The 45,558-nt window shown below is 71.7% G+C and carries 2 protein-coding genes; both read left to right on the top strand.

The genetic code is table 11. From position 1 onward, the window contains the following. Positions 1–12,453, top strand: a 12,453-nt coding sequence (locus ACIBH4_RS38010; RefSeq protein ID WP_399173780.1) for an SDR family NAD(P)-dependent oxidoreductase, incomplete at its 5' end; no start/stop codon positions are given. Between the two features lie 38 nt (positions 12,454–12,491). Further along, a partial coding sequence (locus ACIBH4_RS38005; RefSeq protein WP_399173778.1) for an SDR family NAD(P)-dependent oxidoreductase occupies positions 12,492–45,558 on the top strand: 33,067 nt, incomplete at its 3' end.

Genomic DNA, 45,558 nt, shown 5'->3' with positions numbered 1-45,558 from the left:
TTCGGGATCTCGCCGCGTGAGGCTCTCGCGATGGATCCGCAGCAGCGACTGCTGCTGGAGACGTCGTGGGAGGCGGTCGAGCGGGCCGGGATCGACCCGCTCTCGCTGCGCGGCAGCCGAACCGGCGTGTTCGCCGGGATCATGTACCACGACTACGCGTCCAGTGTGGAGTTGCCGCCGGAGGCGATGAGTTTCTTCGGCATCGGTAACGCCGGGAGCGTGTTGTCGGGGCGGATCTCGTACACGCTGGGGCTGGAAGGTCCCGCGATGACGGTGGACACGGCGTGTTCATCGTCTCTCGTCACGATTCACCTGGCGGCGCAGGCGCTGCGTTCGGGTGAGTGCTCGCTCGCACTGGCCGGTGGGGTGACGGTGATGGCGTCGCCGGGCGCGTTCATCGACTTCAGCGCGCAGGGCGGGCTGGCCGGCGACGGGCGCTGCAAGTCTTTCTCGGACGCGGCCGACGGGGTGAGCTGGGCCGAGGGCTCGGGCATGGTCGTGCTGGAGCGGCTGTCGGACGCGCGTCGCAACGGCCACGAGGTGCTCGCGGTGGTGCGCGGTTCCGCGGTGAACCAGGACGGCGCCTCCAATGGCCTGACCGCGCCGAACGGTCCTTCGCAGCAGCGGGTGATCCGCCAGGCGCTCGCCGGGGCGGGTTTGAAGCCCTCCGAGGTCGACGTGGTGGAAGGTCACGGTACGGGGACGACGCTGGGTGACCCGATCGAGGCGCAGGCGTTGCTGGCGACCTACGGCCAGGATCGGCCGGAGGATCGGCCGCTGCTGCTGGGGTCGGTGAAGTCGAACATCGGTCACGCCCAGGCGGCTGCGGGTGTCGCGGGTGTGATGAAGATGGTGCTCGCGATGCGGCACGGGGTGCTGCCTCGGACGTTGCACGTGGACGAGCCGTCGTCGCACGTGGACTGGGCCTCGGGCGCGGTGAGGTTGCTGACCGAGCCGACGCAGTGGCCGCAGGTGGAGCGGCCGTGGCGGGCGGGGGTGTCGTCGTTCGGGATCAGTGGCACCAACGCGCACGTGATCATCGAGCAGTTCCCCGAGTCCAAAGCAGAGGAGCCGGAGGCTCCGCGAGGCGAGGTCGAACCGGGCGCGGTGCCGGTGCTGGTGTCGGGTCGTTCTGCGGGGGCGTTGCGGGCGCAGGCCGGGCGGTTGGCGTCGTTCCTGGAGGGTGAGCCTGATCTTGGCCTGGCCGATGTGGCGTTCTCGCTGGCGACGACGCGGTCGGCGTTCGATCATCGGGCGGTGGTGGTCGGTGATCGTGACGGCGTGCTCGCCGGGTTGGGTGCGCTGGCCGAGGATCTGCCGGGTGCGGGTGTGGTGCGCGGCGTGGCCGGAGGCGAGCTGAAGCTGGCGGTGTTGTTCACCGGCCAGGGCAGTCAGCGGGCGGGGATGGGCCGGGAGCTGTATGACCGTTTCCCGGTGTTCGCCGAGGCGTTGGACGAGGTGATCGCGGAGCTGGATCCGCTGCTTGAGGGGTCGCTGCGGGAGGTGCTGTTCGCCGAGCCGGGGTCGGCGGAGGCGGAGGCGGAGGCGCTCGACCAGACCGGGTGGGCTCAGCCGGCGCTGTTCGCGGTGGAGACCGCGTTGTTCCGGCTGGTGTCGTCGTGGGGAGTGCGGCCGGATGTGCTGGCGGGTCATTCGGTTGGGGAGATCGCGGCGGCTCATGTGGCGGGGGTGTTGTCGCTGAAGGACGCGTGTGCGTTGGTGGCGGCGCGGGCGCGGTTGATGCAGGCACTGCCCTTCGGTGGGGCGATGGTGTCGGTGCGGGCCTCCGAGGAGGAGGTCGTCGAGCTGCTGGCCGGGCGGGAGAAGGAGGTGTCGGTCGCGGCGGTGAACGGCCCGTCCTCGGTGGTGGTCTCCGGTGTTGAGCAGGCGGTGCTGGAGGTGGCCGCCGCCCTGGAGGAGCGGGGAGTACGGACGAAGCGGCTGCGGGTGTCGCACGCGTTCCACTCGCCGTTGATGGACCCGATGCTGGAGGACTTCCGCACCCTGGCCCGGACGCTCACCTACGACCCGCCGCGGATCCCGGTGGTCTCGACCCTGACCGGGGAGCAGGCCACGGCCGAGCAGTTGTGCTCGCCGGACTACTGGGTGGAGCAGGTCCGTGGCGCGGTCCGCTTCTCCGACGCCGTCCGTACCCTGCACGACCAGGGGGTACGCGCCTACCTGGAGGTGGGCCCCGACGGGGTGCTCACCGCGATGGCCGACGACACCCTGAGGGTGCTCGCCGATTCGGACGAGGCCGCCCGTTCCCAGGTGGCAGAGGACTCAGGCGCCCACCACCTCGCCACGGGCACGAATGCGGATTCGAATCCTCTGCTCGTATCGGTGCTGCGGAGAAACCGCGATGATCAGTCGGCGATCCTGACGGCGCTGGCCGAGCTGCACGTGCACGGGGTACCGCTCGACTGGCAGGCGGTGCTCGCGGGCGGGCGCCGGGTGGCGCTGCCCACCTATGCCTTCCAACGTCAGCAGTTCTGGCCGACCGGTAAGCGCGTCGGGGATGCTCGTGGCCTGGGTCTGGCCGCGGCCGAGCATCCGCTGCTGGGCGCCGCCGTTCGCCTCGCCGACTCCGACGGCGTACTGCTGACCGGGCGGTTGTCGTCGCAGTCGCACCCGTGGCTGGCCGATCACGTCGTGGCCGGGATGGTGTTCTTCCCCGGTACCGGCTTCCTGGAGCTGGCGGTGCGGGCGGGTGACCAGGTCGGCTGCGACCTGGTCGAGGAGCTGACGCTGGCCGCGCCGCTGGTGCTGGGCGAGGACGACGCGGTCGCGGTGCAGGTGTCGGTGGGTGCCCCGGACGAGTCGGGCAGGCGTGTGCTCGGCATCTATGCCCGCCCGGCCGAGGCCGAGGATCACGTGCCGTGGATGCGGCACGCCACCGGCACGCTGACGACTACGGGCGGGGGCGAAGGCCAGGCTGCCGCGTTCGACGCCACGGTGTGGCCCCCCGATGGGGCGACCGCGATCGGGCTGGACGGGCTGTACGGCCGCCTCGCCGAGGGCGGACTCGCCTACGGGCCGGTGTTCCAAGGACTGAAAGCCGCCTGGCGCGGCCAGGACGGCGAGGTTTTCGCCGAGGTCGCCCTGCCCGAGCAGGAGACGTCGAACGCGGCTTCGTTCGGGTTGCATCCGGCGCTGCTGGACGCCGCGTTGCACACGGTGCCGTTCGCCGGGCTGGAGGCGGTCGAGGGCGGAAGGCTGCCGTTCTCCTGGAGCGACGTGAGCCTTCGAGCCGAAGGCGCGTCGGCGCTGCGCGTGCGGCTGGCCGTGACCGGCGCCGACTCCGTGTCGCTGACGGCGGTGGACGCCGTCGGCGCACCGGTGCTGTCGGCGCGCTCCCTGGTGCTGCGGCAGGTCTCGTCCGACCAGGTCGCTGCGGCCTCCCCCGACCGTGGGGTGGAGCGGGACTCGCTGTTCCGGCTGGACTGGGTCACCGTGCCGATGACGGTCTCCCCGGTGGACGCCGTGATCGGGTTGGAGGTGGCCGAGCTCACCGGCGACCTCGATTCGCTGGAACTGCCGTTCGGCAGGATGCCCGACCTGGTGACCGTCGAGATCGACGCCGCCGACTCCTCGGACGTGGTGGAGGCGGCGCACGCGCTGACCGCACGGGTTCTCGATCTGCTTCAGCAGTGGCTCGCCGATGAGCGGTTCAGTGACTCGCGCCTGGTGTTCGTCACCCGGGGCGCGGTTGCGACCGATGACAGCGAGACCGTGTCGAACCCGGTCGCGGCCACCGTGTGGGGACTGGTCCGCAGTGCCGAGGCGGAAAACCCCGGCCGCTTCCTGCTGGCCGATGTGGAGGAGTACGAGACGGCCCTGTCCGCGCTGCCCGTCGTACTGGCTTCCGGTGAGCAGCAGGTGGCGGTGCGCGACGGTGGGGTGCGGGTGCCGAGGTTGGCGTCGCTGACCTCGGGTGCGGGGTTGCTGCCTCCGGCCGGTGAGAAGGCGTGGCGGCTGGGCAGCCGGGCCAAGGGCAGCCTGGACGCGCTGGAGTTGCTCCCGTTCCCGCAGGCGGCCGAGCCGCTGGAGGCGGGGCGGGTTCGGATGGCGGTGCACGCGGCGGGGGTGAACTTCCGTGACCTGCTGGACGGGCTGAACGCGCTGGGCTGGTTCCAGGACAGGGTCGGCCTGATGGGTGGCGAGGCCGCGGGTGTGGTGCTTGAGGTCGGTCCCGGGGTCGAGGACCTGCGGCCGGGGGATCGGGTGGTCGGCCTGGTCGAGGGCGGCTTCGGCCCGATGGCGATCACCAGCACCCAGGTCCGGGCGAAGATCCCCGACGGGATCTCCTTCGAGGAGGCCGCGACGATCCCGGTGACGTTCCTCACGGCCCACTACGGGCTGATGGATCTGGCCAGGTTGCGGGCGGGGGAGCGGCTGCTGGTGCATGCCGGTACAGGTGGTGTGGGTATGGCGGCGATCCAGCTGGCCCAGCGGCTCGGGGTCGAGGTGTTCGCCACGGCCAGTCCCGCGAAGTGGGGCGTGCTGCGGTCGATGGGCATCCCGGACGATCACATCGCCTCTTCGCGGAGTGTGGAGTTCGAGGAGCGGTTCGGTGCGGTGTGTGGTGAGCGGGGCATCGATGTGGTGCTCAATTCGCTGACGGGTGAGTTCATCGACGCCTCGGCGCGCCTGTTGCGTCCGGGGGGCCGGTTCGTGGAGATGGGCAAGCTGGACATTCGTGACCAGGAGAGTTTCCCGGGGTTGGAGTACCACTGGTTCGACGTGATGGACGCCGGCGCCGAGCGGTTGCGGCAGATCCTGGCCGAGCTGATGGAGTTGTTCGCAGCCGGTGAGTTGCGGCCGTTGCCGGTGACGGCGTGGGATGTGCGGCGGGGCCGGGAGGCGTTCCGGTTCATGAGCCAGGCCAGGCACACCGGCAAGATCGTGCTCACCATGCCCCGGGTCTGGGACCCGCAGGGCACGGTGCTGATCACCGGCGGCACCGGTGGTCTGGGGGCGGAGCTGGCCCGGCACCTGGTGGCCGAGCACGAGGTGCGGCACCTGCTGCTGACCAGCCGCCGAGGTCTGGACGCTCCGGGTGCGGTCGAGCTGCAGGCCGAGCTGATCGCGCACGGGGTCGAGGTCACCGTCGCGGCGTGTGATGTGGCCGACCGGGATCAGGTGGCCGCGCTGCTGGCCGAGGTGCCGGCCGAGCACCCGCTGACCGCGGTGATCCACACCGCGGGTGTGCTGGACGACGGCACGATCGCCTCGTTGACGCCGGAGCGGCTGGCCGGGGTGCTGCGGCCGAAGGTGGACGCCGCGTGGCACCTGCACGAGCTCACCCGTGACATGGACCTGGTGGAGTTCGTGGTGTTCTCGTCGGTGGCGGGAACGTTCGGCGGGGCGGGGCAGGGCAACTACGCGGCGGGCAACGCGTTCCTGGACGCGCTGGTCCAGCACCGGAGAGCCGCGGGACTGCCGGCGGTGTCGCTCGCCTGGGGCCCGTGGTCGCAGGACGTCGGGATGACGAGCCGGATGTCGCAGGCGGACGTGCAGCGGTGGGGCATGAGCGGCCTGTTGCCCATCTCGCCCCCGCAGGGCATGGCGCTGTTCGACGCGGCCATCGGGTCCGGTGCGCCGGCGGTGGCCCCTGTCCGCCTGAACATGCCGGCGCTGCGGGCGCATACGGAGCTGCCGCCGATGCTGAGCGGGCTGCTCCCCGCTGCGCGCCGCTCGACGGCCGCCGCCCCGCAGGTACGGAGCAAACTGCCGCAGAGGCTGGCCTCGCTGGGGGCCGCGGAACGCGTCGAGGTCCTTCTGGACGTGGTGCGGACCGAGGTGGCGCTGGTGTTGGGGCACGCCACGCCGGAGACGGTGGAGGTGAGGCGTGAGTTCCGCGAGCTGGGCTTCGACAGCCTCACCGTGATCGAACTGCGTAACCGGCTGAACGCGGCGACGGGTCTGCGCCTGTCGGCCACGCTGGTGTTCGACTATCCGACGCCGACCGTGCTGGCCAAACACCTGCTCGACGAGCTCATGGGCGCGCAGGCGGAGGCTCAGGAAACGACGCCGTCGGTGCTGCCGCCGGTGGACGACGACCCGATCGTGATCGTGAGCATGGCCTGCCGCTTCCCGGGCGGGGTGAACTCCGCCGAGGATCTGTGGCGGCTGGTGGCCGAGGGCGGGGACGGGATCAGCGGGTTCCCGACGACCCGCGACTGGGATCTCGACGGGTTGTACAACCCGGATCGGGAGAACCGCGGGACCAGTTATGTGCGTGAGGGTGGGTTCCTGCACGAGGCCGGGGAGTTCGATCCCGGGTTCTTCGGGATCTCGCCGCGTGAGGCGCTGGCGATGGACCCGCAGCAGCGACAGCTTCTTGAGGTGTCGTGGGAGGCGATCGAGCGGGCCGGAATCGACCCGGTCTCGCTGCATGGCAGCCGTACCGGCGTGTTCGCCGGGATGATGTATCACGACTACCGGTCGGGTCGCCTTGAGTTCCCCCCGGACGTGATGAGCTTCATGGGAACCGGCACCGCGGGAAGCGTGCTGTCCGGCCGGATCTCCTACACGCTGGGCCTGGAGGGTCCGGCGGTGACCGTGGACACCGCCTGTTCCTCCTCCCTGGTGGCGATCCACCTGGCGACGCAGGCGCTGCGTTCGGGTGAGTGCTCGCTCGCGGTGGCCGGTGGGGTGACGGTGATGGCGTCGCCGGGCGCGTTCATCGACTTCAGTGCGCAGGGCGGGCTGGCCGGCGACGGGCGCTGCAAGTCCTATTCGGAGGCGGCCGACGGGGTGAGCTGGGCCGAGGGCGCGGGCATGGTCGTGCTGGAGCGCTTGTCGGACGCGCGTCGCAACGGCCACGAGGTGCTCGCGGTGGTGCGCGGGTCGGCGGTGAACCAGGACGGCGCGTCGAACGGGTTGACCGCGCCGAACGGTCCGTCTCAGCAGCGGGTGATCCGCCAGGCGCTCGCCGGGGCGGGTTTGAAGCCCTCCGAGGTCGACGTGGTGGAAGGTCACGGTACGGGGACGACGCTGGGTGACCCGATCGAGGCGCAGGCGTTGCTGGCGACCTACGGCCAGGATCGGCCGGAGGATCGGCCGCTGCTGCTGGGTTCGGTGAAGTCGAACATCGGTCACACGCAGGCCGCGGCCGGTGTCGCGGGTGTGATCAAGATGGTGATGGCTCTGCGGCACGGCGTGCTGCCTCGGACGCTGCACGTGAACGAGCCTTCCTCGCACGTGGACTGGTCCCTGGGGGCGGTGGAGCTGCTGACCGAGACCACGCCCTGGCCCCGGACGGACCGTCCGTGGCGGGCAGGGGTGTCGTCGTTCGGGATCAGCGGCACCAACGCGCACATGATCCTGGAGCAGGGACCGGAAGCATCGGAAGCGCCGGAAGGAGAGGGCAGGGCTCCGGCCGCGGGAGTGGTGCCGTGGGTGGTCTCGGGCCGTACCGATCAGGCGTTGCGTGCGCAGGCCGGACGCATGGTCTCGTACGTGGACGGCGAGCCCGATCTGAGTCTCGGCGATGTGGCGTTCTCGCTGGCCACGACGAGGTCGGCGTTCGAGCACCGGACGGTGGTGGTCGCCGGGGACCGGGCCGACGCGCTGGCCGGGCTGCGGGCCGTTGCCGAGGACCTGCCGGGTGCGGGTGTGGTGCGCGGGGTGGCAGCGGGCGAGCTGAAGCTGGCGGTGTTGTTCACCGGCCAGGGCAGTCAGCGGGCCGGGATGGGCCGGGAGTTGTATGCGCGGTTCCCGGTGTTCGCCGAGGCGTTGGACGCGGTGATCGCCGAGCTGGACCCGCTGCTCGACGGGTCGCTGCGGGAGGTGTTGTTCGCCGAGCCGGGGACGGCCGAGGCGGAGGCGCTGGATCGGACCGGGTGGGCGCAGCCTGCCCTGTTCGCGGTGGAGATCGCGCTGTTCCGGTTGGTGGAGTCCTGGGGGGTGCGGCCGAACGTGCTGGCCGGGCACTCGGTCGGGGAGATCGCGGCTGCTCATGTGGCCGGTGTGCTGTCGCTCGCCGACGCGTGTGCGCTGGTGGCGGCGCGGGCGCGGTTGATGCAGGCACTGCCCTCCGGTGGGGCGATGGTGGCGGTTCAGATCGCCGAGGAGGCGGTCGCCGAGCTGCTCGCCGGGCGCGAGGATGAGGTGTCGGTCGCCGCGGTGAACGGCCCTACCTCGGTGGTGATCTCCGGCGTTGAGCAGGCGGTGCTGGAGGTGGCCACCGCCCTGGAGGAGCGGGGAGTTCGGACGAAGCGGCTGCGGGTGTCGCACGCGTTCCACTCGCCGTTGATGGACCCGATGCTGGAGGACTTCCGGGCGGTGGCGGGGGCGCTCACCTACGACCCGCCGCAGATCCCGATCGTATCCACGTTGACCGGGCGGGCGGCCACGGCCGAGCAGCTGTGTTCACCGGAGTACTGGGTGGAGCAGGTGCGCGGCGCGGTCCGCTTCTCCGACGGCGTGCGCACCCTGCACGGCCAGGGCGTGCGGGCGTATCTGGAGCTGGGCCCCGACGGGGTACTCACCGCGATGGCCGCCGACACCCTCGCCGCCGACGCGGAGGCGCACGAGTCGGACGCCGTGCTCGTACCGATGCTGCGCAGGGACCGCGACGAGCAGGTCGCGTCCATGACGGCGCTCGCCGAACTGCACGTGCACGGGGTGGAGATCGACTGGAAGGCCGTCCTCCCCGGTGGTCGCCGGGTCGACCTGCCGACGTACGCCTTCCAGCACCAGCGGTTCTGGCCCAGGAGGGTGAGGGCCGGCGTGGGCAACGTGGCCGCAGCCGGGTTGGCGACAGCCGGGCACCCGCTGCTGGGCGCCGCCGTGGGCCTCGCAGACTCCGACGGTGTGCTGCTGACCGGGCGGTTGTCGGTGCGATCGCACCCGTGGCTCGCCGATCACGTCGTGTCCGGAGCGGTGATCTTCCCGGGCACCGGGTTCCTTGAGCTGGCGGTGCGGGCCGGTGACCAGGTCGGTTGTGACCTGGTGGAGGAGCTCACCCTGACGGCGCCGCTGGTGCTCGGCGAGAACGACGCCGTCGCGGTGCAGGTGTGGGTGGGCGCCGCGCAGGAGACGGGTCACCGGAGTGTGAACGTCTACGCCCGGTCGGCCGAGGCGGCCGACGACGTGCCGTGGGTACGGCACGCCACCGGCACGCTCGCGACCGGGGTTTCGGAGGCCGCGCCGTTCGACGCGGAGGTATGGCCTCCGCAGGGTGCGACCGCCGTCGAATTGGACGAGTTGTACGAGAACCTGGCCGCCGGAGGGTTCGCGTACGGCCCGGTCTTCCGGAATCTCCGCGCCGCCTGGTACGGCGCGGACGGAGAGGTCTTCGCCGAGGTCGCGCTGCCCGAGCAGGTCGGTGACGCCGGTTCGTTCGGGATGCATCCGGCGCTGCTGGACGCGGCGTTGCACGCGGTGCCGTTCGTCGGGCTGGAGCCGGTCAAGGGCGGCCGGATGCCGTTCTCGTGGGGTGAGGTGAACCTGCGCGCGGCCGGCGCGTCGATGCTGCGGGTGCGGCTGGCCAGGACGGGTGACGATTCCGTGTCGCTGGCGGCCGTGGACGCCGCCGGGGAGCCGGTGCTGTCGGCGCGGTCGCTGGTGCTGCGGCCGGTTACGTCCGACCAGCTCATCGTCGACGGCGGTCGTGGCGTGGAGCGGGACGGGCTGTTCCGGGTGGAGTGGAGCACGCTGCCCGAGACGCCGGAATCGACCACCGGGGTGAGCGTGGCCGAGACGACCGGAGACCTCGCTTCGCTGGATCCGGTGCCGGACGTGGTGACGTTCACCGTTGACTCCTCCGAGAACACCGACGTGGTGGAGTCGGCGCACGCGGTGACGGCCGGGGTACTGGATCTGCTGCGAGGGTGGCTGGCCGATGAGCGGTTCGCCGGCTCGCGGTTGGTGGTGGTGACGCGGGGTGCGGTGGCCGCGGGTGAGGGTGAGGCGGTCGCCGATCTGGCGGCCGCGGGGGTGTGGGGATTGGTGCGCTCCGCGCAGTCGGAGAACCCGGGCCGGTTCGTGCTGGTCGACGTCGACTCGGAGGTGCCTCCCGCGTCGTTGGCCGTGGTGCTGGCTTCCGGTGAGCCGCAGGTGGCGGTGCGCGAGGGTGGGGTGCGGGTGCCGAGGTTGGCGTCGCTGACCTCGGGTGCGGGTCTGTTGCCTCCGTCGGGTACGGCGTGGCGGCTGGGCAGCCGGGCCAAGGGCAGTCTGGACGCGCTGGAGTTGCTTCCGTTCCCGCAGGCGGCCGAGCCGCTGGAGGCTGGTCAGGTTCGGCTGGCGGTGCGTGCGGCGGGGGTGAACTTCCGTGACCTGCTGGACGGGTTGAACGCGCTGGGGTGGTTCCAGGACAAGGTTGGCCTGATGGGTGGCGAGGCCGCCGGTGTGGTGGTCGAGGTCGGCCCCGGGGTCGAGGACCTGCGGGTGGGCGACCGGGTGGTCGGCCTCACCGAGGGCGGCTTCGGTCCGTTGGTCGTCGCCGAGGCGAAGACCTTGGCGAAGATTCCCGACGGGATCTCCTTCGAGGGGGCCGCGACGATTCCGGTGGTGTTCCTCACCACCTACTACGGGCTGATGGATCTGGCCCGGTTGCGGGCGGGCGAGAGGCTGCTCGTGCACGCGGGCACCGGTGGTGTGGGTATGGCGGCGATCCAGCTGGCGCAGCGCCTGGGCGTGGAAGTCTTCGCGACCGCGAGTCCGGCGAAGTGGGGCGTGCTGCGGTCGATGGGCATCCCGGACGACCACATCGCCTCTTCGCGCACCCTGGAGTTCGAGGAGCGTTTCCGGGAGGTGTGCGGTGGGCGGGGCATCGATGTGGTGCTCAACTCGCTGACGGGTGAGTTCATCGACGCCTCGGCGCGGCTGCTGCGCCCCGGGGGCCGGTTCGTGGAGATGGGCAAGCTGGACATCCGCGACCAGGAGCAGTTCCCCGGGCTGGAGTACCACTGGTTCGACGTACTGGACGCCGGCGCCGAGCGGTTGCGGCAGATCCTGGCCGAGCTGATGGAGTTGTTCGCGGCCGGTGAGTTGCGGCCGTTGCCGGTGACGGCGTGGGATGTGCGCCGTGGCCGGGAGGCGTTCCGGTTCATGAGCCAGGCCAGGCACACCGGCAAGATCGTGCTCACCATGCCTCAGGTCTGGGACCCGCAGGGCACGGTGCTGATCACCGGCGGCACCGGTGGTCTGGGTGCGGAGCTGGCCCGGCACCTGGTGGCCGAGCACGGGATGCGGCATCTGCTGCTGGTCAGCCGCCGAGGCCTGGAGGCGGCCGGCGCGCGGGACCTGGAGCGGGAGCTGGCGGCGCGAGGCGCTCAGGTGACCGTGGCCGCCTGTGACGTGGCCGACCGGGACGCGGTTGCCGACCTGCTGGCCGGGGTGGATGCCGAGCATCCGCTGACCGCGGTGATCCACACCGCGGGTGTGCTGGATGACGGGACGATCGCCTCGTTGACGCCGGAGCGGCTGGCCGGGGTGCTGCGGCCGAAGGTGGACGCGGCGTGGCACCTGCACGAGCTGACCGAGGGCATGGATCTGGCCGGGTTCGTGGTGTTCTCCTCGCTTGCCGGGCTGATGGGCGGTGCGGGTCAGGGTAACTACGCGGCGGCGAACGCCTGGCTGGACGCGTTGACGGCGCGGCGCCGGGCGCAGGGATTGCCGGGGTTGTCGCTGGCCTGGGGACTGTGGGCGCAGACCACCGGGATCACCGGGGGCATGTCGCAGGCCGACGTGCAGCGGATGACCGCGGCCGGGTTGCCGCCGATCAGCACCGAGCAGGGGCTGGAGCTGTTCGACGCGGCGATCGGGTCGGACTCACCGCTCGTGATCCCGGTGCGGCTGAACCCGCCGACACTGCCGCAGGAGCAGGTGCCGCCGTTGTTCCGCGGCCTGGTGCGCGGCACCCGCCGTACGGCCGCCGCGCTCTCGGAGACCGGAGGCGGCGGCGCGGGCGCGGCACTGTCCGGGCGACTCACCGACCTGCCCCACCCCAAGCGGATCCGCATGCTGATCGACCTGGTCCGCACCCAGGCCGCCGCCGTTCTCGGACACCCCGACTCCACGGCGGTGGAGGTACGGCGCGAGTTCCGTGAGCTGGGCTTCGACTCGCTGACCGCGATCGAACTGCGCAACCGCCTCAACACCGCCACCGGGCTGCGGCTGCCCTCCACCCTCGTCTTCGACTACCCCACCCCCACCGTGCTCGCCGAACACCTCCTCGCGGAGATCGCGCCCGGAGAGGCCGAGGCCGCGAAGCCCTCGTTGCTGGAGGACCTCGACCGGTTCGAGGCCGCCCTTTCCGAGGACACGATGGACGAAATCACTCGGAACGGCATCGCGACCCGGCTTCGGCAGCTGCTGGGCAAGGTGAGCGGCAGCGGCGCAGGAACTAGTGAAATCGCTGTCGCAGACATGCTCGAATCAGCGAGTGCCGAGGACCTTCTCGGCATCATCGAAAGCGAACTGGGTCACTTGAAAGAGCTGTGATCCCGGCTCGCCTCGGAGTACTTCGGAGGTACGCGCCGATGTCGCAGGACCGGAAGCTCGTTGACTACCTGAAGTCGGTCGCCGCCGACCTGCGCGAGACCCGTCGGCGGCTCCAGGAGGTCGAGTCGGGCAGGCACGATCCGATCGCGATTGTCTCGATGGCGTGCCGCTTCCCCGGTGATGTCAACTCCCCTGAGGACCTGTGGCGTCTTGTGGCCGAGGGTGGCGACGGGATCGGGGAGTTCCCGACGTCGCGTGGCTGGGACCTCGGGATGGTGTACAACCCGGACCGGGAGAGCCGGGGGACCAGTTATGTGCGTGAGGGCGGCTTCCTGCACGACGCGGGGGTGTTCGATCCCGGGTTCTTCGGGATCTCGCCGCGTGAGGCGCTGGCGATGGATCCGCAGCAGCGGTTGCTTCTTGAGGTCTCCTGGGAGGCTTTCGAGCGGGCCGGGATCGACCCGATCTCGCTGCGTGGCAGTCACACGGGCGTGTTCGCCGGTGTGATCTACCACGACTACGGTCCGAGCGTCGAGTTCCCGTTGGACGTGAGGGGCTTCGTCAGCACCGGCACCGCAGGAAGCATCGCCACCGGGCGTATCTCCTACACGCTGGGCCTGGAGGGCCCGGCGGTGACGGTGGACACCGCGTGCTCGTCGTCGCTGGTGGCGCTGCACCTGGCCGCGCAGGCGCTGCGCTCGGGCGAGTGCGACCTGGCGCTGGCCGGTGGTGTGACCGTGATGGCCACGCCCGGAATGTTCATCGACTTCAGCGCGCAGGGCGGCCTGGCGGGTGACGGGCGGTGCAAGGCGTTCTCCGACGCGGCGGACGGCACGAGCTGGGCCGAGGGCATCGGCATGCTGGTCCTGGAGCGGCTGTCGGACGCCCAGCGCAACGGCCACGAGGTGCTGGCGGTGGTGCGGGGTTCGGCGATCAACCAGGACGGCGCGTCCAACGGTCTGACCGCGCCGAACGGTCCTTCTCAGCAGCGGGTGATCCGCCAGGCACTCGCAGGCGCCGGGCTCACTCCCGCGAACGTGGACGTGGTGGAGGCGCACGGCACCGGCACCACGCTGGGTGACCCGATCGAGGCGCAGGCGCTGCTGGCGACGTACGGTCAGGATCGGCCGGAGGATCGGCCGCTGCTGCTGGGTTCGGTGAAGTCGAACATCGGTCACACGCAGGCGGCGGCCGGTGTGGCGGGTGTGATGAAGATGGTGCTCGCGATGCGGCACGGGGTGCTGCCTCGGACGTTGCATGTGGACGAGCCGTCCTCGCACGTGGACTGGGCCTCGGGCGCGGTGGAACTGCTGACCGAGAGCAGGCCGTGGCCCCAGGTGGATCGGCCGTGGCGGGCGGGTGTGTCGTCGTTCGGTTTCAGCGGCACGAACGCGCACGTCATCATCGAACAGGGGCCGGGAGTTCCTGACGCCGAGCCGGGTACGGATGAGCGGGCACCGGTAGGCGCGGGTGTGGTGCCGGTGGTGGTGTCGGGCCGCACGGCGGGGGCACTGCGGGCACAGGCCGGGCAGCTCGTGTCGTTCCTGGAGGGCGAGTCCGGTCCGCGTCTGGCCGATGCCGCGTTCTCGCTGGCCACGACGCGGTCGGCGTTCGAGCACCGGGCGGTGGTGCTGGCCGACGATCGTGAGGGTGTGCTGGCCGGGCTGGGTGCGCTGGCCGAGGACCTGCCGGGTGCCGGTGTGGTGCGCGGGGTGGCCGGAGCGCAGCCGGAACTCGCGGTGTTGTTCACCGGTCAGGGCAGCCAGCGGGCCGGGATGGGCCGGGAGCTGTACACGCGGTTCCCGGTGTTCGCGGCGGCGTTGGACGCGGTGATCGCAGAGCTGGACCCGCTGCTGGACGGGTCGCTGCGTGAGGTGTTGTTCGCCGAGCCGGGGTCGGCGGAGGCGGGGTTGCTGGATCGGACGGGGTGGGCGCAGCCGGCGCTGTTCGCGGTGGAGACGGCGCTGTTCCGGCTGGTGGAGTCCTGGGGAGTGCGGCCGGATGTGCTGGCCGGTCACTCGGTCGGGGAGATCGCGGCTGCTCATGTGGCGGGGGTGTTGTCGCTGAAGGACGCGTGTGCGTTGGTGGCGGCGCGGGCGCGGTTGATGCAGGCGCTTCCTGTGGGTGGGGCGATGGTGGCGGTGGCGGCTTCTGAGGAGGAGGTCGTCGAGCTGCTGGCCGGGCGGGAGAAGGAGGTGTCGGTCGCCGCGGTGAACGGCCCGTCCTCGGTGGTGATCTCCGGTGTTGAGCAGGCGGTGCTTGAAGTGGCCGCCGCCCTGGAGGAGCGGGGAGTACGGACGAAGCGGCTGCGGGTGTCGCACGCCTTCCACTCGCCGTTGATGGACCCGATGCTGGAAGACTTTCGGGCGGTGGCCGGGTCACTGACCTACGGCGCGCCGGAGATCCCGGTGGTCTCGACCCTGACCGGGGAACCCGCCACCGACGAGCAGTTGTGCTCGCCGGACTACTGGGTGGAGCAGGTCCGTGGCGCGGTCCGCTTCGCCGACGGCGTGCGCGCCCTGCACGGCCAGGGGGTGCGGGCCTACCTGGAACTCGGCCCCGACGGTGTGCTCACCGCGATGGCCGCCGACACCCTCGCCGCCGACGTGGAGGTGCGCGAGCCGGACGCCGTGTTCGTGCCGGTACTGCGTAAGGACCGCGACGAGCACACGGCGGCGATGACGGCGCTCGCCGAGCTGCACGTGCACGGGGTGCCGGTGGAGTGGCGTTCGGTGCTGCCGGGCGGGCACCGGGTCGATCTGCCCACCTACCCGTTCCAGCACGAGTGGTACTGGCCCCGCGAACGGCGGATGGGTGACGCCCGAAACCTGGGACTGGCCGCGGCGGGGCACCCTTTGCTGGGCGCCGCCGTGGCGCTCGCCGCCTCGGACGGCGTACTGCTGACCGGCCAGCTGTCGTTGCGGTCGCAGGCATGGCTGGCCGATCACGTCGTGGCCGGGAGGGTGCTTTTCCCCGGCACCGCGTTCCTTGAGCTCGCCATCCGGGCCGGTGACCAGGTCGGCTGCGACCTGGTGGAGGAGCTCACCCTGGCGACGCCGCTGGTACTGGGCGAGACCGACACCGTCGCGGTGCAGGTGTGGGTGGGCGCCGAGGAGTCCGGCCGGCGCGACCTGAGCATCTACACCCGGCCGGCCACGGCCGACGACGACGAGCCGTGGGTACGGCACGCGGTCGGTGTCCTCGCCGCCGGAGGCCAGGTCGCCGAGCGACTCGACACCGACGTCTGGCCGCCGCAAGGCGCGTCCGCGATCGAGCTGGACGGGTTGTACGAGCAGCTCGCCGAGGGCGGGCTGAGCTACGGGCCGCTGTTCCAGGGCCTGCGGGCGGCCTGGCGGCGTGATGACGAGATCTTCGCCGAGGTGAGCCTGCCGAGCCGGCTTGAGTCGGACGCCGGTTCGTTCGGCGTGCATCCGGCCCTGCTGGACGCGGCCCTGCACGTGGTGACCTTCGCGGGACTGGACGATTCCGAGGGCACCCGCCTGCCGTTCTCCTGGGGTGAGGTGTGCCTGCACGCCGGTGGGGCGTCGGCACTGCGGGTACGACTGGCCAGGACCGAGGGTGATGCCGTCTCGTTGACGGTGGCCGATGTCGAGGGTGAGCCGGTGCTGACGGCGCGGTCACTCGTACTGCGCCCGATCGCGGCGACCACCGGCGAAGGCGGCCGCCGAAGCGAGCAGGACCCCCTGTTCAGAGTGGAGTGGACGGCGCTGCCGTCGGCGCGGGTGGCACCGGTGGCCGATCCCGCGCCCAAGGTGACGGTGGTCGCCATCGACACGCTCGACCTCGCGGATCCGTCGGCGTTCGGGGACACGGACCGGGCACCGGGGGTCGTGGTGACCGAAGTGATCTCCGATCAGGCCGGCGCGGTGGTGGACGCGACACACAGGCTGACCACACGCGTTCTCGACCTGCTGCGCCAGTGGCTCGCCGATGAGCGGTATCGCGATTCACAGCTGGTGTTCGTGACCCGGGGTGCGGTCGCGGCCGAAGACGGTGAGGTGGTGTCGGATCTGCCGGCCGCCGCGGTGTGCGGATTGGTGCGCAGCGCCCAGTCGGAGAACCCGGGCAGGTTCCTGCTGGTCGACATTGACGAGCACCAGGAGTCGCTGGCGGCTCTGCCCGGAATGCTGCCCATGGTGTTCGCCTCCGGCGAGCCGCAGGTGGCGGTGCGAGCAGGCGGGGTGCGGGTGCCGAGGCTGGTGTCACTGACCTCGGGTGCGGGTCTCTTGCCTCCGGCCGGTGCGGGTTCGTGGCGGCTGGGTAGCCGGGCCAAGGGCAGCCTGGACGCGCTGGAGTTGCTTCCGTTTCCGGCGGCGGCCGAGCCGCTGCAGAGCGGGCAGGTTCGGGTGGCGGTGCGTGCGGCGGGGGTGAACTTCCGTGACCTGCTGGACGGTCTGAACGCGCTCGGCTGGTTCCAGGACAAGGTCGGCCTGATGGGCAGCGAGGCCGCCGGTGTGGTGCTTGAGGTCGGCCCGGGGGTCGAGGACCTGCGCGTGGGTGACCGCGTGGTCGGCCTGGTCGAGGGCGGCTTCGGCCCGTTGGTGGTCGCCGGTGCCGGCGGGTTGGTCAAGATTCCCGACGGGTTCTCGTTCGAGCAGGCCGCGACGATTCCGGTGGCGTTCCTCACCACCTACTACGGGCTGATGGAACTGGCCGGCTTGCGCGAGGGCGAGTCGCTGCTGGTCCACGCGGGCGCCGGTGGGACCGGTATGGCGGCGATCCAGTTGGCGCAGCGGCTGGGGGTGGAAGTCTTCGCGACCGCGAGTCCGGCGAAGTGGGATGTGCTGCGGTCGATGGGCATCCCGGACGATCACATCGCGTCGTCGCGGAGTGTGGAGTTCGAGGAGCGGTTCGGTGCGGTGTGTGGTGAGCGGGGCATCGATGTGGTGCTCAACTCGCTGACGGGTGAGTTCATCGACGCCTCGGCGCGGCTGCTGCGCCCCGGGGGCCGGTTCATCGAGTTGGGCAAGCTCGACATCCGCGACCAGGAGAGCTTCCCCGGGCTGGAGTACCACTGGTTCGACGTGATGGACGCCGGTCCCGAGCGGCTGCGGCAGATCCTGGCCGAGCTGATGGAGTTGTTCGCGGCCGGTGAGCTGCGGCCGTTGCCGGTGACGACCTGGGATGTGCGCCGGAGCCGGGAGGCGTTCCGGTTCATGAGCCAGGCCAGGCACACCGGGAAGATCGTGCTGACCATGCCCCGGGTCTGGGACCCGGAGGGCACGGTGCTGATCACCGGCGGCACCGGTGGTCTGGGCGCGTTGTTCGCGCGGCATGCGGTGGCCGAGCACGGGGTGCGGCATCTGCTGCTGGTCAGCCGCCGGGGTCTGGAGGCTCCAGGTGCGGTGGAGTTGCAGGCCGAGCTGATCGCGCACGGGGTCGAGGTCACGGTCGCCGCCTGTGACGTGACCGACCGGGGTCAGGTCGCGGGCCTGCTGGCCGGGATCGATGCCGACCATCCGCTGACCGCGGTGATCCACACCGCCGGTGTGCTGGACGACGGCACGATCACCTCGTTGACGCCGGAGCGGCTGGATGCGGTGCTGCGGCCGAAGGTGGACGCCGCCTGGCACCTGCACGAGCTCACCCAGGGCCTGGATCTGGCCGAGTTCGTCCTGTTCTCGTCAGTGGCGGGGGTGATCGGAGCTCCCGGGCAGGGCAACTACGCCGCGGCGAACTCGTTCCTCGACGCGCTGGCTCAGCACCGTGGGGCCGCTGGGCTGCCCGGGTTGTCACTGGTCTGGGGTGCGTGGGCTCAGGACAGTGGGATGACCGGCACCTTGAGCGACGGTGACATGGAGCGGCTGACCCGTGCCGGTACGCCACCGATCGCACCGGAGCAGGGCGTCGCCCTGTTCGAGGCGGCGATCCGTTCCGGCGAACCGGTCGTGGCCCCGGTCCGGCTGGATCTGCCGGTGCTCCGCGCCCAGGGCGAGGTTCCGCCACTGCTGCGCAAGCTGGTGCGGGGAAGGCGCCGGTCCGCCGCGGGGAGGTCGGAGGCGGCCAGCACGCTGCTCCAGCGACTGGCTCCGCTCACGGTGGCCGAACGCGCCGAGGTCCTGGTGGACCTGGTACGTACCGAGGTTGCCCTGGTGCTGGGGCACGTCTCGCCGGAGACGGTGGAGGTGCGGCGGGAGTTCCGCGAGCTGGGGTTCGACTCGCTGACCTCGGTGGACCTTCGCAACCGGCTGAACGGCACGACCGGGTTGCGGTTGCCGGCCACGCTGGTGTTCGACTACCCGACACCGGCCGTGCTGGCGGAGTTCCTGCTGGCCGAGTTGCTCGGCGAGCACGCCGATGTGGTGGCTCCCAGCGAGGTCCGGCCCGTGGCCGACGACCCCATCGTGATCGTGGGCATGGCGTGCCGCTATCCGGGTGGAGTCACGTCTCCTGAGGACCTGTGGCGACTGGTCACCGAGGGCGCGGACGCGATCTCACCGTTCCCGACCACGCGTGGCTGGGATCCGGCGGCGTTCTACAGCCCCGATCGGGAGAACCGGGGCACCAGTTATGTGCGTGAGGGTGGGTTCCTGCACGAGGCCGGCGAGTTCGACCCGGGGTTCTTCGGGATCTCGCCGCGTGAGGCGCTCGCGATGGACCCGCAGCAGCGGTTGTTGCTGGAGACGTCGTGGGAGGCGATCGAGCGGACCGGGATCGACCCGGCGTCGCTGCGCGGCAGCCGTACCGGCGTATTCGCCGGGGTCATGTACCACGACTACGCGACCAGCGTGTCGTTCCCGCCGGAGGTGATGGGGTTCGTCGGCACCGGCACCGCCGGAAGCGTGGCGACCGGTCGCCTTTCCTACACCTTCGGGCTGGAAGGCCCGGCGGTGACGGTGGACACCGCGTGCTCCTCCTCGCTGGTGGCGTTGCACCTGGCATCGCAGGCGCTGCGGAGTGGTGACTGCTCGCTGGCGCTGGCCGGCGGTGTGACCGTGATGGCCAACCCGGGACCGTTCATCGACTTCAGTGCGCAGGGCGGACTGGCCGGTGACGGCCGGTGCAAGTCGTATTCGGATGCGGCCGACGGCGTCAACTGGGCCGAGGGTGTGGGCATGCTGGTGCTGGAGCGGCTGTCGGACGCGCGCCGCAACGGCCACCGGGTGCTCGCGGTGGTGCGTGGTTCTGCGGTGAACCAGGACGGTGCGTCGAACGGGTTGACGGCGCCGAACGGTCCCTCCCAGCAGCGGGTGATCCGTCAGGCGTTGGCCGGGGCCGGGCTCTCGGTGTCCGAGGTGGACGCGGTCGAGGGCCACGGTACGGGGACGACGCTGGGTGACCCGATCGAGGCGCAGGCGTTGCTGGCGACCTATGGTCAGGATCGGGACGAGGACCGGCCGCTGCTGCTGGGGTCGATCAAGTCGAACCTCGGTCACGCCCAGGCGGCTGCGGGTGTGGCCGGTGTGATCAAGATGGTGATGGCTCTGCGTCATGGGGTGCTGCCTCGGACGTTGCACGTGGACGAGCCGTCGTCGCATGTGGACTGGTCGGCGGGCGCGGTGGAGCTGCTGACCGAGCAGGTGGAGTGGCCGCAGACGGGTCGTCCGCGTCGGGCTGGTGTGTCGTCGTTCGGGATCAGCGGCACCAACGCGCACGTGATCTTGGAGCAGGGGCCGGAGGTTCCTGAGCGGGAGTCGCGTGACGAGGGCCAGGCGCCGGGTGCCGTGCCGTGGGTGGTGTCGGCGAGGACCCCTGAGGCGTTGCGTGAGCAGGCGAGCCGTCTGGGTGCGCTGGTGGAGACGGCCGACGAGCTTGACCCGGTGGATGTGGGGTCGTCGCTGGTGGGGTCGCGGTCGGTGTTCGAGCACCGTGCGGTGGTGGTCGGTGCCGGCCGTGGGGGGTTGCTGGCGGGGTTGGGTGCGGTGGCTTCCGGTGAGCCCACGGCGGGTGTGGTGTCCGGTGTGGCCGATGTGGTTGGGAAGTCGGTGTGGGTGTTCCCTGGTCAGGGGGCGCAGTGGGTGGGCATGGGTGCGCGGCTGCTGGAGGAGTCGGCGGTGTTCGCGGCTCGGATGGCCGAATGTGCGGCGGCGTTGGAGCCGTTCGTGGAGTGGTCGTTGCTGGATGTGGTGCGGCAGAGCGAGGGGGCTCCGTCGCTGGATCGGGTGGATGTGGTGCAGCCGGTGTCGTTCGCGGTGATGGTGTCGTTGGCGGCGGTGTGGGAGTCGCTGGGGGTTCGCCCTGATGCGGTGGTGGGTCATTCGCAGGGTGAGATCGCGGCGGCGGTGGTGGCGGGTGGCCTGTCGTTGTCCGACGGCGCCCGGGTGGTGGCGCTGCGCAGTCAGGTGATCGGGCGTGGGCTGGCGGGGTTGGGGGCGATGGCGTCGGTCGCGCTGCCGGTCGAGCAGGTCGCGGAACGGGTGGCGGCGTGGGACGGGCGGATCTCGGTGGCGGCGGTGAACGGTCCGAACTCGGTGGTGGTGGCCGGTGAGATCGCAGCCGTCGAGGAACTGGTGGAGCAACTGAGCACTGAAGAGGTGCGGGTGCGGCGGATCGCGGTGGATTACGCCTCGCATTCGGCGCAGGTGGATTTGATCGGCGAGGAGCTGGCGCAGGTTCTGGCGGGGGTGGTGCCGCAGCCGGTGCGGGTGCCGATGCTGTCGACGGTGACCGGCCAGTGGGTGGAGGGCCAGGAGCTCGATGGCGGGTACTGGTGTGACAATCTGCGGCGCACGGTGGCTTTCGCTCCGGCGATAGGAGAGTTGCTGGAGCAGCGGTATCGAGTGTTCGTCGAGGTGAGTTCGCATCCGGTGCTCACGGTCGGGGTCGGCGAGTGCGTGGACGCGGCCGAGGTGGAGGCCGTGATCGCCGGGACGTTGCGCCGCGATGAGGGCGGTCTGGAGCGGGTGCTGGCCTCGGCGGCCGAGCTGTTCGTGCGCGGCGTGAAGGTGGACTGGCAGCAGGTGCTGCCCGGTGGTCGGCGGGTGGATCTGCCCACCTACGCCTTCCAGCACCAGCGGTTCTGGCCGGTGGGAGCGGGTTCCCAGGTGGGGAATGTGGCCGCGGCGGGGCTGGCGGTGGCGGGGCATCCGCTGCTGGGCGCCGCCGTGGGCCTGGCCGACTCCAACGGGGTGTTGCTGACCGGGCGGTTGTCGCTCTCGTCACATCCGTGGCTCGCCGATCACGCGGTGTCCGGGACGGTGATTTTCCCGGGTACCGGGTTCCTTGAGCTGGCGGTGCGGGCCGGTGACCAGGTCGGTTGTGACCTGGTGGAGGAGCTCACCCTGACGGCGCCGCTGGTGCTCGGCGAGGCCGACGCCGTCGCGGTGCAGGTGTGGGTGGGCGCCACGCAGGAGACGGGCCACCGGAGCGTGAACATCTACGCCCGGTCGGCGCAGGCCGCCGACGACGTGCCGTGGGTGCGGCACGCCACCGGCACGCTGGCCGTCGGCGCCCCGGTCACCGGTGCTCCCGATGCCGGGCCGTTCGACGCGACGGTCTGGCCCCCGGCCGGCGCGACCGCGATCGGGCTGGACGGAGTGTACGAAGGGCTGGCCGCGGGCGGGTTCGAGTACGGCCCGGTGTTCCAGGGATTGCGGGCGGCCTGGCGTGGTGCCGATGGCGCGGTGTTCGCCGAGGTCGCGCTGCCCGAGCAGACGGCATCGAGCGCGGGTTCGTTCGGGGTGCATCCGGCGCTGCTGGACGCGGCGTTGCACGCGGTGCCGTTCGTCGGGCTGGAGCCGGTCGAGGGCGGCCGGCTGCCGTTCTCCTGGGGGCAGGTGAATCTGCAGGCCACCGGAGCGGCGATGCTGCGCGTGCGACTGCTCCGGACGGGTGATGACGCCGTGTCGCTGACGGCGGTGGACGCCGCCGGGGAGCCGGTGCTGTCGGCGCGGTCGCTGGTGCTGCGCCCGTTCACGCCTGATCAGCTCGCCGTCGGCGGCGGTCAGGTGGCGGAGCGGGATGGGTTGTTCCGGCTGGACTGGACCCCGCTTTCCGAGATTTCGGTGGCTGATCCGGCGTCGGTGGCGGTGGTCGGTTTCTCTGGGTTCGAGCCGGACGCCCTGGGCCTCGTGGCGGTGTGGGAGTCGGCCGGGCACTCGGTGCCGGTTCACCGTGATCTGTCGGCGTTGGGCGAGGCGGGGCCGGTGCCGGGGACGGTGCTGGCCGAGGTGGTGACCGATTCCGCCGAGGACGCGGTGGCCTCGGCGCGTGCGGTGACGGCCGAGGTGCTGGGTCTGTTGCAGGGGTGGCTGGCCGATGAGCGGTTCGGCGGCTCGCGCCTGGTGTTCGTTACCCGGGGCGCGGTCGCGGCCGGTGAGGATGAGACGGTCTCCGATCTGGCGGCCGCTGCCGTGTGGGGCCTGGTGCGTAGTGCGCAGTCGGAGAACCCGGGCCGGTTCGCGCTGGTCGATCTGGGCCCTGGTGAGTACGGAGACGAGTATCCGGACCCGGGTGCGGATGAGACCTCGCCCGGTGCGCCGAGGGCCGCGCTTCCCGCGCTGCTGAGCGGGGTGCTGGCTTCCGGTGAGCCGCAGGTGGCGGTGCGCGAGGGTGGGGTGCGGGTGCCGAGGTTGGCGTCGCTGACCTCGGGTGCGGGTCTGTTGCCTCCGTCGGGTACGGCGTGGCGGCTGGGGAGTCAGGCCAAGGGCAGTCTGGACGCGCTGGAGTTGCTTCCGTTCCCGCAGGCGGCCGAGCCGCTGGAGGCTGGTCAGGTTCGGCTGGCGGTGCGTGCGGCGGGGGTGAACTTCCGTGACCTGCTGGACGGGTTGAACGCGCTGGGGTGGTTCCAGGACAAGGTCGGCCTGATGGGTGGCGAGGCCGCCGGTGTGGTGCTTGAGGTCGGCCCGGGGGTTGAGGACCTGCGGGTGGGTGACCGGGTGGTCGGCCTCACCGAGGGCGGCTTCGGCCCGGTGGTGGTCACCGGTGCCGGCGGGGTGACCAGGATCCCCGACGGGGTCTCCTTCGAGGAGGCCGCGACGATCCCGGTCTCGTTCCTCACCACCTACTACGGGCTGATGGATCTGGCCGGCTTGCGCGAGGGCGAGTCACTGCTGGTCCACGCGGGCACCGGTGGGACCGGGATGGCGGCGATCCAGCTGGCCCAGCGGCTCGGGGTCGAGGTGTTCGCCACGGCCAGCCCGGCGAAGTGGGACGTGCTGCGGTCGATGGGCATCCCGGACGACCACATCGCCTCCTCGCGCACCCTGGAGTTCGAGGAGCGTTTCCGGGAGGTGTGTGGTGAGCGGGGCATCGATGTGGTGCTCAACTCGCTGACGGGTGAGTTCATCGACGCCTCGGCGCGGCTGCTGCGCCCCGGGGGCCGGTTCGTGGAGATGGGCAAGCTGGACATCCGCGACCAGGAGCAGTTCCCCGGGCTGGAGTACCACTGGTTCGACGTACTGGACGCCGGTCCCGAGCGGTTGCGGCAGATCCTGGCCGAGCTGATGGAGTTGTTCGCGGCCGGTGAGTTGCGGCCGTTGCCGGTGACGGCGTGGGATGTGCGCCGTGGCCGGGAGGCGTTCCGGTTCATGAGCCAGGCCAGGCACACCGGCAAGATCGTGCTGACCATGCCCCGGGTCTGGGACCCGCAGGGCACGGTGCTGATCACCGGCGGCACCGGTGGTCTGGGTGCGGAGCTGGCCCGGCACCTGGTGGCCGAGCACGGGATGCGGCATCTGCTGCTGGTCAGCCGCCGGGGTCTGGAGGCTCCGGGTGCGGTCGAGTTGCAGGCCGAGCTGATCGCGCACGGTGTCGAGGTCACCGTCGCGGCCTGCGACATGGCCGACCGGGACGCGGTTGCCGACCTGCTGGCCGGGGTGGATGCCGAGCATCCGCTGACCGCGGTGATCCACGCGGCCGGAGTCCTGGATGACGGGACGATCGCCTCGTTGACGCCGGAGCGGCTGGCCGGGGTGCTACGGCCGAAGGTGGACGCGGCGTGGCACCTGCACGAGCTGACCGAGGGCATGGATCTGGCCGGGTTCGTGGTGTTCTCCTCGCTTGCCGGGCTGATGGGCGGTGCGGGTCAGGGTAACTACGCGGCGGCGAACGCCTGGCTGGACGCGCTGATGGCGCGGCGTCGGGCGCAGGGATTGCCGGGGTTGTCGCTGGCGTGGGGTTTGTGGGCGCAGGCCACCGGGATGACCGGGGGAATGTCGCAGGCCGACGTGCAGCGGATGACCGCCGCGGGGCTGCCGCCGATCAGCACCGAGCAGGGGCTGGAGCTGTTCGACGCCGCCATCGACTCCGATGCGCCGCTGGTAATCCCGGTGCGGCTGAACATACCGGCGATGCCCGCTCAGCTGGTGCCGCCGCTGTTGCGCGGGCTGGTGCGCGGCACCCGTCGTACGGCGGCATCGGTGCCCGCCCTGGGCGAGGGCACCCTGTTGCGGCAGTTGGCCGGATTGACGCAGGCCGAGCGGACCCGGTTCGTGACCGACCTGGTCCGCACCCAGGCCGCTGCCGTCCTCGGGTACCCCTCGCTGGAGGCCGTGGACGTCAGGCGGGAGTTCCGCGAGCTGGGCTTCGACTCGCTGACCGCGATCGAGTTGCGCAACCGCCTCAACACCGCCACCGGGCTGCGGCTGCCCTCCACCCTCGTCTTCGACTACCCCACTCCCACCGCGCTGGGAGAGTACCTGCTGAGCGAGGTGCTCGGCGCGCACGGCGACGCCATCCTGCCGGTGGCCACGGTCTCGGTCGGAGACGACCCGGTCGCGATCGTCTCGATGGCCTGCCGCTACCCCGGAGGGGTGAACTCCCCGGAGGACCTGTGGCGGCTGGTCATCGAGGGCCAGGACGCCATCACCCCGCTGCCGACCGACAGAGGCTGGCAGACCCACGGTGACATCGACCTGAAGGGCGGATTCGTCTTCGACGCGCCCGAGTTCGACGCGGAGTTCTTCCGGATCTCGCCGCGTGAGGCGCTCGCGATGGACCCGCAGCAGCGGCTGCTGCTGGAGGCGGCCTGGGAGGTCCTGGAAAACGCGGGCATCGACCCGGACTCGTTGCGCGGCAGCGACACCGGCGTGTTCATCGGCTCCGTCGGCTCGGGCTACATGCCGGGGGAGGAGTCTCGCGGTCACATCATGACCGGGCAGCTGGCCAGTGTGGCCTCCGGCCGGATCTCGTACACCCTGGGCCTGGAGGGTCCTGCGGTGACGGTGGACACCGCGTGCTCGTCGTCGCTGGTGACCATCCACATGGCGGCGCAGGCCCTGCGCAACGGGGAGTGCTCGCTCGCGGTGGCCGGTGGCGTCACCGTCATATCGACCCTCGCGGCGTTCGGAGAGCTCGGTGAGCAGGGCGGCCTGGCACCGGACGCCCGCTGCAAGGCGTTCTCCGACTCGGCGGACGGCATCGGATGGTCCGAGGGCGTCGGCCTGGTGATGCTGGAGCGGCTGTCGGACGCCCAGCGCAACGGCCACCAGGTGCTCGCGATCGTTCGCGGGTCGGCGATCAACCAGGACGGCGCGTCCAACGGTCTGACCGCGCCGAACGGCCCCTCGCAGCGGCGGGTGATCCGCAAGGCCCTGGCCGTCGCCGGGCTGTCCGCCGACGAGGTGGACGCGGTCGAGGCGCACGGCACCGGCACCGCCCTGGGCGACCCGATCGAGGCGCAGGCGCTGCTGGCGACCTACGGCCAGGACCGGCCGGAGGAACGGCCGCTGCTGCTGGGTTCGGTGAAGTCGAACATCGGCCACACCCAGGCCGCCGCGGGCGTCGCGGGTGTGATCAAGATGGTGATGGCTCTGCGGCACGGCATGCTGCCCAGGACGCTGCACGTGGACGAGCCGTCCTCGCACGTGGACTGGGCCTCGGGTGCGGTGGAGCTGCTGACCGAGCCGGTCGAGTGGCCGCGGAACGGTCACCCCCGCCGGGCGGCGGTGTCGTCGTTCGGCATCAGCGGCACCAACGCCCACATGATCCTGGAGCAGGGACCCGAGGCGGCGGAGCCGACGGCCGAGGAGCCCACCGGACCGGCGGGCGGCGTACTGCCCTGGGTGATCTCGGCTCGTACGGCCGACGCGGTACGGGCGCAGGCCGGGCGGTTGACGGCGCATGTGCGCGCCAGGGGCGAGCTCGACCCGGTGGACGTGGGCTCGTCACTGGTGTCGTCGCGGTCGGTGTTCGACCACCGCGCGGTGGTGGTCGGGCGTGACCGGGAGGAACTGCTGGCGGGACTGGCGGCGGTCGTCTCCGGAGACTCGGCGACGAGCGTGGTGCGCGGCTCGGCAGATGTGAACGGCCTGACGGTGTGGGTGTTCCCCGGCCAGGGGGCGCAGTGGGCGGGCATGGGTGCGCGGCTGCTGGAGGAGTCGGCGGTGTTCGCGGCTCGGATGGCCGAATGCGCAGCGGCGCTGGAGCCGTTCGTGGACTGGTCGCTGCTGGACGTGGTCCGGCAGAGCGAGGGTGCCCCGTTGCTGGATCGGGCAGATGTGGTGCAGCCGGTCTCGTTCGCGGTGATGGTGTCGCTGGCGGCGGTGTGGGAGTCGCTGGGAGTGCGGCCGGACGCGGTGGTGGGTCATTCGCAGGGTGAGATCGCCGCGTCGGTGGTGGCCGGTGGCCTGTCGTTGCAGGACGGCGCGAGGGTGGTGGCGCTGCGCAGCCGGTTGATCGCCGAGCGGCTGTCCGGGCACGGGGTGATGCTGTCGGTGATGGCGCCGGTGGAGCAGGTGCGTGCGGCGCTCGCCGAGGACGGTCTGCTGGACCGGATCTCGATCGCCGCGGTCAACGGGCCCAGGGTGGTCACCGTCGCCGGCGACGGAGAGGCCATGCGGGTGCTGGAGCGGCGCCTGTCGGCCGAAGGCGTCATGCGCTGGCAGCTGGCCGGTGCGGACTTCGCCGCGCACTCGCCCCAGGTCGAGCGGTTCCGCGACGACCTGCTCTCGGATCTGGCGGAGGTGGCGCCGCGTGCGGCGCGGGTGGCGATGTTGTCGACGGCGACCGGGCGGTGGCTGGACGGCACGGAGCTGGACGCCGGCTACTGGTACGAGAACGTGCGGCGGACGGTGGAGTTCGCGCCGGCGGTCGAGCGGCTGCTGGCGGAGCGGTATCGGGTGTTCGTCGAGGTCGGCCCGCACCCGCTGCTGACGTTGGGAATCGAGCAGGCCGTGGACGCGGCGGGGGTGGCCGCGGTGGTCGCCGGGACGCTGCGCCGCGACGAGGGCGGCATGGATCGGGTGCTGGTCTCGGCGGCCGAGCTGTTCGTACGCGGCGTGAAGGTGGACTGGCAGCAGGTGCTGACCGGCGGTCGGCGGGTCGACCTGCCGACATACGCCTTCCAGCATCGGCGTTACTGGCCGAGCGGGGTGCGGATCGCCGATGCCCGAGGGCTCGGCCTCGTCGCGGCCGGGCATCCGCTGCTGGGCGCCGCGGTCGGGCTCGCCGACTCCGACGGCGCGCTGCTCACCGGCCTGATGTCGGTGCGCGCGCATCCCTGGCTCGCCGATCACGCGGTGGCCGACACGGCGCTGTTCGCCGGCACCGGGTTCCTTGAGCTGGCGATCCGGGCGGCGGACCAGGTCGGCTGCGACCGAGTGGAGGAGCTCACCCTGGCCGCCCCGCTGGTGCTCGCCCCGGACGGCGCCGTCGCCGTCCAGGTGGTGGTGAGCGCGTCCGACGAGACGGGCCGCAGGAACCTCGCGATCTACGCGCGGCTCGCCGACGCGCCGGACCAGCCCTGGGTACGGCACGCGGCCGGTGTGCTGGGCGTCGGAGCGCGTACGGCGCGGTTCGACACGGCCGTCTGGCCGCCCGAGGGCGCGACGCCCATCGCGCTGGACGGGCTGTACGACGATCTGGCCGAGGGCGGCGTGGTTTACGGACCCACCTTCAAGGGACTGCGGGCGGCCTGGCAGCGCGACGGGGAGATCTTCGCCGAGGTCGAGGTGCCGGAGGAGGTCGGCGACGTCGGTCTGTTCGGCCTGCATCCCGCATTGCTGGACGCGGCGTTGCAGCCCGCCTCGTTCATGGATCTGACGGAGCAGGGCCAGGGGCGGCTGCTGTTCTCCTGGAGCGGCGTCTGCCTGCACGCCAACGGCGCTTCGGCGTTGCGGGTGCGGCTGGTCAAGACCGGAAGCGGTTCGGTGTCGCTGGCGGCGGTGGACGCCGAGGGCGCGCCGGTGCTTACGGCGGAGTCGCTGGTGTTCCGGCCGGTGTCCGCGGACCAGATGCTCGCCTCCGGCGGCCAGGGACCGGAGCGGGACGCGCTGTTCACTCTGGAGTGGGTGGTCGCGCCCACGGTCGTCTCTCCGACGGACGCGGTGGCAGGCCTGGACTGTGTCGAGCTGGACTGGCCGGAACCGGGCCGTCCGGGACTGGGCGAGCTGCGCTGGGCCGAGCCGGGTCAGACCGAGCCCGGGGCACTGGACCGGGTGCCGGACGTCGTGACCGTCGAGATCGGCTCGCCCGCCGAGGCGGGCGGGGCGTCGGCGGCACGGGAGCTGACCGGCCGGGTGCTGGAGCTGCTGAGGCAGTGGCTGGCCGATGACCGGTTCACCGAGTCGAGGTTGGTACTGGTCACCCGGGGCGCGGTCGCCGGCGGGGAAGACGAGAGCGTCACGGATCCGGCGGCGGCCGCGGTCTGGGGGCTCGTACGCGTCGCGCAGGCCGAGAACCCCGGACGCTTCGTACTGGTCGACGTGGACGAGCGGGAGACCGGGCTGTCGGCACTGCCCGAGGCGCTGGCCTGCGGCGAGCCACAGATGGCGATCCGCGAACACGTGGTCCGCGTTCCCCGGCTGGTCCGCCTGACCCCGGGTGAGGACGGCGCGCGGCGGCCGGACCTCGACGGCACCGTTCTGATCACGGGTGGTACGGGCGGTCTGGGAAGCAACCTGGCCCGGCATCTGGTGGCCGAGCACGGGGTCCGGCACCTGCTGCTGACCAGCGGAAGAGGGCTGGACGCTCCGGGCGCGGTGGAGTTGCAGGCCGAGCTGATCGCGCACGAGGTCGAGGTCACCGTCGTCGCCTGCGACCTGGCCGACCGGGACCAGGTCGCGGAACTGCTCGCCGGCGTGCCGGCGGAGCACCCGCTCACCGCGGTCATCCACACCGCGGGCGTCCGTGACGACGGCATGATCCCGTCGCTGGACGCGCAGCGGCTGGCCAACGTGTTCGGGCCCAAGGTCGACGGCGCCTGGCACCTGCACGAGCTCACCCGGAACCTCGACCTGGCCGCCTTCGTCATGTACTCCTCGATGGCCGGGCTGGTCGGCGGCGCCGGACTGGGCGGTTACGCGGCGGCCAACGCCTACCTGGACGCCCTCGCCCAGCACCGCCGGGCACAGGGCATGCCGGGCCTGTCCCTGGTGTGGGGGCCGTGGGCGGCGGACGCCGGCATGGCCGGAGAGCTCTCCGAGACGGACCTGCGCCGGCTCACGGCCGCGGGATTCCAGCTCTTCTCCTTCGCCGAGGGGTTGGCGCTGTTCGACGCGGTTCTGGGCTGCGACACGCCGGTGGTGGCACCGGTCCGGCTCAACCTGCCGGCGCTGCGGGCGTTCGGTGAGGTGCCACCGCTGTTGCGCTCGCTGGTACGGGGCACCCGCCGTACGGCGGCGGCCCCGGTGTCGGGCGCGGACGGGGCGCTGCTGCGGCAGCTGGCCGGGCTGCCCCCCGCCGACCGCAGCCGACTGGTGACCGAGCTGGTCCGAGCCCAGGCCGCCACGGCGCTGGGACACGACTCTCCCCAGATGGTGGAGGTGCGGCGGGAGTTCCGCGAGCTGGGCTTCGACTCCCTCACCGCCGTCGAACTGCGCAACCGGCTCAACGCCGCCACCGGGCTGCGGCTGCCCGCCACCCTGGTGTTCGACTACCCGACCCCCGTGGTGCTGGCGGAGTTCCTGCTGGCCGAACTGCTGGGTGAGCACGGTGACGTCGTCGTCCCGACGGCGATCGCGTCGGTGGCCGACGACCCGATCGTGATCGTGTCGATGGCCTGCCGCTATCCGGGTGAGGTGCGCTCTCCCGAGGATCTGTGGCGGCTCGTCACCGAGGGGCGCGACGCCATCTCCCCGCTGCCGGTAGACCGGGGCTGGCAGGTGAACGGCGAGCTGGACTTCCACGGCGGTTTCATGTCCGACGCCGCGGACTTCGACGCCGGGTTCTTCGGGATCTCGCCGCGTGAGGCCCTGGGGATGGACCCGCAGCAGCGCGTTCTGCTGGAAACCACCTGGGAGGCGTTCGAACGCGCCGGAATCGACCCGGTGTCGCTGCGGGGCAGCGACACCGGTGTCTACGTCGGCGCGAGCGGTTCGGGCTACATCCCGTCGGACGAGGCCCGCGGTTTCATGGTGACGGGCCAGGCGGGGAGCGTGACCTCGGGCCGGCTGTCCTACACGCTGGGTCTGGAGGGCCCGGCGGTGACGGTGGACACCGCGTGTTCGTCGTCACTGGTGGCGATGCACATGGCGGCGCAGGCGCTGCGCTCGGGTGACTGCGACCTGGCACTGGCCGGCGGTGTGACCGTGGTGGCCACGCCGATGGGGATCGTGGAGTTCAGCGCTCAGGGCGGGCTCGCCGCCGACGGGCGGTGCAAGTCCTACTCCGACGCCGCCGACGGCACCAGCTGGGCCGAGGGCGTGGGCATGGTGGTCCTGGAGCGCCTGTCCGACGCGCGGCGCAACGGCCACCGGGTCCTGGCCGTCCTGCGGGGTTCCGCGGTGAACCAGGACGGCGCGTCCAACGGGCTGACCGCGCCGAACGGTCCCTCGCAGCAGCGGGTGATCCGCCAGGCCCTGGCCGGCGCCGGCCTGACCCCCGCCGAGGTGGACGCGGTCGAGGGCCATGGCACGGGCACCGCGCTGGGTGACCCGATCGAGGCCCAGGCACTGCTCGCCACCTACGGCCAGGACCGGCCGGAGGACCGGCCGCTGCTGCTCGGATCGCTGAAGTCGAACATCGGTCACACCCAGGCGGCCTCCGGCGTGGCCGGTGTGATCAAGATGGTCATGGCGATGCGGCACGGCGTGCTGCCCAGGACGCTGCACGTGGACGAGCCGTCCTCGCACGTGGACTGGACCTCGGGCGCGATAGAGCTGCTGACCGAGCCGGCCGAGTGGCCGTCGGCCGACCACCCCCGCCGGGCGGCGGTGTCGTCGTTCGGCATCAGCGGCACCAACGCCCACGTGATCATCGAACGGCCGGAGGCGCAGGACGCGGAGTCCGAGGGCGCGGAGTCCGAGAACCGCCCACCCGCGCCGGACGGTGCCGTGCCGGTCCTGGTCTCCGGCCGGTCGGCGGAGGCACTGCGGGCACAGGCCGAGCGGCTCGCGGCGTACGTGGACGACGAGCCCGGTCTGCGCCTGGCCGACGTGGCGTACTCGACGGCCACCACGCGCTCGGCGTTCGAGTACCGGGCGGCCGTGGTGGCCGCCGACCACGCCGGTCTGGAAGCCGGCCTGCGGGCACTGGCGGAAGGCCGGCCCGGTGCGGGCGTGCTGCGGGGGTCGGCCGCGGCCGAATCGAAGCCGGCGGTGCTGTTCACCGGCCAGGGCAGCCAGCGGGCCGGGATGGGCCGGGAGCTGTACGACCGTTTCCCGGTGTTCGCGACGGCGCTGGACGCGGTGGTCGCCGAGCTGGACCCGCTGCTGGACGGGTCACTGCGCGAAGTGCTGTTCGCCGAGCCCGGCACGGCCGAGGCGGAGCTGCTGGACCGGACCGGCTGGGCGCAGCCCGCGCTGTTCGCGGTGGAGACGGCGCTGTTCCGGCTCGTCGAGTCGTGGGGAGTCCGCCCCGAGATCATGGCGGGACACTCGATCGGGGAGATCACCGCGGCGCACGTGGCCGGGGTACTGTCCCTGTCGGACGCCTGCGCGCTGGTGGCGGCGCGTGGCCGGTTGATGCAGGCGCTGCCCGCCGGCGGGGCGATGGTGGCGGTGCGGGCCTCGGAAGAGGAGATCGCCGAGCTGCTGGCCGGGCGTGAGACCGAGGTGTCGATCGCGGCCGTGAACGGTCCGGCGTCCGTGGTGATCTCCGGGGATGAGCAGGCCGTTCTCGAGGTCGCGGCCGCACTGGAGAAGCGGGCGGTCAAGACCCGGCGGTTGCGGGTCTCGCACGCCTTCCACTCGCCGCTGATGGACCCGATGCTGGAGGACTTCCGCACCCTGGCCCGGACGTTGACCTTCAGCGCGCCGCGGATTCCGATCGTGTCCACGGTGACCGGTGAGATGGCCACGGCCGAGCGGCTGTGCTCGCCGGACTACTGGGTGGAGCAGGTGCGGAGCGCGGTGCGCTTCGCCGACGGGGTGCGGACGCTGCACCGGCAGGGTGCCACGGCCTACGTGGAACTCGGGCCGGACGGGGTGCTCACCGCGATGGCCGCCGACACCCTGGCCGAGCTCACCGCCCAGGACTCGCCCGCCCAGCTCTCCGGCACCGACGCGGTACTGGCGCCGGTGCTCCGCGGTGACCGGGACGAGCAGTCGACGATCATGACGGCCCTGGCCGAGCTGCACGTGCGCGGAGTACCGGTGGACTGGCGGGCGGTGCTCCGGGGCGGGCATCGGATCGACCTGCCGACGTACGCGTTCCAGCGTCAGCGGTTCTGGCCCGACGTGGTCGGCTCCCAGCTGGGGAACGTGGCCGCGGCGGGCCTGGCCTCCGCGGGGCACCCGCTGCTGGGTGCCGCGGTCGGTCTGGCCGACTCGGCCGGAGTATTGCTCACCGGCAGGCTGTCGCTGCGGACGCATCCGTGGCTGGCCGACCACGCGGTGGCCGGAACGGTGATCTTCCCGGGCACCGGGTTCCTTGAGCTCGCCATCCGGGCCGGTGACCAGGTCGGCTGCGACCTGGTGGAGGAGCTCACCCTGACCGCGCCGCTGATGCTGGGCGAGCGGGACGCCGTCGCGGTGCAGGTGTGGGTGGGTGCGGCGGCGGAGTCCGGCCGCCGCAACCTGAGCGTCTACGCCCGCCCGGCCGAGGCCGCCGACGACGAGCCGTGGGTGCGGCACGCCACCGGCGTGCTGGCCGTGGCCGACGGTCGCTCTCGCTCGCTCGCCGACATCGCGGCCGGCTTCGACGCGGCGGTGTGGCCGCCGCGTGACGCGACGGCCATCCAGCTGGACGGCCTCTACGACCAGTTCGCCGCGGGCGGTTTCCACTACGGGCCGGTGTTCCAGGGACTGGGAGCGGCCTGGCGGGGCGCGGACGGCGCGGTGTACGCCGAGGTCGTCCTGCCCGAGCAGGCGCAGTCGAGTGCGGGTTCGTTCGGGGTGCATCCCGCGCTGCTGGACGCGGCGCTGCACTCGGTGAGTTTCGTCGGCCTGGACGACTCCGAGAGCGGAAGGATGCCGTTCTCGTGGGGTGAGGTGTGCCTGCACGCCGGTGGTGCGTCGGTGCTGCGGGTGCGGGTGGCCAGGACCGGTGGTGACGCGGTCTCGGTGATCGCGGTGGACGGCGCGGGGGAGCCGGTGCTGTCGGCGCGTTCCCTGGTGCTGCGACCGGTCGCGGCCGACCAACTGGCCGTCGGCGGCCGCGACCTGTACCGGGACTCGCTGTTCCAGCTGACCTGGACGGCGTCGTCCGAGACGGCGACGGAGAACGGCACCGGGCTCGACCCGGTCGCGCCCGTCCTGGATCTGGCGTCGGATCCGGAGGCGGCACTGGCGGCGCTGGAGACCATCCCGGAGACGGTGACCGTCGCGGTCGGTTCCACCGAGCAGGGCGACGTGGTCGCCGGGGTTCACGAACTGACCGCCGCGGCGCTGAGCCTGCTGCAGGCATGGTCGGCCGACGATCGCTGCCGCCGCTCCCGGCTGGTCTTCGTGACCAGGGGCGCCGTCACGACGAGCGAGGGCGAGACCGTCGCGGACCTGGCGGCTGCCACGGTGTGGGGGCTGGTGCGGTCGGCCCAGTGGGAGGACCCGGGCCGCTTCGTACTGGTCGACGTCGACGACGAGCCGTCCTCGTCCGTACTGGCCGGAGTGCTGGCCTCCGGCGAGCCGCAGGCGGCGGTGCGCGAGGGCGGGGTGCGGGTCCCGCGCCTGGCACGGGTGGCGGCGGCCGATGAGGCCGGACGGCCCTGGAACCCGGGCGGCACGGTGCTGATCACCGGTGGGACCGGTGGTCTGGGAGCGCAGTTCGCGCGGCACGTGGTGGCCGAGCGCGGGGTGCGCCACCTGCTGCTGGCGAGCCGCCGGGGCCTGGACGCGCCCGGCGCGCTGGAGCTGCGGGCCGAGCTGATCGCGCACGGTGTCGAGGTCGGGATCGTGGCCTGCGACGTGGCGGACCGGGACGCGGCGGCGGCGCTGCTGGCAGAGGTGCCGGCCGAGCACCCGCTCACCGCGGTGATCCACACCGCCGGTGTGCTGGACGACGGCATGATCACCTCGTTGACGCCGGAGCGGCTGGACAACGTGCTGCGGCCGAAGGTGGACGCGGCCTGGCATCTGCACGAGCTGACCCGGGGCCTGGACCTGGCGGCGTTCGTGCTGTTCTCCTCGCTGGCCGGGGTGATGGGCAACGCGGGGCAGGGCAACTACGCCGCCGCGAACGTCTTCCTGGACGCGCTGGCCCAGCACCGGCGGGCCGAGGGACTGCCCGCGCTCTCGCTGGCCTGGGGCGCCTGGACCCAGGACGTCGGAATGACCAGCACGCTGGACGACACCGACATGCGCAGGATGGCGCGGGCGGGGATGCCGTCGCTCTCGCTTGAGCAGGGCCTGGCGTTGTTCGAGGCCGCCGTCGCGCTTGAGCAGGCGGTGCTGGTTCCTGTCCGGCTGCACCTGCCGTCGCTGCGGACGCAGGGTGACGTGCCGGCGGTGCTGCGCGGGCTGGTGCGAGGCGGGCGCAGGTCGGCGGCGTCGGGCTCGGTGGTGGCCGCGACGCTGCTGCAGAGGCTGGCCCCGCTGGGTCTGGCGGAGCGCACCGAGGTCCTGCTGGATCTGGTGCGTACCGAGGTGGCGGTCGTGCTCGGGCACGCGTCGCCGGAGACCGTGGAGGTGCGCAGGGAGTTCCGCGAGCTGGGCTTCGACTCCCTCACCGCCGTCGAGCTGCGCAACCGGCTGAACAGCGTGAGCGGGCTGCGGTTGCCGGCCACCCTGGTGTTCGACTACCCGACGCCGGCCACGCTGGCGGAGTTCCTGCTGTCCGAACTGCTCGGTGAGGACGCCGACGTGGTCATCCCCGCGTCGGTGGTACCGGTCGCGGACGACCCGATCGTGATCGTGGGCATGGCCTGCCGCTACCCGGGTGGAGTCACCTCGCCGGAGGACCTGTGGCGCCTGGTCAGCGAAGGCGGGGACGCGATCACCCCCTTCCCGACGACGCGCGGCTGGAGTCGCGGCTCCCTCGAGGGGAGCACCGAGAGCCGGGCCGTCAACTACGTGGAAGCGGGCGGCTTCCTGCACGAGGCGGGAGAGTTCGACCCGGGGTTCTTCGGGATCTCGCCGCGTGAGGCGCTCGCGATGGACCCGCAGCAGCGGCTCCTGCTGGAGACCACCTGGGAGGCGATCGAGCGCACCGGGATCGACCCGACCTCGCTGCGCGGCAGCCGTACCGGCGTGTTCGCCGGAGTCATGTACCACGACTACGCGACCAGCATGCCGTTCCCCGCGGACGTGGTGGGCTTCATGGGTACCGGCACCGCGGGAAGCGTCGCGACCGGGCGTATCTCCTACACGCTGGGCTTGGAGGGCCCGGCGGTGACGGTGGACACCGCGTGCTCCTCCTCGCTGGTCGCGCTGCACCTGGCCGCGCAGGCACTGCGCGGAGGTGACTGCTCGCTGGCGCTGGCCGGTGGCGTGACGGTGATGGCCACTCCGAGCCCGTTCATCGACTTCACCGGTCAGGGCGGCCTCGCCGGCGACGGGCGGTGCAAGTCCTACTCGGACGCGGCCGACGGCGCGGGCTGGTCCGAGGGTGTGGGCATGCTGGTGCTTGAGCGGCTGTCGGACGCGCGCCGCAACGGCCACGAGGTGCTCGCGGTCGTGCGGGGTTCCGCGGTGAACCAGGACGGCGCCTCCAACGGTCTGACGGCACCGAACGGTCCCTCGCAGCGGCGCGTCATTCGTCAGGCGCTCGCCGGGGCGAGGTTGTCACCGAACGAGGTGGACGCGGTCGAGGGCCACGGGACCGGCACGGTTCTGGGTGACCCGATCGAGGCACAGGCGCTGCTCGCGACCTACGGCAAGGACCGGGACGAGGACCGGCCGCTGCTGCTGGGGTCGATCAAGTCGAACCTGGGTCACACCCAGGCGGCGGCGGGTGCGGCCGGTGTGATCAAGATGATCATGGCGATGCGTCATGGGGTGCTGCCTCGGACGTTGCACGTGGATGAGCCGTCCTCGCATGTGGACTGGGCCTCGGGCGCGGTGGAGCTGCTGACCGAGGCGACGGAGTGGCCGCGGACCGGTCGTCCGCGTCGGGCGGGTGTGTCGTCGTTCGGGATCAGTGGCACCAACGCGCACGTGATCATCGAGCAGCCCGAGGTCGCGACGGTGGCACGTCCGCAGGACGATGGCGTGCTGCCCGGTGCGGAGGTGGAGCCGCCGGCGGTTCCGCTGGTGGTGTCGGGTCGTACGGGCGAGGCGCTGCGGGCGCAGGCGGGGCGGCTGGTCTCGCACCTGGAGGGTCGCGATGCCGCGCTGACCGATGTGGCGTTCTCGCTGGTGGGGTCGCGGTCGGTGTTCGAGCATCGTGCGGTGGTGGTCGGCGGGGATCGTGGGGGGTTGCTGGCGGGGTTGGGTGGGGTGGCGTCGGGTGAGTCGGTGCCTGGGGTGGTGTCCGGTGTGGCGGACGTTGATGGGAAGTCGGTGTGGGTGTTCCCGGGTCAGGGGGCGCAGTGGGTGGGCATGGGTGCGCGGCTGTTGGAGGAGTCGGGGGTGTTCGCGGCTCGGATGGCCGAATGTGCGGCGGCGTTGGAGCCGTTCGTGGAGTGGTCGTTGCTGGATGTGGTGCGGCAGGTGGAGGGGGCTCCGTCGCTGGATCGGGTGGATGTGGTGCAGCCGGTGTCGTTCGCGGTGATGGTGTCGTTGGCGGCGGTGTGGGAGTCGCTGGGGGTTCGCCCTGATGCGGTGGTGGGGCATTCGCAGGGTGAGATCGCGGCGGCGGTGGTGGCGGGTGGTCTGTCGTTGCAGGACGGTGCGCGGGTGGTGGCGTTGCGCAGCCGTTTGATCGGCGAGGAGCTGTCCGGGCGTGGGGCGATGGCGTCGGTGGCGCTGCCGGTCGAGCAGGTGGTCGATCGGGTGGCTGCCTGGGACGGGCGGATCTCGGTAGCGGCGATCAACGGCCCCAGTTCGGTGGTGGTGGCCGGTGAGGTCGCGGCGGTGGAGGAGCTGGTCGAAAGCCTTTCCGCTGAGGATGTGCGGGTGCGGCGGATCGCGGTGGATTACGCCTCGCATTCGGCGCAGGTGGATCTGATCGGCGAGGAGCTGGCGCAGGTTCTGGCGGGGGTGGTGCCGCAGTCGGTGCGGGTGCCGATGCTGTCGACGGTGACGGGTCAGTGGCTGGAGGGTCCGGAGCTGGAGGCCGGGTATTGGTGTGAGAATCTGCGGCGCACGGTGGCGTTCGCTCCGGCGGTTGGGCAGTTGCTGGAGCAGCGGTATCGGGTGTTTGTGGAGGTGAGTCCGCATCCGGTGCTGACGGTCGGTATCGGCGAGTGTGTGGACGAGACCGATGCCACCACGGTGATCGCCGGGACGTTGCGCCGCGATGAGGGTGGCTTGGAGCGGGTGCTGGTCTCGGCGGCGGAGTTGTTCGTCCGGGGCGTGAAGGTCGACTGGCAGCAGGTGCTGACCGGTGGCCGACGGATCGACCTGCCGACGTACGCCTTCCAGCACCAGTGGTTCTGGCCCGAGAGCACCGGTTCCGGTGCGGGGAATGTGGCTGCGGCCGGGTTGGCCGCGACGGATCATCCGCTGCTGGGCGCGGCGATGGGTCTGGCCGACTCCAATGGGGTGGTGCTGACCGGCCGTCTGTCGCTCTCGTCGCATCCGTGGCTCGCCGATCACACGGTGGCCGGGATGGTGATCTTCCCGGGCACCGGGTTCTTGGAGCTGGCGGTGCGGGCCGGTGACCAGGTCGACTGTGACGTGGTGGAGGAGTTGACGCTGGCGGCGCCGTTGGTGCTGGGTGAGGATGACGCGGTCGTGGTGCAGATCGCGGTGGGTGCGCCGGAGGAGAGTGGCCGGCGTGCGCTGAACGTCTATTCCCGGTCGGCGTCGGCCGCCGACGATGTGCCGTGGGTGCGGCACGCTACCGGCACACTGGCCACGGGCGGGCGGGCCGCCGTGCCGTTCGACGGGGCGGTGTGGCCTCCGGCGGGTGCGACGGTGATCGAGCTGGACGGGCTGTACGACGAACTGGCCACCAGAGGGCTGGGCTACGGTCCGGTGTTCCAGGGGCTGCGGTCCGTATGGCAGCGCGATGGGGAGATCTTCGCCGAGGTCGCCCTGCCGGAGCAGGCGACCTCGAGCGCGGGTTCGTTCGGGGTGCACCCGGCGCTGCTGGACGCGGCGTTGCACGCGGTGAGCTTCGCAGGTCTCGACGTGGTCGAGGGAGGTTGGCTGCCGTTCTCCTGGGGTGAGGTGAGTCTGCACGCGGGCGGGGCGGCGCTGCTGCGGGTCCGCCTGACCAGGATGGGTGCCGACTCGGTCTCGCTGACGGCGGTGGACCTGGCGGGAGAGCCGGTGCTGTCGGCGCGGTCGCTGATCGTGCGTCCCTTCACCCCCGACCAGCTGGTCGGCGCCGGTGGGGGGCGTGGTGTGGAGCGGGACTCCCTGTTCGGGGTGGACTGGGTCTCGTTGCCGGAGGTGGGGGGTGCGGAGCCCGAGGCGGATGTGGTCGAGCTGAGTGGAGAGCTCGCCTCGCTGGAGTCGGTGCCGGATGTGGTCATGGTCGCTGTGGGGTCGGCCGTTGCCGAGGACGTGGTGGAGTCGACGCACGCGGTGGTCGCGCAGGTGTTGGAACTGCTGCAGGAGTGGTTGGCCGATGAGCGGTTCGTCGGCTCGCGGTTGGTGTTCGTGACCCGGGGTGCGGTCGAGGCGCGGGATGGTGATGTGGTCGGGGATTTGGCGGGTGCGGCGGTGTGGGGGTTGGTGCGGTCGGCGCAGTGGGAGAATCCGGGCCGGTTCGTGCTGGTCGATGTCGATGTCGATGGTGATGGTGATGGTGGGTTGTCGTCGTCGGTGTTGGCGGGGGTGTTGGTTTCGGGTGAGCCGCAGGTGGCGGTGCGTGAGGGTGGGGTGTTGGTGCCGCGTTTGGTGCGGGTGGCGCCTGCGGAGGAGGTGGGTGGGTCGTGGGATCCGGAGGGGACGGTGTTGATCACTGGTGGTACCGGTGGTCTGGGAGGGAGTTTGGCTCGGCATGTGGTGGCCGAGCGTGGGGTGCGTCATCTGGTGTTGACCAGCCGTCGGGGGTTGGCTGCTCCGGGTGCGGTGGAGTTGCGGGCCGAGTTGATCGCGCATGGGGTGGAGGTCACGGTCGCGGCCTGTGACATGGCCGATCGCGAGCAGGTGGCGGGTCTGCTGGCCGGGATCGATGCCGACCATCCGCTGACCGCGGTCATTCACACCGCAGGTGTGCTGGAAGACGCGACGATTCCGTCACTGACCCCGGAGCGGCTGGGCAGGGTCCTGCGACCCAAGGTCGACGCCGTCTGGCATCTGCATGAACTCACCCGGGAACTGGACCTCGCGGCGTTCATCACCTACTCGTCCCTGTCGGGCGTCATGGGAGCACCAGGGCAGGGCAACTACGCGGCCGCGAACACGTTCCTCAACGCCTTGGCGCAGGTGCGCAGGGCCGAAGGGCTGCCCGCGCTCTCGCTGGCCTGGGGAGCCTGGACCCAGGACACCGGAATGACCGGCACGCTGAGCGATGCCGACATGCGGCGGATCACCCGTACGGGCATGCCGCCGCTCTCGGTGGAGCAAGGACTGGCGCTGTTCGACGCCGCCGGACGGGTGGCCCGGTCGGTGGTGATCCCGCTCCGGTTGGAGCTCGCGGTGCTGCGCGCCCACGGTGAGGTGCCGGCGTTGTTGCGGGGTTTGGTGCGGGGTGGTCGGCGGTCGGCGGCGTCGGGTTCGGTGGTGGCTGCGACGTTGTTGCAGCGGTTGGCTCCGTTGGGGGCGGCCGAGCGGGCCGAGGTTCTGGTGGACCTGGTGCGTGTCGAGGCGGCGATGGTGCTGGGTCATGCTTCGTCCGACATGGTGGAGGTGCGTCGGGAGTTCCGCGAGCTGGGCTTCGACTCCCTTACCGCGGTCGAGTTGCGCAACCGGCTGAACGCCGCGACGGGTTTGCGGTTGCCGTCCACGCTGGTGTTCGACTACCCGACACCGACCGTACTGGCGGACTTCCTGCTGGCCGAACTGCTCGGCGAGCACGCTGACGCGATCATTCCGGCGCCCGTCATGCCCCTGAACGACGATCCGATCGTGATCGTGGGCATGGCCTGCCACTTCCCGGGTGAGGTCGACTCACCGGAGGATCTGTGGCGGCTGGTCTCCGAGGACGGAGATGCGATCTCCGAGTTCCCGACCACGCGAGGCTGGGATCTGGGGGCGCTGTACAACCCGGACCGGGAGAGCCGGGGCACCAGCTATGTGCGCGAGGGTGGCTTCCTGGAGAGTGCCACGCAGTTCGATCCGGGGTTCTTCGGGATCTCGCCGCGTGAGGCGCTCGCGATGGACCCGCAGCAGCGGTTGTTGCTGGAGACGTCGTGGGAGGCGATCGAGCGGACGGGCGTGGACCCGACCTCGCTGCGCGGCAGCCGTACCGGCGTGTTCGCCGGCATCTTCTACCACGACTACGGGATGAGCGCGGAGTTCCCGCCGGAGGCGATGGGCTTCCTCGGTACCGGTACGGCGGGCAGCGTCGCGACCGGCCGGATCTCGTACGCGCTGGGCCTGGAGGGTCCGGCGGTGACGGTGGACACGGCGTGTTCGTCGTCGCTGGTGGCGATGCACATGGCGGCGCAGGCGCTGCGCTCCGGTGACTGCGACCTGGCACTGGCCGGTGGCGCGACCGTGATGGCCACCCCTGCGGTCTTCATCGACTTCAGCACCCAGGGAGGGCTGGCAGGCGATGGGCGGTGCAAGTCCTTCGCCGACACCGCGGACGGCACCAGCTACTCCGAGGGCGTGGGCATGCTGGTGCTTGAGCGGCTGTCGGACGCCCGCCGCAACGGCCACCGGGTGCTCGCGGTGGTGCGTGGTTCTGCGGTGAACCAGGACGGCGCGTCCAACGGTCTGACGGCGCCGAACGGTCCCTCCCAGCAGCGGGTGATCCGTCAGGCGCTCGCCGGCGCGGGCTTGTCCTTCACCGAGGTGGACGCGGTCGAGGGCCACGGCACCGGCACCACGCTGGGCGACCCGATCGAGGCGCAGGCACTCCTGGCCACCTACGGCAAGGATCGGGACGAGGACCGGCCGCTGCTGCTGGGGTCGATCAAGTCGAACCTCGGTCACACTCAGGCGGCTGCGGGCGTGGCCGGTGTGATCAAGATGGTGATGGCTCTGCGGCACGGGGTGCTGCCTCGGACGTTGCACGTGGACGAGCCGTCGTCGCATGTGGACTGGGCCTCTGGTGCGGTGGAGCTGCTGACCGAGCAGGTGGAGTGGCCGCAGACGGGTCGTCCGCGTCGGGCGGGTGTGTCGTCGTTCGGGATCAGCGGCACCAACGCACACGTGATCATCGAGCAGGGGCCCGAGGCTGCGGCGGTGGCTCCTTCACAGGACCTGGTACCGACCGCGGACATGGTTCCGGTGGTGGTGTCGGGTCGTACGGGTGGGGCGTTGCAGGCGCAGGCCGGGCGGCTCGTGTCGTACCTGGAGGGCGAGCCTGGTCTTGGGCTGACCGATGTGGCGTTCTCGCTGGTGTCGTCGCGGTCGGTGTTCGAGCACCGTGCGGTGGTGGTCGGCGGGGATCTCCTGACGGGGCTGGGTGCGGTTGCCTCGGGTGAGTTGGTGCCCGGGGTGGTGTCCGGTGTGGCCGATGTGGTTGGGAAGTCGGTGTGGGTGTTCCCGGGTCAGGGGGCGCAGTGGGTGGGCATGGGCGCGCGGCTGCTGGAGGAGTCGGCGGTGTTCGCGGCTCGGATGGCGGAGTGTGCGGCGGCGTTGGAGCCGTTCGTGGAGTGGTCGCTGCTGGATGTGGTGCGGCAGAGCGAGGGGGCTCCGTCGCTGGATCGGGTGGATGTGGTGCAGCCGGTGTCGTTCGCGGTGATGGTGTCGTTGGCGGCGGTGTGGGAGTCGCTGGGGGTTCGCCCTGATGCGGTGGTGGGTCATTCGCAGGGTGAGATCGCGGCGGCGGTGGTGGCGGGTGGCCTGTCGTTGTCCGACGGCGCGCGGGTGGTGGCGTTGCGCAGCCGTTTGATCGGCGAGGAGCTGTCCGGGCGTGGGGCGATGGCGTCGGTGGCGCTGCCGGTCGAGCAGGTGGTCGATCGGGTGGCTGCCTGGGACGGGCGGATCTCGGTAGCGGCGATCAACGGCCCCAGTTCGGTGGTGGTGGCCGGTGAGGTCGCGGCGGTGGAGGAGCTGGTCGAAAGCCTTTCCGCTGAGGATGTGCGGGTGCGGCGGATCGCGGTGGATTACGCCTCGCATTCGGCGCAGGTCGATCTGATCGGCGAGGAGCTGGCCCAGGTTCTGGCGGGGGTGGTGCCGCAGCCGGTGCGGGTGCCGATGCTGTCGACGGTGACCGGTCAGTGGCTGGAAGGGCCGGAGCTGGAGGCCGGGTACTGGTGTGAGAACCTGCGGCGCACGGTGGGCTTCGCTCCGGCGATCGGAGAGTTGCTGGAGCAGCGGTATCGGGTGTTCGTGGAGGTGAGTCCGCATCCGGTGCTGACGGTCGGTATCGGCGAGTGCGTGGACGCGGCCGAGGTGGAGGCCGTGATCGCCGGGACGTTGCGCCGCGATGAGGGCGGCATGGAGCGGGTGCTGGTCTCGGCGGCCGAACTGTTCGTCCGTGGTGTGGAGGTGGACTGGAGGCAGATGCTGCCGGGCGGTCGCCGGGTGGATCTGCCCACCTATGCCTTCCAGCACCAGCGGTTCTGGCCGAACGCGCGGCAGAGCGGTGATGCCCGTGTTCTGGGCCTGGCCGCTACGGGGCATCCGCTGCTGGGTGCGGCGGTGGGCCTGGCCGACTCGGACGGTGTGCTGTTGACGGGCCGGTTGTCGCTCTCGTCGCAGCAGTGGCTGGCCGACTATGTGGTGGCGGGTTCGGTGGTGGTGCCGGGTTCGGCGTTCGTGGAGCTGGCGGTGCGGGCCGGTGACCAGGTCGGTTGCGAGGTGGTCGAGGAGTTGATCCTGGACGCTCCGCTGGTGCTGGGCGAGGACGACGCGGTCGTGGTCCAGATCGCGGTGGGTGCGCCGGAGGAGACCGGTCGGCGGAGCGTGAGCATCTACGCTCGTTCGGCGGACGCGGCCGAGGAGGTGCCGTGGGTACGGCACGCCACCGGGACGTTGGCGACCGGAGTGGCGGAGGTCGTGCCGCTCGACGCGGCGACGTGGCCGCCGGTCGGGGCGTCCGTGATCGAGCTGGAGGGCTTCTACGAGGAGCTGGCCGAGGACGGCTTCGCCTACGGTCCGGCGTTCCAGGGGTTGCGGGCGGCCTGGCGACGCGACGGTGAGATCTTCGCCGAGGTGAGGCTGCCCGAGCAGATCGGTGGAGCGGCTTCGTTCGGGATGCATCCGGCGCTGCTGGACGCGGCGTTGCACGCGGTGAGCTTCGCCGGGCTGGAGCCGGTGGAGGGTGGCCGGTTGCCGTCCTCGTGGGAGCAGGTGTGTCTGCACGCCGGCGGGGCGTCGGTGCTGCGGGTGCGGCTGGCCAGGACAGGCCCGGATTCGGTGTCGCTGCTGGCGGCGGATGTGACGGGTGCGCCGGTGCTGTCGGCGCGGTCGGTGGTGCTGCGGCCGGTCCCGGCCGAGCAGTTGGGGGTCTCCGACGGTCGCGGAGTCAGCCAGGATGCGTTGTTCCGGGTGGAGTGGGGGCTCGCGGGCGCTTTGCCGGAGGCCGGTGAGGTGTCGATGGGGATCCTCGGCCTGGACACGTTGGGTGTCGCCTCCAGGCTGCGGGCGGCCGGGGAGTCGGATGGCCTTCCGGTGCACGCGGATCTGTCGTCGCTGGCCGAGGCGGGCGCGGTGCCGGCGGTGGTGCTGATGGAAGTGGCCTCCGACCCGGCGGCAGGGGTGGTGGAGTCGGCGCATGCGCTCACCGCCCACGTTCTGGATGTGGTGCAGGGTTGGCTGGCCGAGGAGCGGTTCGCCGATTCGCGCCTGGTGTTCCTCACCCGGGGCGCGGTCGCGGCGAGCGGTGGTGAGACGATCACCGATCTTCCGTCTGCGGCGGTGCGAGGGCTTGTCCGTAGTGCTCAGTCGGAGAACCCTGGCCGGTTCGGCTTGGTCGACGTGGACGGCCAGGAGTCCTTGCTCGGTGTGCTGCCGGAGGTCTTGGTCTCGGGTGAGCCGCAGGTGGCGGTGCGCGAGGGTGGAGTGTTGGTGCCGCGTTTGGCGCGGGTGGTATCCGGTGAGGTTCCGGCCGAGGTTTCCGGTGATGACGTCGGCCGGGTCTGGGATCCGGAGGGAACCGTCCTGGTCACCGGTGGTACCGGTGGTCTGGGTGCGTTGTTCGCCCGGCATGTGGTGGCCGAGCGTGGGGTGCGTCATCTGCTGCTGACCAGCCGTCGGGGGTTGGACGCTCCGGGTGCGGTGGAGTTGCAGGCCGAGCTGATCGCGCACGGTGTCGAGGTCACGGTCGCGGCGTGCGACATGGCCGATCGGGACGCGGTGGCGGCCCTGCTGGCCGGGATCGATGCCGATCATCCGCTGACCGCGGTGATTCACACCGCCGGTGTACTGGATGACGGGACGATTCCGTCGCTCACTTCGGAGCGGCTGGAGGGCGTGCTGCGGCCGAAGGTGGACGCGGCCTGGTATCTGCACGAGCTCACCCTGGATCGAGATCTTGCGGCGTTCGTGGTGTTCTCGTCGATGGCGGGGGTGATGGGCAACGCGGGTCAGGGTAACTACGCGGCGGCGAACGCGTTCCTCGACGCGCTGGCTCAGCAGCGTCGGGCCGAGGGGTTGGCGGGGTTGTCGCTGGCGTGGGGCCTGTGGGCGCAGGAGACCGGGATGACCGGCACGCTGGGCGCGGTCGACCTGCGCAGGATGGCGCGGGCGGGGATGCCGGCGCTCTCGGCCGAGCAGGGGCTCG

The sequence above is a fragment of the Streptosporangium sp. NPDC050284 genome (assembly GCF_044459525.1).
Taxonomy (GTDB): domain Bacteria; phylum Actinomycetota; class Actinomycetes; order Streptosporangiales; family Streptosporangiaceae; genus Streptosporangium.
Note: the sequence above shows the minus strand (reverse complement) of the source record. Positions and strands in the feature narration are given on the sequence as shown.